The sequence below is a fragment of the Rothia nasimurium genome (assembly GCF_928381705.1).
GTDB classification, from domain to species: domain Bacteria; phylum Actinomycetota; class Actinomycetes; order Actinomycetales; family Micrococcaceae; genus Rothia; species Rothia nasimurium_G.
In genome coordinates, this window is record NZ_CAKMSR010000008.1 from 57,513 (window position 1) to 114,669 (window position 57,157).

A 57,157-nucleotide genomic window follows, 5' to 3' on the forward strand; every position below is an offset into this window, starting at 1 on the left:
ATTTCTTCGGCGAACATGACGTCCATGGCGGACTTGTTGGCGTAGACCAGGTCAAAGGTGCTGGTGGGGCTGGCCTTGAGCACGGTGCGGGCGATGGCGATGATGGGGGTGATACCCGAGCCGGCGGCGAAAGCGACCATGTGTTCACCCCCTGCTGCGGCTGCGTCCTCAGCGATTTTGTCGGGGTCGTTGAGGCTGGTGATGGTGCTCTTGGAGACGAAGGCACCCTGGGGGTTCATGACGTCAATCTGGTAGCCGGGTTTGAGGGTGTCGTTGGCCCAGTTGGAGAAGAGGCCGCCGAAGTCACGTTTGATGGCCACGCGGATTTCGCCGGGGGTGGGCTCGGCGCAGATGGAGTAGGAGCGGCGGACTTCCTGCCCGTCAATCTGGGCGCGTAGGGCGACGTACTGGCCGGGCAGGTAGTCGTAGTCGGCGACGAGTTCGTCGGGCACAGCGAAGGTGACTTCAACGGAGTCTTTGGTGAGTTTACGGACGCCGGAGACGGTGAGGGTGTTGAAGGTGGCCCGGCGGCGGGTGCTGGTTTCGGTCATGGCGTCTTCCTTGGGTCTAGTGAATCTTGAAGTAGTCGAAGGGCTCTGCGCAGGATTCGCACTGGTAGAGGGCCTTGCAGGAGGTGGAGCCGAAGCGGGTGAGTTCGCGGGTGGCTAGGGAGTGGCAGCGGGGGCATTTGACGGCAAGTCCCAGGCGGACGGGCCCCGCGGCGGCGGTGCCGGTGGGAGGGGCGATTCCGTAGTCGGCCAGGCGTTTTTTGCCTGCTTCACTCATCCAGTCGGTGCTCCAGGCGGGGGAGAGGACGGTGTCCACGCGCGGGGCCGGGTAGCCCTGGTCGGTGAAGACCCGGCGGACGTTGGTGGTGATAGCGTCCATGGCCGGGCAGCCGGAGTAGGTGGGGGTAATAACTACAACCGGCTGGTCGCCCTCGTAGCGGGTGGCCCGAAGAATCCCAAGGTCAGCAATGGAGAGAACGGGAATTTCGGGGTCGGCGACTCGGGCGGCAAGTTCCCATAAGGCGGAGTCAGAACCGGCCGGGGCGGGCACAGAGCTCTCGGTTTCTAGGACCGGAGCGGTGTAGCCGGAGTCGGCATCGAAGCCAAAGCTGAAGTCGACTCCGGCGCTGGCCTGCTCGCTGGTGAGAGAGTCGCCCTGGTGCTGGTGGGGCGGACGGTTGCTGCGGCTATTCACGGGGCACCTCCTTGTGCTGGCCTGCTGGGAATTACCAGGTGGCGCCGGGGTGGGCGCGGGCCAGGACCTGCATTTCTGCCAGGATGTGGCCGCGGGCCTCGCTCATGACGCCGGAGCGGTCGCCCCCGCGGGCCTGGGGCACATCGGGGACCTGTAGCTGGGCTTCTTCGATGATGGCGGTTAGGCGCCTATCGAAGTTCTCACGCAGGGTGGAGGGAAGTACAGCTACACCGGGCAGGGCTGCTGCGTCGTCGAAGTCGTAGAAGAGTTCATCGATGTAGGGCCACATGTAGTAGAGGCCTTCTTGCATACGACGGTTGGATTCTTCGGTGCCGATGCCCAGGCGGAGGGTCCAGGCGGTGGCGTGGTCCTGGTGGTAGGCGACCTCTTTGAGGGCTTTGGCGGCAATTGCTGCCAGGGTGGGGTCTTCAGATTTCACCAGGGCTGAGTAGAGCTCGTACTGGTAGTAGCTGAAGATGAGCTGGCGGGCGATGGTCTGTCCGAAGTCCCCGTTTTCTTGTTCGGGTAGGCGGGCTGAGCGGAACTCTTCTTCGTCGCGGAAGTAGGCCAGGTCGTCCTCGGTCTTGCCCCAGGCGGTGCCTGCGTAGGTGAGGAAGAAGCGGGCATGGCCGATCAGGTCCAGGGCGATGTTGCCCAGGGCGATGTCTTCTTCGAGTTCGGGGGCGCGGGAAATCCAGTGCGCTAGGCGTTGGCCGAGCATGAGGGCGTCGTCGCCCAGGGCCAGGGCGTAGCGGGCGACTTCTTCGCTGGCCTTGACGCCAGAGGCGGCGATGTCTTCAGCGATGATGGATTCGCCTTCGCTGTGGCGGGTGGCTGATTCGAAGGAGGCGTAACTCATAGGTGCTTCACTCCTTCGCTCTTGGTGTAGTAGGTGGCGTGGCGGTAGCTCTTGCCCTGGGACGATTCAAAGAAGCCGCCCTTGGAGTCGGGGTCGGAGGCCAGGATAGCTTCGGCGGGTACAACCCAGACGCTGGTGCCCTCATTGCGGCGGGTGTAGAGGTCGCGGGCGTTGCGCAGGGCCATGGTGGCGTCGGGAGCGTGCAGGGAGCCTGCGTGCACGTGGGAGAGGCCGCGGGAGGAGCGGACGAAGACCTCCCAGAGGGGCCATTCGTTGGATTCGGGCAGGTGGGCGATGTTCTCGGTCATGGTTAGGGTCCTAGCAGTTCGGAGTGCTGTTCTGCGGTTTTGCGGGCGTATTCGGCGGCGGCTTCGCGCACCCAGGCCCCTTCTTCGTGGGCGGCGCGGCGGCGCTGCATGCGCTGGACGTTGCAGGGGCCGTTACCCGAGATGACGGAGTTGAACTCGTCCCAGTCCAGCGGCCCGTAGTCGTAGTGGCCGCGTTCTTCGTTCCATTTGAGGTCGGGGTCGGGCAGGGTGAGGCCGAGGGCTTCTGCCTGGGGGACTAGCATGTCGATGAAGCGCTGGCGCAGCTCGTCGTTGGAGAAGCGCTTGATGTTCCAGGCCATGGACTGCTGGGAGTTGGGGGAGTCGGCATCCGGCGGGCCGAACATTTGCAGGGCAGGGCCGTAGAAGCGGTTGACGGCGTCCTGGGCCATCTTCTTCTGGGCTTCGGTGCCGTGGGAGAGTTCGTAGAGGATTTCCCAGCCCTGGCGCTGGTGGAAGGATTCTTCCTTGCAGATGCGCACCATGGCTCGGCCGTAGGGGCCGTAGGAGGCGCGGCAGAGGGGCACCTGGTTGCAGATAGCGGCCCCGTCGACCAGCCAGCCGATAGCGCCCATATCTGCCCAGGTGCGGGCGGGGTAGTTAAAGATAGAGGAATACTTCGCGCGGCCTTCGAGCAACTGCTCGTTGAGGATGTGGCGGGGGGTGCCGAGGGTTTCGGCAGCGGAGTAGAGGTAGAGGCCGTGACCGGCTTCGTCCTGCACCTTAGCCATGAGAATGGCCTTGCGCTTGAGGGAGGGGGCGCGGGTAATCCAGTTGGCTTCGGGCTGCATGCCGATGATTTCGGAGTGGGCGTGCTGGGAGACCTGGCGGGTGAGGGTCTTGCGGTACTTTTCGGGCATCCAGTCGCGGGGTTCGACGCGGGAGTCGTCGGCGATGAGCTTGTCGAAGTAGGCCTGCTCGGCTTCTTCGTTGAGGACGTTCTTGCCCGCCTGGGCGGGGGCGTCGGCGACGGGGGAGAGGTCGGGGTTCTTCGTCGTTGAAGTCATGTCTGGCTCCTTGCGGGTGCGGGCTGCTCGGGGCGAGGCAGCCCCATCTGCACTAATTACTGACCGTTCGTTCAGAATATAGTCTTGAGCACATCACGGTCAAGCGTAATCTTGGGATTGGCCTCTATGCACCCGTCTATTTTTTCTGTATCGTGTGAGCTGATGCACAGAAATCTGTGCGCCCTCACGGAAGGAGGCTTCGATGACGAAGCAGTTAACCCACTACGTCGGCGGCGCCCATCGCCCCGGAACCTCAGGTCGTTTCGCCGATGTCTACAACCCCAGCACCGGCCAGGTGCAGGCCCAGGTGCCCCTGGCGTCCGCTGATGAGGTGCGCGATGTTATCGCCAACGCCGCAGAAGCCCAGGCCAAGTGGGCTGCTACCAACCCCCAGAAGCGCGCCCGTATTCTGCACCGCTTCGTGGACCTGGTCAACCAGAACGCCGACGAACTGGCCGAGATGCTTTCGCTCGAACACGGCAAGACCGTAGCCGACGCCCACGGTGATATCCAGCGCGGCCTTGACGTCGTCGAATTTGCCACCGCCGCCCCCCACCTGCTCAAGGGCGAGTACTCCGACTCCGTAGGCACCGGCATCGACGTCTACTCCATGCGTCAGCCCCTGGGCGTGGTCGCCGGTATTACCCCCTTTAACTTCCCGGCCATGATTCCCCTCTGGAAGTGCGGCCCCGCAATCGCAGCCGGTAATGCCTTCGTCCTCAAGCCCTCAGAGCGTGACCCCTCTGTGCCCCTGCGTCTGGCTGAGCTCTGGACCGAGGCCGGCCTGCCCGACGGCATCTTCAACGTGGTCAACGGCGATAAGGAGGCCGTTGATACCCTGCTCGATGACCCCCGCATTAAGGCCGTCGGCTTCGTGGGCTCCACCCCCATCGCCCAGAGCATCTACGAGCACGCAGCCCGCACCGGCAAGCGCGCCCAGTGCTTCGGCGGTGCCAAGAACCACCTGATCATCATGCCCGACGCCGACCTCGACCAGGCAGCCGATGCCCTGATCGGTGCAGCCTTCGGCTCTGCCGGTGAACGCTGCATGGCTATCTCAGTTGCTGTACCCGTCGGCCAGGCCACCGCCGACGCCCTGGTTGAAAAGCTGGTCGAGCGCACCAAGACCCTCAAGGTCGGCCACGCCCTTGACCCCGAGGCAGACTTCGGCCCCGTCGTTGCCGCCAGCGCCCTCGAACGCATCGAAGGCTACATCGCCGCCGGCGAGAAGGAAGGCGCCGAGCTACTGGTGGACGGACGCGGAGTTAAGGTTGAAGGCCACGAGGGCGGCTACTACATCGGCGCTACCCTCTTCGATAAGGTCACCACCGATATGTCCATCTACCGCGAAGAAATTTTCGGCCCCGTCCTTTCCGTGGTGCGCGTCGATGACTTTGAAGAGGCCCTGGCCCTGCCCACCAACCACGAGTTCGGCAACGGCGTTGCCATCTACACCCGCGACGGCGATACCGCCCGCGAATTCGCCCGCCGCGTCGATGTGGGTATGGTGGGTGTGAACGTGCCGATCCCCGTGCCGATTGCCTACTACACCTTCGGCGGCTGGAAGGCCTCCGGCTTCGGCGACCTCAACCAGCACGGGCCCGACGCTTTCCGCTTCTACACCAAGACCAAGACGGTAACATCCCGCTGGCCCTCCGGCATTAAAGAGGGCGCCAGCTTCGTCATGCCCACCGGCAACTAAAGGAGGCCCACCGTGACCGATACGCCCGGCACCCAGCCGACCGAGAGCGTCCTGACCGAAAAACGCGGCAACCTGGGGGTTATCACCCTCAACCGCCCGCGCGCGGTCAATGCCCTCAACGCCGAGATGATGGAGCTGATGAACGCAGCCCTGGACGACTTCGAACAGGACGCCGACATCGCCGCCGTACTCCTGCGCGGCGCCGGTGAACGGGGTCTTTGTGCGGGTGGTGACGTGGTGGCCCTCTACAAGGCCACCGGCGAAAACCCGGATCAGGGCGTGGACTTCTTCCGAGTGGAATACACCCTCGACCTGCGCATCGCCCGCTACCCCAAGCCCTTCATCTCCCTCATGGACGGCCTGGTGCTGGGTGGCGGCGTGGGCGTCTCAGCCCATAGCTCCCACCGCATCGTCACCGAACGCACCCGCACCGGTATGCCCGAAACCGTCATCGGCTTCTGCCCCGACGTGGGCGGCCTCAATATCCTGGCCCGCGCCCCGCAGAACCTTGGCACCCTTATGGCCGTCACCGGCCTGCACGTGACCGGGGCGGACGCGCTCGCCGTCGGTATGGCTGATTATTTCGTGCCGTCTGAGAAGCTTGATGGCCTGGTCGCTGCCCTTGAGGAGGTCGAGGGTGCGGACGCCGTCACCCGCGTCATTGAGGGCTTTGCAGCTGACGCACCTCCCTCCCAACTCGTGGAGAACGCCCACTGGGTTGAGGGTGCTTTTGCCGCTGATACCGTTGAGGAAATCCTTGAGAAGGTCCAGGCGGTGGCTGATTCGGGGGCAGGCGGCGCCGAGTTCGCCGGTACGGTTCTGGCGGCCCTGCAGAAGAACGGGCCGACCGGTATGAAGGTGGCCCTGGAAGCTGTGCGCCGGGCCGGTAGCCAGAGCCTGGCAGAAACCCTGAATCAGGACTTTGTGACCTCCTGTAATGCCCTGACCCATCACGATATGCGTGAGGGTATCCGGGCCCAAGTGGTCGATAAGGACCGCAACCCGCAGTGGTCCCCGGCCAGCCTGGCGGAGGTCTCGCGCGAGAGCGTCCTGGCCTTCTTCACCCCCACGAAGGCGGGGGAGCTGGGTCTAGCCTAAAGATGCAGTCACCCCACCACGAATGTGACTCATATTCCCGAAAGGGTGTTGTTTTAACGCCCGCTTGGGAATATGAGTCACATTCGTTGTAGAGAAAGATTTGCCTAGCCCTTGAGATCCGGGAAGTCCGTGTCTGCGAACTCGTGGCCGTAGCCCTCGGTGGTGGTGCGGGCGGCCAGAGCGGCTGCGGTCTTCTCGCCGTGGCGGCCGTGGAACTCGTTCTCACGGGCCCGCAGTTCCACGCGGCGAATCTTGCCCGAAATGGTCTTGGGTAGCTCGTAGAACTCGATGCGGCGCACCCGCTTGTAGGCGGCCAGGTGGTCGCGGGCGTACTTGAGAATATCCTTCGCGGTCTCAGCCGTCGGCTCGTGCCCAGCGGCCAGCACAATGTAGGCCTTGGGCACAGCCAGGCGGATCTCGTCGGGTGACGGCACCACCGCAGCCTCAGCCACAGCCGGGTGCTCAATGACCACGGACTCCAGCTCAAAGGGGGAGAGCTTGTAGTCGGAGGCCTTGAAGACGTCGTCGGCACGGCCTACATAGGTGAGCACCCCGTTCTCGTCCCGCTCGGCAATATCGCCGGTGTGGTAGAAGCCCCCGCGCATGGTGTCCTCGGTTTTTTCGGGGTCCCCCTTGTACTGGGTCATGAGGCCCAGTGGGCGGGCATCGCCCAGGCGGATGCAAATCTCACCCTCGGTTTCAGAAATCTCATCGGTAGCCGGGTCAATCAGCACAATGTCGTAGCCGGGCAGGGGCTTGCCCATAGCACCAATCTTGATGGGCTGGCCGGGTGTATTGGCAATCTGCACGGTGGACTCGGTCTGCCCAAAGCCGTCTCGAATATCCACACCCCAGGCGGTTTTCACCTTGGAAATTACTTCGGGGTTCAGCGGTTCACCTGCGGCAACGACCTTGGTGGGCGGGGTTGCCAGCTGGCTCAGGTCAGCCTGAATGAGCATGCGCCAGACGGTGGGCGGGGCGCAGAAGCTGGTGACCCCGAACTTTTCCATGTTCTGCATGAGGGCGGCAGCGTCGAAGCGGGAGTAGTTGTAGATAAAGACGGTTGCCTCAGCAATCCAGGGGGTAAAAATGTTGGACCAGGCGTGCTTGGCCCAGCCGGGTGAAGCCACATTCAGGTGCACGTCACCGGGGCCCATACCAATCCAGTACATGGTCGAAAGGTGGCCCACCGGGTAGGAGGTGTGGGTGTGCTCCACCATCTTGGCCCGTGAGGTGGTGCCCGAGGTGAAGTACCAGAGCAGGGGCTCGTCGCCCCGGGTGGGGACATCCGGGGTGAAATCGGTGGGAGCGGACGCCGCATCCAGGTAGTTCAGGTGGGGGTGCTTGGTCAGGGCCCCCTCGGTCTTACCGTCTGTTTCGATCACGGTGAAGTTGCCCTCAACTCGCTCGAATTTGGGCACGTTCTTGCTGTTGGTAATGACCCATTCGACCGTGCCACGGCTGATGCGTTCGTCGAGGTCAACCGGCTCAAGCATCTCGGTGGAGGGCATGAGAATAACGCCCAGCTTAATGCCGGCGAGCATAAGCTCCCAGAGCTCTACCTGGTTGCCCAGCATGAGAATCACACGGTCGCCGCGTTTCACGCCTACCGACCGTAGCCAGTTAGCCACCTGCGATGACCGCTGAGACATTTCTGCATAGCTCACGCTCACGCTGGAACCGTCCTGCTCCGCGATAATCAGGGCGGGGGCGTCCTTGCGGTCCTCGGTGGCAGCCACCTGGTCGAACCAGTCGAGGGCGAAATTGAAATGCTCAAACTGGGGCCAGGTGAACTGCTCGCGCGCTGCAGTGTAGTCTTCACGCAGGGCAACGAGCTGGTCGCGAATGGTGCGGAACTCTTCAGTAACGCTCATAGGGAACCTCTTTCGACAATAAACCACACAGAAATAGTGGCATGGGTCACGATAGGGTGCTGTGAGTCACTATAGGGGAGGGGTGGCACCCCTGCCAAGACCCTGTGGAAAAATCAACGACAGCAAGCCTGTCTGTGCGTAACGAACCAATTAATTCCCCCAAAAGCTACCCGGCAGCCCCCAAGGTGGAGTACATTCAGAGCTAAATATGGCTTGACTCACACAAAAAGTGCGGGTGAACCCCGCCCGTGAGTTGCACACGACGACGTTGCACAGGAGAGCTACCCTATGAACACCCACATCCGCGGAATGGTCAAAAACCCACCCGAAAAGCCCCTGCCCTTCCCCGACATCGACCCCTTCGGCGTCCTCAACCTGCTGCCCGACCACGAAAAAGAGTGGTTCTTGCGCATCCGCACCTACCTGCAAGAAGAAGTACGCCCCCACATCGTTGACTACTGGAACACCGAAGAGTTCCCCCTGCATCTGCTTGAAGGTATGGCTGAGGTGGGCCTGGCCCGCCTTGAAACCAGCGGCACCTCCTGGCTCTTCCGCGGCCTGGTCTACGCAGAAGTAACCCGGGTAGATGTCTCGCTCTCAGCCCTGGTCGGTATTCACAACGAGCTGGTGCTCGGCATGATTAACATTCTCGGCTCCAACGAGCAGAAAGCTGAGATGCTCTCGAAACTCGAAAGCTTTGAACTCACCGGCGCCTTTGCCCTGACCGAGCCCGACCACGGCTCCGATATCGCTGGCGGCCTCGAAACCAGTGCCACCTTTGACGGCGAAAACTGGGTCATCAACGGCGAAAAACGCTGGATTGGCATGGGTACCATCGCCGACTTTGCCCTGGTCTGGGCCCGCGATACCGCCGACCAGCAGATTAAGGCCTTCATCGTCCCCACCGACGCCCCCGGCTATGAGGCCGAGAAGATTCGCAACAAAATCGGCCTTCGCGTCATGCAGAACGCCCACATCACCCTCACCGACGTGAAGGTGCCCGCTAGCGCCCACCTGCCCGGGGCCGTCAACTTCGACGCCGCCAACGAGATGCTGCGCAACTCCCGCGCCTGGGTGGGCTGGCAGGGCTACGGTATTCAGCTGGGTATCTTCGATATCGCCCGCGACTACGCCATCACCCGCCAGCAGTTCGGCAAGCCCCTGGCTAAGTTCCAGCTCATCCAAAAGAACATCGCAGAAATTATGAGCAACACCCAGGCAGCCCTGGGGCTCATGATGAACTGTGCTCGCATGCAAGAAAACGGAACCCTCGACATGGTTCACGCCGCCATGGCCAAGGCCACCACCACCAAGTTGGCCCGGCAGAGCGCCTGGCTGGGCCGGGAAATCCAGGGCGGCAACGGCATGACCACCGACTACGAGATGGCCAAGTTCTTTGGGGACGCCGAAATCCTCTACACCTACGAGGGCACCTACGAAATCAACTCCCTCATCGTGGGCCGGGCCCTGACCGGCTACTCAGCCTTCGTCTAAAACCCTCACCTCCCACCTGAAAGAGAGAGCATCATGGATCTCACCAACACCACCGCCCTGGTTACGGGCGCAGCCTCGGGTATCGGAGCAGCAACCGCCCGCGCCCTGGTTGCCCGCGGCGTGCACGTCTACGGCCTCGACCTTCCCGCCGGTATCGAGAAGGCCGGGGAGGTTGATGGCGTTACCTTCCTGCCCGGCGACGTCACCGACTACGCCGCCGTTGAAGCTGCCTTCGAACGGGTGGGGCAGGACGAGCGCCCCCTGCGTACCGTAGTCAACTGTGCCGGTATCGCCCCGGGGGCCCGCGTCCTTTCTAAAAAGGGCCCGCACGACTCTGCCCTCTTCGCAAAAACTGTCAATATCAATCTCAATGGCACCTTCAACGTACTCACCGCCGGGGCTGCCCTAATGGCCAGCCAGGAGCCGGTGGAGGGTACTGCCGGGCGAGGCGTCATTATCAACACCGCCTCTATTGCTGCTTATGAGGGACAGATTGGCCAGATAGCCTACGCGGCCTCTAAGGGCGGGGTTGTTGCTCTCACTCTGCCTGCCGCTCGTGACCTGGCCAGTTCAGGAATCCGCGTGAATACCATTGCCCCGGGCATTGTCGATACCCCGCTCATGGCCGGTATCACCGAAGAGTTCCGTGAAGAGCTGGCTAAAAACGTGCCTTTCCCGCAGCGCCTTGCAGCTCCTGCCGAATACGCCGACCTAGCGGTCTTTATCGCCGAGCACGACTACATCAACGGCGAAACTATCCGCATGGACGGCGCCCTACGCATGGCCCCTCGTTAGATTGCGCCTTAGCTTCACCAGACCTACCAGCCCACCTTGTAAGGGAGAAGAAGATGACCACCACACCCACCATCGCTTTTATCGGCCTGGGGCACATGGGCGGCTACATGGCGGCCAACCTGGTTGCCGCAGGCTACACCGTGCACGGCTTTGACCTGGTGCCCGCCGCGCTCGATGCCGCCCGCGACCGCGGAATCCACGTGGCCGCCAGCGGTGAAGACGCTGTAGCCCAGGCCAGTATTGTCATCACCATGTTGCCTGCCGGCCAGCACGTTCTGGGAGCCTATGGCGGACGCGAGGGTGAGGGAGGCTTACTGGCTGCCGCTCAGCCCGGCACCCTCTTCGTGGACTGCTCCACCATCGAGGTGGAGCATGCCCGCCAGGCAGCCGACCTGGCTGTGCAGGCCGGTATGCGGGCCGTGGACGCTCCTGTGTCCGGCGGTATGGTGGGGGCCGAGCAGGGCACCCTCACCTTCATGGTGGGTGGCACTGAGGCGGACGTAGAGCAGGTACGCCCCCTGCTTGAGGTGATGGGCAAGAAGGTGGTGCACTGCGGTACCAATAGCACCGGTCAGGCCGCCAAAATCTGCAACAACATGCTGCTGGGCATCACCATGGTGGGTGCCTCCGAGGCCTTCGTGCTGGGCGAGCGTCTGGGGCTCGACGCCCAGGTGCTCTACGACGTCATTTCCACTTCGTCCGGCTACTGCTGGGCGGTCAACGTCAACTGCCCGGTGCCCGGCCCCGTGCCCGGGTCGCCCGCTAACCGCGACTATGAACCGGGCTTCGCTACCGCCCTCATGAGCAAGGACATGGGCCTGGCAGTTGCTGCCCTCGACACCGCAGGGGTTAACGGCGAACTCGGCAAGCACGCCGCAGATATCTATACTCACCTGGTAGAAGAAGGGCGTGGCACCAAGGACTTCTCAGACGTCATTAACGCCATTCGCGAGGCCAACGGCTCACCCGTCTCAGGTATCTAACCCGCCTACAGCAAGGAGGAACACCGTGACCACTTACGAGAACATTCTGGTTGAAACCCGCGGCCGGGTGGGGCTGATTACCCTCAACCGCCCCAAGGCCCTCAACGCCCTCAACGATGCCACCATGCGCGAGGTTGTTGCCGCCGCAACCGACTTCGACTGCTCACCCGAGGTGGGCGCCATCGTCCTGACCGGTAGCGAAAAAGCGTTTGCCGCTGGCGCCGATATCAAGGAGATGTCGTCCCAGACCTACGCCAGCATGTACGCGGCCGACTGGTTTGCCCACTGGGACAACCTCACCCGCCTGCGCACCCCCATCGTGGCTGCCGTGAACGGCTACGCCCTGGGCGGCGGGTGCGAACTGGCCATGATGGCCGACATGCTGGTCGCCGGGCCCTCCACCAAGTTTGGCCAGCCCGAAATCAACCTGGGGGTCATCCCCGGCATGGGTGGATCCCAGCGCCTTACCCGCGCTGTGGGTAAGGCCAAGGCCATGGACCTCTGCCTGACCGGGCGCTTTATGGGGGCGGACGAGGCCGAGCGAGCGGGGCTGGTCTCCCGCCTGGTGGAGCAGGACGCTGACGTCCTTCCCACTGCCCTTGAGATGGCAGAAACCATCGCTTCTAAGTCAAAGTTCGTGGCCCAGGTCTGTAAAGAGGCCGTTAACGCCGCTTTTGAGACCACCCTGGCCCAGGGTATCCAGTTTGAGCGCCGCACCTTCCATGCTCTTTTTGCAACCGAGGACCAGAAAGAGGGCATGGCTGCCTTCGTTGAGAAGCGGGAGGCTGATTTTAAGCACCGCTAAAGTGTTGCGCGTCTCACCAAAATGTGACACAGTTGGGTTGAGTGAATAACTGACCAAATGGTCACTAAATACTTTGGAGGCATAGTGAGCGCAACCCACCCCATGCTTGAACGCGATCACGCCAGTGACTGGATGGGCATTCGCGTGCTCACCGCCCAGCTGGGTCACGCCATCATCGAAATGGACATCAAGCATGAGATGGTCAACGGCTTCGGCATCATCCACGGTGGTATGACCTTCGCCTTTGCAGACACCGCCTTCGCCCTCGCCTGCAACCACAGTGACCCCGAGCTCTACGCCCAGAGCATCACTGTGGGGGCAGGCGTTGACGTTAACTACATCGCCTCAGCCTACGAAGGGCAAACCCTACGAGCAGAAGCGAACCTCACAGCACAGTACGGGCGCAACAGCATCGTTGATGTGACCGTCACCTGCGGAGACAAACTCATCGCCGAGTTCCGCGGTCGTGGCCGCTCCATCAAGCCCCCAACAGCCACGGAAGGACAGCAGGTATGAGTACCTACAAGGCCCCCTCTTGCAGCGTAGAAAACCCCTACACCCCGGCCCCCCGAGCCACTGACCCCGGCGCTCCCGACCCCGAGGAGCTGATGAGTCGCGACCAGATTGAAGCCCTCCAGTTCGAGCGCCTGCGCTGGACTCTGCACTACGCCTACGAAAACGTGCCCGCCTACAAGGAACTCTACGATGAGCACGGCGTGCACCCCGGTGACTTCAAGGAGCTCGACGACCTCAAGCTCTTCCCCTACACCGACAAAGAATTCCTGCGGAAGGCCTACCCCTTCAAGGCCTTTGCCGTACCCATGAGCGATGTGCGCCGCATCCACGCGTCCTCGGGTACCACCGGCCAGCCCACCGTCGTGGGCTACACCGAAAACGACATCGCCACCTGGAGCGCCCTGGTAGCCCGCTGCTTCCGCTTCTCAGGTATCAAGCCCGGCTACAAGGTGCATAACGCCTACGGCTACGGCCTCTTCACCGGCGGCTTGGGCGCCCACTACGGTGCTGAACGCCTGGGCGCGGCCGTCATTCCCATGTCTGGCGGCCAGACCGAAAAACAGGTGCAGCTCATCCGTGACTTTGAGCCCGACGCGATTCTCTCCACTCCCACCTACCTGCTCACCATCGCCGACGCCTTCCGCAAGCTGGGTATCGACCCCAGGGAAACCTCCCTCAAGACCGCTGTGCTGGGTGCTGAGCCCTGGACCGAAGAAATGCGCCGCGAAATCGAGGTCACCTTCGGCACTCTCAAGGCCTGCGATATCTACGGCCTGTCTGAGGTTATGGGCCCCGGTGTGGCCGGTGAGTCCTTTGAATCGCAGGACGGCTCCCACATCTGGGAGGACCACTTCCGCCCCGAAATTATCGACCCCTTCGACGACACCGTGCTCGATTTGGGCCGCCCCGGCGAACTGGTCTTTACCTCCCTGACCAAGGAAGCCCTGCCCATCATCCGCTACCGCACCCACGATCTGACCCGCCTGCTACCCGGTACCGCCCGCCCCGGCCACCGCCGCCTGGGCCGCATCACCGGCCGCAGCGATGACATGATTATCCTGCGCGGCGTCAACCTCTTCCCCTCCCAGGTAGAAGAGCTGGCCCTACAACAGCCGGAGCTGTCGCCCCACTTCGCCCTGGAGCTGACCCGCCCTGGCCGCATGGACGAAATGACCGTGCGCATCGAACGCCGCGAGGAGTTCACCCTAGAAGCCGCCGAAGAAGCCGGTAAGCGCCTGCTGCACGACATCAAGACCAAGATCGGCTCCACCTGCCGTATCGAGGTGCTGGACCCGGACGTCCTGCCCCGCTCCGTCGGCAAGATTCGCCGTATCTACGACTACCGCAACAAGCCCAAGGGCAACGAATAAACCTACTCGCCTGCGGGCAGGTTTGTTAGCATGTAGGGAGCTCCCGTGCGGGGGCTCCCTACCCGTGTGTGAGAGGAAGATGCTGTGAGCACTCGCCAGTCCCAGCCCGCCAAGCGCGGTCGCCCCGGCTATGACCGCCAAGAGGTACTGCGCCTGGCCGTAGAGGTCTTCAACGAGCACGGCTACGACGCCACCAGCATGGACATGCTCGCCAAGCGCCTGGGGCTGACCAAGAGCGCTATCTACCACCACGTGGCCAGCAAGGAAGAGATTTTACGCATCGCCCTCGACCGTGCCCTCGACGCCCTTGACGAGGTGTTTGAGGCTGGCGAGAGTTTAGAGGCGGACGCCCGCGAGCGGCTTGAATTCGTGGTGCGCCAGACCGTGTTTGTGCTGGCTGAGCACCTGCCCTATGTGACCCTGCTGCTGCGTTTGCGCGGTAATTCCCCGGCCCAGCAGGCTGCTCTCGATAAGCGCCGGGCCTTGACCGGCCGCCTGGCGGCCCTGGTGGATGCTGCCCAGCAGGCTGGGCAGGTGCGGCAGAGCGCGGACGCCCGCACCCTGGCCCGCCTGATTTTCGGCATGATTAACTCCCTGGCGGTCTGGTATGACCCGGCCCGTGGTGGCGACGTGGAGGCCCTGGCCGATACGGTCGTCGATATGGCCTTTCGGGGGATTGCGGCAGGCCCCCGCCCCTAGAGGTGGTGCAGGGTATCGTAGACCTATGACTGAAACCCACTCCGCACCCACCTTTCCTGGCCTAAGCCCGGCGGGGGCGCGCGTCCGCTCCACCAATCGCGGGGCAGAAATGCCCAGCCCTACAGGTAAGGGTGCCACCGGCATCAATAAGCAGCCGGTAGATTCGCTGGAGGTTTTTGCCCCGGCGCCCGGCTATGGGAACGGCTCCGGTGTGAGCGGGGATTTCGTGGGGGACGCCAAGCACCACGGCGGTGCTGACAAGGCGGTCTATGCCTTTGCCCGGGAAGAATTGGATTACTGGGCCGAGCGCTTAGGCGCACCTCTAGCCGACGGGCAGTTCGGCGAGAATCTAACCACTGAGGGTATTACCTGGAGCCGGGTTCTCATCAACCAGCGCCTGGCGGTGGGTACGGCCGTGCTTGAGGTGTCGGTGCCTCGCCAGCCCTGCCGCACCTTTGCCGACTGGCTGGGCCAAAAAGGCTGGGTAAAGACCTTTACTGAGCGTCAGGACGCCGGTGCCTACCTGCGCGTTCTCCAGCCCGGTACCATCACAGCCGGGGATACTATTACTTTTCTACCTGCCCCCGACCACGGGGTGACTATGGGGCAGGCCTTTGCGGCTGCTATGGGTGATCGTGCCGCCATGCAGGCCGTGGTAGAAGCAGGCTGCTACCCGCCTTTCTACCACGACCGGCTCCTGGCTAAACTGGGGCGTTAGCTGGCGTCAGCCTCAGCCATAGGCCAGGTCTTGGCCACCAGGGTCAGCACATCGTAGGTGGCCACGATTTCGTCCTTCTGGTTGTGCAGCACCGCGTCCCAGGTGACCTCGCCGTACTCGTCGGTCACGCGCGGGGTAATCTTCTTGGCGGTCAGCGTCACGCGAATCGAATCATCGTAGGTGACCGGGGTGATAAAACGCAGGTTCTCCAGGCCGTAGTTAGCCAGAACCGGGCCCGGTGCCGGGTCAACGAAGAGCCCCGCCGCCCAAGAGACCAGCAGGTAGCCGTGGGCCACACGACGGGGGAAGAAGGGGTTAGCCGCCGCAGCCTCCTCGTCGGTGTGGGCGTAGAACTGATCCCCGGTCTCGTTGGCGAAATCGGTGATGTCTTGTAGCTTGACCTCGCGCAGGTCAGAAGCGAACTGGTCGCCGATGGCCAGCTCGGCCAGGGACTTGCGGAAGGGGTGCACACCCTCGCCCGACTCTACCTGGGCGCGGGTGACGGTTGCGGCGTCCGCCCCGGGGTGCCACACCCCGGTCAGGGCAGTGAGCTTATTGGGGGAGCCCTGAATAGCGGTGCGCTGCATGTAGTGCTTCACGGCGCGAACACCACCGAGCTCCTCACCGCCACCGGCGCGACCCGGGCCGCCGTGTACCAGGTGGGGTACGGGGGAGCCGTGGCCGGTTGAGGTCTTGGCGTCCTCGCGATCCAGCACCAGGACGCGGCCGTGATGGGCGGCAATGCCCAGGGCCAGCTGGGCGGCGGTGGCGTCATCGTGGGTGCAGACCGTAGCCACCAGGGAGCCCTCGCCCAGGGCGGCCAGTTCAACAGCCTCGGCCAGGTCGGTGTACTCCAGTACGGAGGTCACAGGGCCGAAAGCCTCAACGGAATGAACCTCGGGGGTGCGGGCGTCCTCAAAGGTCAGCACCGTGACCGGGTAGAAAGAGGGGCCCTCGGGGGCCTCGCCGCGGAAGGCAATCGTGCCACCAGCCTCAACCAGGCGGGTCACAGCCTTTTCAACCTCGGTCTTCTGCTCGGGGGAGGCCAGTGAACCCATGGTCACTCCCTCCTCGCGTGGGTTGCCGACCACCACGCGTCCGGAAATCTTGCCCGCCAGGGCCTCAACAACCTCAGCGGAGCGCCCGGCAGGCACCAGGACGCGGCGGATAGCGGTACACTTCTGGCCCGCCTTAGCGGTAATCTCCACCATGACCGACTTGATAAAGGCCTCGAACTCGGGGGTGTCGGCGGTGGCGTCCGGGCCCAGAATAGCGGCGTTCAGGGAGTCGGTTTCGGCGGTGAAGTGCAGGCCCTTGGTCTGCACGCTGGGGTGCTGGCGCAGGGTGCGGGCGGTGGCGGCTGAACCGGTAAAGGCCACGTGGTCGCGGTAGTCCAGGTAGTCCAGCAGGTCGCGGGCTGAACCAGAAATCAGCTGTAGGGAGCCCTCGGGTAGCAGGCCGGAATCCAGCATGAGGCGCACGGTTGCCTCGGTGACGTAGCCGGTGGGGGTCGCGGGCTTGACGATGGTGGGCATACCGGCGATAAAGGCCGGGGCGAACTTCTCAAGCATGCCCCAGATGGGGAAGTTGAAGGCGTTAATCTCAACGGCCACCCCGGGCAGGGTGGTGTAGATGTGCTCACCGATGAAGGAGCCGTCGCGGGAGAGCTGCTCAACGTTGCCGTCGATAATGACGCGGGAGTTGGGCAGCTCGCGGCGGCCCTTGGAGGAGAAGGTGAAGAGGGTGCCGATGCCGCCGTCCACGTCGATGTAGTGGTCGCGCTGGGTAGCGCCGGTGGCGAAAGAAAGCTCGTAGAGTTCGGTCTTGTGCTCGGTCAGGTACTGGGCCAGCTGCTTGATGATCAGGGCGCGGTCGTGGAAGGTGAGCTTGCCCAGGTTGGCCTGGCCGGTGGTGCGGGCATAGTCAATAGCCCCTGCGGTGTCGATTCCCTCGGTGGATACCCGGTAGATGGGCTCGCCGGTGATGGCGTTGAGAACGTCCTGGGAAGAGGTGGGGTTTTCCGGGGCCCACCAGGAGCCCTTGATGAAGCTGGGGACCAGTGCGGGGGTGCTCGTCATTGAGAAATCCTTACTGTTAGGAAGCCCGGAAATAAATGACCGAGCGTTCAGTTATTGGTATAAACTATAGTTCACATCACAGGTGAAGAAAAGCCTTGCACCCCTTGAGGACAGGGCGGAAAGGACGCTCATGGGCGAGCAGGTAGGCACCGGCCAGGAGGCTGACGGGCAGGTCGAACTCTGGAAAATTACCCTGGGTGAGCTAGATGAAAAGATGGGCATGCAGGTGCTCGAAGAATCTGCTGAACGGGTGGTGGCCACCATGCCGGTGGAGGGTAACCGCCAGTCCCTGGGCCTGCTGCACGGGGGTGCCATGCTGGCCCTGGGGGAGGCCGTAGGCTCCTGGGCCGCGGTCATCCATGCCTCATCCATGGGCAAGGTGGCGGTGGGCGTGGATGTGAACGCCACCCACCACAAATCCTCAAAAACCGGCACCGTGCGGGCGACGGCGTCCGCCATTCACCTGGGCCGTTCCCTGACCACCCACGAAGTGATTATTACCCACGAAGATACGGGCGCGCGCCTGTGCACCCTGCGTATCACCAACTTCATCAAGTAGGTACCACCTCAGTCGGGTAGGTACCACTTAAATCAGAAAAACCCACCAACTAGATGGGTTTTTCTGACTCAGATGGTACCTACTGGGGCAGGCGGCCTAGCTGTAGTCGTAGAAGCCCTTGCCGCTCTTACGGCCCAGCTCCCCGCGGGCTACCATGTCGCGCATGAGCTGCGGCGGGGCAAACCGCTCACCCAGCTGCGACTCAAGATACTCGGCAATGCCGAGGCGGACGTCCAGCCCCACCACATCGGTCAGGGCCAGCGGGCCAATTGGGAACTTGTAGCCCAGTACCATGGCGTTGTCGATATCCTCAGGGCTGGCCACCCCCTCCTCGACCATGCGGATAGCCTCAAGAGCGATCGCCACACCCAGACGCGAGGATGCAAAACCGGGGGCGTCATTGACCACCACCGGGGTCTTACCCAGGCCCTCAACCCAGAGGCGGGCAGCCTCCTTCAGCTCGGCAGAAGAATGCTTAGACTGCACCACCTCCACCAGCTTGGAGGCCGGCACCGGGTTAAAGAAATGCAGGCCAATAAAATTACCGGGGCGCTGCAAAGACTCCGCCAACCCATCAATTGATAGGGAGGACGTATTCGACGCCAACCAGGCGCCCTCACCCAGCTGCTCTTCTACTGCCCGCAAAGCAGAAACCTTCAGATCCCAGTTCTCGGGCACGGCCTCAACCACCAGCTGGCGGTCCGCAAAATCACCGTAATCAACCGACACCGCAAACCGCTCGGTCAGCTCATCAAAATTACCGTCAAAAGCCCCGCGCTCCAGCGACTTAGCCAGGTCGCGCTCCACGCGCTCGCGGGCAGCTTCGGCCACCTGGGCGTCCCGCTCAACCACCACAACCTGGGCCCCGGCCAGCAGAAAAGCATGGGCAATACCCGCGCCCATGCGTCCGCCGCCCAGCACACCCACGCGGGCAGGAACCTTCAATTCGTGAACTTCAGTCATCACTTACCTCTACTTCTTCTTGCGGTCAAGAAAAGCCTGCATGCGGTCAAACTTGGCCTGGGACTCAAACAGAATCGCCTGGGCCAGCTCGTCAATATGGGGGTGGGCCTCGCGCGGGGCCGCAAAGACCCGCTTGGTTACGCGCACCGCCAGCGGGTCCTGGGCTCCAATGCGGTCTGCCAGGGCGTGGGCCGCGGGGAGCAGGGCGGACGGCTCATGCAGCTCGGTCACCAGGTGCAGCTCAAGTGCCTCGTCGGCAGACAGAATACGGCCGGCCATCAGGATCTCTAGGGCCACCGGCTCACCCACCAGCTCCTTGAGGCGCCAGAGGGCACCGGCTGCGGCGATAATACCCAGGTTGGTTTCGGGCTGGCCCATCTTGATATAGGGGGTACCTAGGCGGAAATCAGCCGCGTAGGCCAGCTCCGCACCGCCACCCAGGGCGTAGCCGTCAATGGCGGCAATCACCGGCATGGGGAGCTTATGAATGCGGTCAAAAATTTGCGAATTGACCCCGCGCAGGGCGTCCTCCCGGCGGCGCTCGCGCAGCTGGGCGATATCGGCACCCGAGGCGAAAATTCCGCGCCCGTTCACCTCGCAGCCGGTCAGAATCAGGATCTTGGGGGTGACCTCGAGGTAGGCGCAGACCTCGTGGAGCTCGGCGACCATGGTGGCATCAATAGCGTTGCGCACTTCGGGGCGGTTCATGCGGACGACCAGGCGGTCCTCGCCCTCTTCAACGGCCAGGGCGGTGAAATGCTCAAACATTAGACGGCCTCCACTAGCAGGGCAGCGCCCTGGCCCACGCCAATGCACATGGTGGCCAGGCCCTTAGTGGCTCCCTCGCGTTCCATACGGCCCAGCAGGGTAATCACAATGCGGGAGCCGGACGAACCCAGCGGGTGGCCCAGGGCAATCGCCCCGCCGTCGCGGTTGACGATCTCCTCACTGAGGCTCAGGCGGCGCATGGACGCCAGAGACTGGGAGGCAAAAGCCTCGTTGAGTTCCACAGCCCCCAGGTCTGCCACCGTCCACCCGGCCCTGGCTAGGGCTTTTTCGGTGGCCGGTACCGGGCCCAGACCCATAATTTCGGGGGCTAGACCGGCGGACGTGCCGGTGACAACGCGGGCGCGCGGGGTTAGCCCGTACTTCTTCACGGCTTCTTCGGAGGCCACAATAATGGCTGATGCCCCGTCGTTGAGGGAGGATGAATTACCTGCCGTCACCACAGAACCACCGGCGACGACTGGGCGCAGCTTGGCCAGTACCTCGGGGGTGGTGCCGGGGCGGGGGCCCTCGTCCGTATCAACCACGGTTTCCCGGCCCTTGCGGTCCCGTACCACCACGGGCACGATTTCGTCTTTAAAGTGCCCGGCCTCAATGGCCGCGATAGCCCGCTCGTGGGAGCGGACGGCAAAGGCGTCGCAGTCTTCGCGGGAAATAGAATCGACGCGGGCTACTTCTTCTGCGGTTTCAGGCATGGAGTAGGTGAACTTGTCACGCGCCGCAAAAACGGGGTTGACGAAGCGCCAGCCGATAGAGGTATCGAAGCTCTGGCCGGGCTTGGCAAAAGCGGTGGTGGGCTTTTCCATGACCCAGGGGGCGCGGGACATAGACTCCACGCCACCGGCAATCACGATATCGGCCTCACCCGCCTTAATCATCTGCGCAGCCAGGGTAATAGCGCTCATACCCGAGGCACACAGGCGGTTGACGGTGATGCCGGGGACGGTGTCGGGGTAGTCGTTGAGCAGCCAGGCCAGGCGGGCTACGTTGCGGTTCTCTTCACCGGCACCGTTGGCGTTGCCCAAGATGACCTCGTCGACAGCCGCCGGGTCAAGCCCGGCCTTCTCGACGACGTCCTTAATCACCAGGGCCGCGAGATCATCGGGGCGGACGGACGACAGCGCCCCGCCGTAACGCCCCACGGGGGTACGGGAGCCGCCTACGAGATAAGCCTGGGGTGTCTGCGACATTCAAACTCCTTTGTCAGAAAGCCAAGAAATAACTGACCAATCGTTCACTAAATCTTTTCACTTTAAGTGATGTAGGTCAAGGGCAAGAGAAAGACCCCCGCCACCGGTGGGTGGCGGGGGTTGAGAGCTTATGCCTCTTCGGGGTGAAGGTCGATCTCCTGGTTGCTCTTGGGTACCATGCTGACCGCAATCACCGACACCACAGCCAGGGCTGCGATGTAGACGCCAATCATCCATGACTGGCCGGTCTGCTTCAGAATCATCTCAGCAATCATGGGGGCAAAGGCGCCACCCAGAATCGCGCCGATAGCGTAGCCAATCGAGATGCCTGAGAATCGTACGGAGGCCGGGAACATCTCGGCGTACATGGCCGACTGAGGGCCGTAGGAGGGGCCCAGGCCAATGGTGAGGATGAAAATAGCCAGGGTGAAGAGGGCTGCGTTGCCACTGTCGATCAGGAACCACATGGGTACGGCCCAGAGAATCATAAAGCCGTAACCCAGCTGGAAGGTGCGCACGCGGCCAATCTTGTCGCTCATCCAGCCGCCGATCATGGTGAAGGTAAGCCAGCCCAGGCCACCAATAAGTGAGGCGGTCATGGCATCGCCGCGGGTCATGCCCAGGGCCTTCACGCCGTAAGAAATGAAGAAGGCGATAACCAGGTAGCCCGCTGCGTTGTTGGCGATAAAGATCAGGGCTGCCAACATAACCTCTTTAGTGTTGCCCTTAAAGAGCTGCTTGAGCGGTGCCGATTCGCGCTTCTTGAGGTTCTGCATCTCCTTGAAGACGGGGGATTCTTCAACGGAGTGGCGGATGTAGAAGCCCACCAGAATCAGGATGATGGACGACCAGAAGGGGATACGCCAGCCAAAGCTGAGGAACTGCTCTTCGGTCAAAATGGAGTTGAGGAAGAGATTGACCAGGGTTGCCAGAATCATGCCCAGGGGCACGCCGATCTGGGGGAAGGCTCCGAAGAAGCCGCGCTTGTTGCGGGGTGCGTGCTCCACCGACATGAGGGCGGCGCCGCCCCATTCGCCGCCGGCTGAGAAACCCTGGAGAATACGCAGAACCACGATAATGATGGGCGCTGCGATGCCGATTTGGGCGTAGGTGGGCACAAAACCGATACCGACGGTGGCGATACCCATCAGAATGAGGGTGAGCACCAGGGTGATGCGGCGGCCGAACTTGTCGCCGATGTGACCGGCGACGATAGCGCCAAGCGGGCGGAAGATAAAGCTAATACCCAGGGACGCCCACGAAACAATCTGGGCGATGGTCTTGTCTTCACCTTCGGGGGTGAAGTACTGGGTGGCAAGAATCAGGCCTGCGGCCTGGGCGTAGATGAAGAAGTCGTACCATTCGATGGTGGTGCCGATGAGGGTGCCTGCTAGCACCTTCTTTTCTTCGCGGCTGACCCGGTGGCGGGTGCTAGCTGCCATGTGTGAAGACATCGGTGTCTCCTTGTATGCGGGGGTGGATGATATGCGCCCTCCTGAGGTGGGGGTCACATTTGTTTGAAATCATATACGAAAATGTGGGGTGTGCAATAGGTCTGCGCGAGAAATTTTTTAACGCTCGGTCAGTAATTTCTACCCGACCCCGCCCGCAGGGAGGTTAAGGACGCCTGCCCCGCCCGGGTGCGTCCGGACGGGGCAGGGAAGGGGCGGGGTTTATTCGCAGATAACCTGCGGCAGGCCCATATGCTTGAGGCCCTCGACGCCAAACTCCACGCCGTAACCTGACTTCTTGATGCCGCCGAAGGGGATGCGGGGGTCAATCGCGCCGTGCTTGTTGATCCAGACGGTGCCAGCCTCAATCTTGGCGGCAACCTCGCGGGCCCGCTCAATATTCGATGACCAGACCGAGGCGCCCAGGCCCACGTTCAGCTTGTTGGCCTCTTCGAGGGCTTCCTCCAGGGTGGAGTAGCGGATAATCGGCAGAGCCGGGCCAAACTGCTCCTCAACCACCAGGGGGTTGTCCTTGTCAAGATCGGCCACCAGGGTGGTGGGGTAGAAGAAGCCCTTGGCATCTTCGTCGGGGTTGCCGCCCAGCAGGACGCGAGCACCGCCGTCCTTAGCCTTCTGCACCAGGTTGGCCACAATGTCGTACTGGGCCTTGTTTTGCAGGGGGCCCAGGACGTTCTGCTCCTCAAGGCCCACACCCATGGGCATGTTCTGGGCGACGGCAACCAGCTCATCACAGACCTGATCGTAGAGGGAATCAGGGACGTAGAGGCGCTTGAGGGCCGCGCAGGTCTGGCTGGTATTGATAAAGGCGCCCCAGAAGAGGCCCTCGGCAATGGCCTTGGGGTCGGCGTCATCCAGTACGATACCGGCGTCATTGCCGCCCAGTTCCAGGGTGAGGCGCTTGAGGGTATCGGCCGTTGATGCGGCAATCTTCTTGCCGGTAGCAGTGGAGCCGGTAAAGGTAATCTTGTCGATGCCCGGGTGGGTGGTCATGGCAGCGCCTACCTCGGGAGTTGCCGGGATAATCTGCACAACGCCCTCGGGGAGCACGGTATTGATTACCTCAACCAGGGCCAGCACGCTCAGGGTGGTGTACTCGGACGGCTTGAGCACAATGGTGTTACCCATGCGCAGGGCCGGGGCAATCTGCCAAATGGTAATCATGAGGGGCCAGTTCCAGGGGCCGATGCCGCCCACTACGCCAATGGGGCGGTAGTTGAGCACGGCGCGGGTCTCGCCGTCATCCACCAGGGTCTCTTCCTCCATGCCGAAGGACGCGGTGGCGCGAGTCCAGGCTACGCAACCGCCCAGCTCAAACCGGGCATTGGGGCCGTTGAGGGGCTTGCCCTGCTCGCGCGACAGCAGTTCGGCCAGGGGCTCGGAGGCCTGCTCGATGGCGTCCGCCATCTTCATGAGGTAGTTGCTGCGCTCGGCGTGAGAGAGGGCTGCCCAGGCCGGCTGGGCTTCACGCGCCTTGGCGACAAGCTGGTCAAGGACGTCGGTGCCCTGCTCGGGTGCCAGGCCGATAAGTTCTTCGGTGGCCGGGTCAAAAACCTCGCGGGTGCCGCCCGTGGTCACGCGGCTCACCAGTTCTGAGTAGGATGTGGGTAGTGACAGCATTGTCATCTCCTTGCTGTTAAAAACGGTTACATCTATGATGTGAGTCACGGTTTTATGCGCGTTAGGCGAGCTGTGCACAGTATTTGGCGCAGTGTGCGCCCGGTCACTTATATGACCGCAGGACAGCAGGAGGGCGCCCACGTGAGCCAAGAAGAAAACCGCGCAGCCTACCGCTTCAGGCAGCACCAAGAACTCGGCTTCACCGACTGGTGTGCCGGTGCGCGCGAAAGCTTCGGCGACCTGCGCATCACCTGCGACGAGCCCGAAAACTTCAGCGCCAGCGTCCGCACCGCCTCCCTGGGGGATGTAGAACTCTTCGACATGACCACCCCCGCCCACAGCGTCGCCCGCACCCCCGATGCGCACGACGCCGAACACAACGGCTACTGCAAACTCAGCCTGCAACTCGACGGCGAAGCCGTGCTCACCCAGGACGGGCGCACCTGCCACCTGCGCCCCGGCGACCTGGCCCTCTACGTGACCAAACGCCCCTACCAGCTCGAATACCCCGGCCAGCAGCGCAGCCTCATTGTGCTCTTCCCGCAAAACTTCGTGCACCTGGGGGCCGACTACGTAGGGGTTATTACGGCCACCCCCGTCTCTGACCAGCAAGGGCTCGGAAAGTTCGCTGTGCCCCTCTTTGAGCAGCTCGCAGCCAACCTTGACGAACTCAGTGGCCCCCATGCCCTGGCCCTCGTACGCTCAGCCCTCGAAATGCTGATTACCGTCATGGCAGCAGAATCAAACGAAGCCGGGCGCTCGCCGGGCAATATGCTCTTTCACCAGGCCGTCGCCTATATTGAAGAGCACCTGGGCGACCCTGACCTGGGCCCCGGCAAAATCGCTGACGCCCTCTACATCTCCCTGCGGCAGCTGCACGGCAGGTTTGCGGCCAATCAGCAGACCGTCTCTACCTACATCCGCACCCGCCGCCTGGAATGTATTCGAGAGGATTTGGCTAACCCCCTTTACCGCGGGGATTCGGTGCAGACTATCAGTGCTCGCTATGCCCTGTTTGACCCCTCGCACGTGAGTAAGGCCTTTAAAGCTGAATACGGTGAATCGCCCTCGGCCTACCGGGCGAGAATGCTGGCTAGCTAGCCTGTCGAAAAGTGCAACTGCCGTATGAAAAGTGACGGGCACTTGCACTTTTCCGATGGCGTCTCCCTATCGCTCGAAATGCTTTCCTGGTAAAGTAATGCCTGTAAGGAAAATCAACCTGAAAGGCATGCAACCATGGCACCTAAAATAGGCTTCCTCTCCTTCGGCCACTACGGCGACTACCCCGGTTCCAAAACCCGCACGGGCGCCGACATGCTCCACCAGGCCATCGACCTGGCTGTCGGCGCTGAAGACATCGGGCTGGATGGGGCCTTCTACCGCGTCCACCACTTCGCCCAGCAACAGATGTCCCCCTTCCCCCTACTGGCCGCCGCAGGGGCCCGCACCTCCACCATCGAGCTGGGCACCGGCGTCATTGACATGCGCTACGAAAACCCGCTCTACATGGCAGAACAGGCCGCCATGGTCGACCTGATTGCCGGTAACGAGCGCCTACAGCTGGGTATCTCCCGCGGGTCACCCGAGACCGTCTACAAGGGCTTTGCCCACTTCGGCTACCTACCTGCCGAGGGGGAGGACGAGTCTGACATGGCTCGCCGTCACACCGCCCTCTTCCGCGAGGCTATTGCCGGGAAGGGAATCGCCCAGAGCGTTTCTGACCCCACCCAGCTTGATCCGATTACGCCCCAGTCACCCGGCCTGCCCCGTCGTATCTGGTGGGGTGCTGGCACTCGCGATACTGCCCGCTGGACCGGCGAACAGGGCATGAACCTGATGTCCTCCACCCTGCTGTTGGAAGATACCGGTGTGCCCTTTGACCAGCTCCAGGCCGAGCAACTACGTATCTTCAAGCAGGCTTGGGCGGACGCCGGGCACGAGGGCACCCCGCGCACGTCGGTATCGCGTTCGATTATTCCGATTATTGACGAGCAGAGTAACTACTACTTCGGCCTGCGCGCCCAGGCTGAGGGCCAGGACCAGGTCGGTATTCTGGACGGCGCCGTCTCCCGCTTCGGCAAGAGCTACATCGGTGAGCCCGACAAAATCGCCGAAGAGCTAGCTCAGGACGAGGCCGTGGCCGAGGCGGACACCCTGCTGGTGACCATTCCCAACATGCTGGGAGTGGACTTCAACCTGCGTCAGCTGGAGGCCATCGTCCGCGACATCAAGCCCGCGCTCTAACCCCCCCGTTCCCGCCCCTAGCAAGGGGACCTCATTTCTTCAAAAGGACCGCATAATATGCGGTCCTTTTGAAGTTTTGCGGTCCCTTTGAGAGTGAGGAGTTACTTGGCGGCTTTAATCTCAGACTCAGTGACCCACTTATGGTTCTTCATGGTCATGCCACCGGCAGTAAAGTCCACCATATAAACGGTCTCATCAGTCGATGACTCAATTGTTCCTTCGGCTCCCTTCATGCCTGCCATGTGTTCAGCCTCGATGGTCACGGGAGTGCCGTCAGCAAGGCGCTCACTCCCAACGTCCGCAAGTTCTTCCTGCACAACCCACTTGTGGTCGGTCACGGGGGCAGACCCGTCAGTGGGAGTGTAATTCACCGAGTAAGTGTAGGTCTGGTAAGCACCAACGACGGTGGCGGTCGCCCCGTCCATGCCGCTCATGTGGTCAGCAGCAAGAACTACCTCGGTGCCAACAGGGTAGGTGGGGTCGGTAGCTTCGGCGATGCCGGCAGGGGCAGGCCCGCCATCTGCCGGGTGATTGGCGTGATCAGCGTGGGCAGTTGCGGCCGATGACACCAGGGTCTCGGCTTCACTTTTAGCCGTGGAGTCGTTGGAACCACAGGCCGTCAAAGCCAGCAGCGATGCAGCGGTGAGGGCGAGGACGCGGGTAGTTAGGGTTTTCATAGTTACCTCCTAGGGTGTGGGTTGAATGTTATGAGAAGCGGAAGAGTCGGGTGGAGTTGAGCACCACGAAGACCGACGAGAAAGCCATGGCCGCCGCCGCAATCATGGGGTTGAGCAGGCCCGCCGCCGCCACCGGAATCGCCACCGTGTTATAGGCAAAAGCCCAGAACAGGTTGCTCTTAATCAGGCGCAGGGTAGCCCGCGAGAGCCGAATCGCCGTCGGGAGTGAGCCCAGGTCACTGCGGACAATGGTCATGTCGGCAGCCTCCATGGCCACGTCGGTGCCCGACCCCATGGCCACGCCCACATCGGCCTTGGCCAGGGCGGCTGCGTCATTCACACCGTCGCCCACCATGGCGACCCCCACCCCGCCCTCTTGCAGGCGGGTGATGGTGGCCAGCTTATCGGAGGGGCTAACTCCCGCATAAACATTCGCGGAGTCAATGCCCACCCGGGCAGCTACCGCACGGGCGACGGGTTCGGCGTCCCCGGTCAGTAGAACCGGGGTGAGCCCCAGGTCCTTGAGTTCTGCCAGGGCTTCGGACGCCCCCGGCTTGGGGGTATCTTGCAGGGCCAGCAGGGCCGCGGGCTGCCCGTTGAGAGCAAGGACGACGGTGGTGCGCCCGGCCTCCTGCCCGGCCAGTAGGGTGCGGGTGTGGGCTTCGCTCAGCTCGACACCTTCGGCAGCCAAGAAGCTGGCCTGACCCACTAGAGCCGTGATTTCTCGGCTTTCACCCGGGGAAACCTCTTCCAGCAGGGTAGCTTGAACACCCCCGCCGGGGGCTGACTCAAAGGCGGTGACTTCAGACAGAGAGGAACCCGCCCCAGCAGCCTGGGCTGCCTGGGTGATAGCCCGGGCAATGGGGTGCTCAGAGCGGCTCTCAGCCGCCCCAGCCACCGCGAGCAGACGTCCGGCGTCCTGGGCTTCAAAGCCCGCAAGGGGAGTTACCTCAGCCAGGGTGAAGGTACCGGTGGTGACGGTGCCGGTCTTATCGAGCACCACGGTGCGCAGGTGCTTGGTGGATTCGAGCACCTGGGCCGACCGAATCAAAATACCCAGCTGGGAACCGCGCGAGGTGCCTGCCAGCAGGGCCGTAGGGGTGGCCAGACCCAGGGCGCAGGGGCAGGCGATAACCAGCACCGACACGGCTGCGGTAAAGGCGGCGTTGAGGTCGCCGGTCAGCAACAACCAGCCTGCCAGGGTGGCCAGGGCCAGCCCAATGACAATCGGAACGAAAACCGCAGAAACCCTATCTGCTAGGCGGGCGATAGGAGCCTTCGTCGATTGGGCCTCGGCCACGGTACGGCTCATCTGGGCCAGCACGGTATCGGCCCCTACCCGGGTGGCCCGCACCGTCAGGGATCCGGACGTATTGACGGTCGCCCCGACAACAGCGTCCCCAACTTCCACCTCAACCGGCACAGACTCACCGGTCAGCAGGGAGGTGTCCACCGCCGAGCGTCCTTCGACAACCTCGCCGTCCACCGCGATTTTCTCGCCGGGGCGCACCAGAAAGATGTCGCCGGGCAGCAGATCTTTGACGGGAATCTGCACTTCCCGCCCGCCCTGCAGCACCGTGGCCGATTTAGCCCCCAGATTCAGCAGAGCCCGCAGGGCCTGGGACGAGCGCCGGGCGGTGCGGTGTTCAATGGTGCGGCCAGCCAGCAAAAAGAGGGTAATCATGGCGGCGGCATCGAAGTAGAGCATATGGTCCATGCCGTGCCCACCGGCGGACGCCCCGTGGCCGGCATGGGCGGTCATAGCCGGGTCCATGGCCAGCTGCCAGAGCGAAAAAGCGTAGGAGGCAACCACACCCAGAGAAATGAGGGTGTCCATGGTGAACGAGCCGTGCCGCAGGTTAGTCCAGGCCGGGCGGTGAAAAGGCAGGGCCGCCCAGGTCGCCACCGGCAGAGTCAGGGCGGCAACCACCCAGCCCCAATGGGGGAACTGGAAAGCAGCAAACATAGACATCAGAAACACCGGCAGGGTAAAGACCGCCGCCACCCACAGGCGCGGAGTGAGCGACCCCTGCTCAGCTTCCTCAGCCTGCTCGACGGCGTCCTGCTTCAAACTCGCCGTGTACCCGGCCTTCTCAATCGTCTCAATCAGCTGCTGGTCAGTGACCGAAGCAGGTGCAACCACACGGGCGGTTTCCAGCGGAAGATTGACCGAGGGGTCCACCCCAATTTTCTTGAGCTTGCGCTCCACCCGCCCCACACAGGACGCGCAGGTCATACCCCCCACATTCAGATTCACGATGCGGGTGTCACCGGTGAAAACCTCAGCGGTAGATTGGGTTGGCATGATGCCTTCTTTCACTTGATGTGTCTGTTGTGTTTGGTGCTTGTAGGGTTCTTGGGGCCGGGCGCATATCGCGAGCTTTGGAGGGCGGCTTTGCCCAGCGACCCTCTTGCTCCTCGCCTGGGGGCTCGTCGCAATTCACGCCAGCCCCGGAGCCAGCTGGGCGCCAGCCGCCCTCCGTCGCCCGGGGGTGCGGGCGCGCGTCGGCAGCCAACTGGCTGGGGCTGGCATGAATCGCGCGCGAGCTTGCGAGCCCGCGAGAAGGTTAGTTGGCAGAGACGCGCGTCCGCCCCACCGTGGGCAAAGCCGCCCTCGGCAGCCCGCTGGGAGATTAGGCGACGGGGGTGAAGCCGGCTTCTTCGATGGCAGCTGAGACGGCTGCGGCGTCCAGGTCGCCGGTGTGGTTGATGGTGACGGTGGATTCGCCGTCCTTGACCACATCGACCTCTACGCCGGTGACGTTCTCAATCTCTTCGATTTCTTCGCGCACGCTCATGGCGCAGTGGTTGCAGGTGAGGCCGGTTGCCTTGACGATGGTTGCTGACATGGGATTTCTCCTTGTGAGGTAAGGGGCGCGGACGCCCGTACTTGCGGTGGCGGGAAGCGGTGGGCTTCCGCCGGGTTTAGCTCTTAATCAGGCGGGTAATAGCTGCCATGGCCTCACTGATTTTGTCGTCGAGCGGGGCGGTGTCGCCTGTGGTTTCTGCCTGGGTGGCAGCTTCGACGACGCAGTGCCGCACGTGGTCTTCTAGGAGCTGGATGGAGACGCTGTGCAGGGCCTTGTTGATGGCAGAGACTTGGGTGAGGATGTCGATGCAGTAGACGTCCTCGTCGACCATGCGCTGGATGCCGCGTACCTGCCCCTCGATGCGGCGCAGGCGCTTGAGGTAGGCGTCCTTGTCGGCGGTGTAGCCGTGCTGGTGCCCCTCGTGCGGGCTGGCCTGGTGGGTTGCACAGTGTTCTTCGCTCATGCCTTAAGCTTATACCCCCTGGGGGTATGTTTACAAGAGGGTGGTTTCTTGAAAGTAACCGAAATTGCCATAGGTGCGGAAAAAGAACGCGCTAATGAAAATTTCGATTACCTTCAGCACCGCCGGTCGATACTAAGCGCCCTGTTAGACTGGTTCTATGGCTTCTTTCATCGAGGATTACGCCCTGCTCTCAGATATGAATACCGGTGCGCTGGTGTCGCGAAGCGGCTCCATCGATTGGTTCTGCGCCCCGCGCTTTGACTCTCGCGCGGTCTTCGCCGCCCTTTTGGGGGAGCGGGAACACGGACGCTGGCTGCTGGCTCCCCTTGAGTCGGTCAATCCCGCCCCGGTCGAAGAAGTCCGCACTGAACGCTCTTACCGCGAGAACACCTTTATTCTGCAGACTGTCTGGTTTGTGGGGGAGGCGTCGGTGCGCGTCACCGAGTTTATGCCGCTTTCGGGTGGCACCACCATTGTGCGCAACGTGGAGGGCCTGACCGGTGAGGTCACCATGTACCACGAGCTGGCCCTGCGTTTTGACTACGGTAAGACGATTCCCTGGGTTACCCGCTATGAGGGGGTGGACGCCGCTGGTGCCCCCGACCCGTCCGCCGACATGCTGGTGGGTATGGCTGGCCCCCACGCCCTGGTCTTCCGGGGTGATTCCCTGCCTGAGGGTGACCCCGAATCTAAGGCCGAAACCTTCACCGTTTCTGCTGGTCAGAGCTATACCTTCACCCTGTCTTACTTTGCGTCTAACCACAATCCGCCTGCCCCGGTGGACTACCCCACGGCCCTGACCTACACCCAGGAGCAGTGGCAGGAGTGGTCCGATCTCTACAGCCCCGCAGACTCCCTGCCAGAGGCCGAAGATGAGGACGCCACCCCCGCCTACCTGCCCGAGGGTGGGCAGGTGCCCACCGGCGTCCGAGCATCTGAGCAGGCAGAGCAGGTGCCCGCTACTATTTCGGCGGTGCGCGAGGTTGAAGAGCTGGAAGAAGCTAAGACCTCATCAATCCTGCTGGAAACCGGGTCTAACACCGCCGCTCCCGAGGTCGATGAAGCCACCTATCGTGAGCTGGCCCAAACAGCTGCGAGCCAGGTTGTTGCCCCCACTGCCGAGGACCACCGCGAAGAAGCCAACGCCCGCTACCGGGAAGTCCGTCTGCGGTCCCTGCTGGTCCTGCGCGCCCTGATTTCCCGTGAAACTGGCGCCCTGGTCGCCTCCGTGACAACCTCCCTGCCCGAAGTCATCGGGGGCAAACGCAACTACGACTTCCGTTTCACCTGGCTGCGCGATGTCGCCATGGCCATGGACGTAACCCTCACCCACGGCCACGAGCGTGAGACCGCCCAGCTGCGTAACTGGATCCTGCGCGCCCTAGCCAACAACCCCCGCCGTATCCACGCGGTCTACGGCCTGGCCGGCGAAAAGGACGACATCGAGCGCCGCCTCGCCCTGCCCGGCTACGAGGGGTCCCAGCCGGTGAGAAGCGGCAACGGCTCGGGCGACCAGTTCCAGGGGGACGCCCTGGGCCAGGTGCTCGTTACCTTCGCCAACCTGCGCGAAGCGGGCGTTGCGGAAGACCACCTTTCCTGGCCCATCCAGAAGGCTCTGCTGAATGCCGCCACCGAACGTATCGGCGACACCGACCGCTCCATGTGGGAGACCTTCGGCGAGCCCGCCGTCTACACTCACTCCCAGGCTATGCTCTGGGCAGCCTTCGACGCCGGTGTCTCAGCCGTGCGTGACTTCGGGCTCGACGGGGACGCCGCCACCTGGGAACACTGCCGAGACGCCGTCGCCGATGAAATCCTGAGCCGCGGCTTCAACGCTGACCTGGGCTGCTTCGTCTCCACCTACGGCGGCACAGCCGTGGACGCCTCCCTGCTGCAGCTGCCCCAAATCGGGCTCGTAGACTGGGACGACCCCCGCATGCTGGCAACCGTTGAACGTATCGAAGCGACCATCCGCCACTCCTCGGGCATGATTTACCGCTACGACAACTCCGACTCCCAAGACGGCTTTGAGGGGCAGGACAACCCCCACTTCATCTCCTCCCTCTGGCTGGCAGAGCAGTACATCCGCTCCGGACGGGAGGCGGACGGACGCACCCTCATCGACACCGTCCTGGACTGCGCCAGCGATCTTGGGCTGATGAGCTCCGAGTACGACTTTGAACAGCAGCGCCTCACCGGCAACTTCCCCCAGGCCCTGGCCCATATCTCTCTGATCCGGGCGGTGGAGGCGCTGGGGCTGTAGAAAAAGGTGTTGAGCAGGTGGGTATACCTCTGCCTGCGACCCTCTCGCCGGTTCGCTAGCGCTCACGGGCGATTCACGCCAGCCCCGAGCCAGCAGGCTTTCGGTATACCCACCTGCTCTAAATTCTCTAGAGCAGCTTGTGCGCCGCCTCCACCAGGATTAGCACGCCAAAGACAAGGAGCACTGACCCCGCGATGCCGTCAATGACGAGGGTGGCGCGCGGGTGCAGTAGCCACTTCATGGCCAGTGAGGCCAGCGAAATGATGAGGGTAAACCAGAGCACGTTAATGCCTCCGTGGATGAGGGCTAGCAGGCTTCCCATGATGAAGGGTTGCACGCTGGCGACCATAAAGGGCGGCACGCTGGCGATGTAGAAGACCGCGATTTTGGGGTTGAGAATGTTGGCGATGAAGCCCGCGAGAAAATCCTTACCCACCCTGTGTTCGCCAGCGGGGGCGTCCGCTCCGCTAGCTCCGGGTAAGGACGCCGCGGGTGCAGGCAGCGAGGCCAGGGCGGCTTGGTCGGTTTTGAGGGCGGTCACCTGTCCCCAGCGCCTGAGGTTGAGCAGGAATTTGATACCCAGGTAGATCAGGTAGAGGCCACCTGCCACGGTGATGAGGTCAAAGACCAGGGGAGCTGCGGCCATGAGCACGGCTAGGCCGGTGGCGGCGGTGATACCCCAAATGAGCAGGCCTGCGGTGATGCCGAAGACGCAGGCGTAGGCGCTTCGTCGTCCACCCGCGACCAGGGAGCGCAACACCAGGGCGGTGTCTGTGGCCGGGATAATCGTGATGAGGAAAGCGATGCCGGCGAAACCGATGAGGGCCTGGGTGAGAGTCATGGACTCCACTGTAAACTAGGGGTAAACCCGGTTCAATTCCATGAGTTCAAACAGTATTCATGGGATTTATCAATGAATTGGAGTGAGTGTGTACGACTCCCGCCGCCTCGAAATCTTCTACGAGCTAGCCCAGCAGGGCTCCCTGGCAGCTGCCGCCGATGTGCTGGGCTACGATCCCTCAACCGTCTCAAACCACCTGGCCAAACTCCAGGCTGAGGTGGGTCATCGGCTCTATGAAAAGTCCGGCCGCGGCGTGGTGCTCACCCCGCGCGGCCTGGAACTTGCCGACTATGCCGGGCAGATTCTCTCGCTCATGGAGCGCGCCCACAACGCCATGGCCAGCGAAACCAGCCTGGCCCCACGAACCCTCAAGGTGGCGTCCTTCAACTCGGCAGCCCGCTACATGGTGCCGCGGGTTTTCGAACTGCTTGAAGAGCGCGCCCCGCACCTGAGCCTGGAGCTCACCCAGTTGGAGCCTCAGCGCTCTATCGCCGAGCTTGCCCGGCACCAGTTTGACCTGGTCATCGCCGAAGAATACGAAGGACGCCCGGTGCAGCTCCCCGTCACCCTGGTGCGGCGGGAGCTCTGGGAAGACCCCATCGTGCTGGTGGCCCCGGCGGCTATGGTGCCGCCGCAACCGCTCGATTCTCTTGCCTGGGCTGAGAGCGCCCCCTGGTGCATGGAGCCAGTGGGAACGGAGCTCAGGGCCTGGTCGGACGCCTATCTGGCCGACGCCCACATTGCACCCCGCCCGCGGTTTATCTCAACCGACCTGAGCTGGCAGTTGCACTCGGCCTACGGTGGTTATGCTGTAGCCCTACTGCCCCATCTGGTGCTTGACGGCCTCTACCGGTCAGAGGTCCCGGCTCCCAGTGGGACTGAGCGCTGGCGGCAGGGGGTCCGCACCGGAAACCTGTGGGTGAGCGAGCCGCTGGGGCGCCGCCGGGTTTTTGCGGTACTTAGGGCAAGTTCGGAGCAGGACGCCGCCGCCCGCCTCCTCGTTGATATTCTGCGGGAGCTGAACCCGGCGTCATCAATGTGAAAATCGGCCGTCATTGCTAACCATGATGGCTCTTTTCACCATGATAGTCACCATGATTTTCACTATGAAGCCTCGATCTGCCTGCCCCAGCGGGCGGCCTTGGCTGCGCAAATCATGAGCTGAACCTGGTGGAAAATCATGAGCGGCAGAATGAGGGCACCCACGGCTCCGCCCCCGAAAATGACCGCTGCCATGGGTAGGCCGGTGGCCAGGGACTTCTTCGAGCCGCAGAACTGCACCGCCACCCGGTCGCCGTAGCTAAAGCCCAGCTTCTTGGCCACAACCCCGCTGAGCCAGAGCAGAAACTCCACCAGGGCAATCGACAGAAGAACCAGGAGCAGAATCTGCCAGGGGCTGATGCGGGTCCAGATGCCCTGCACGATGCCGTCCGAAAAGGCCGCGTAGACCACCATGGCGATGGAGAACCTGTCAACGTGCTTGGTCAGCTTGTTCTTGGCTATATCGCCCACCCAGCGGCGCAGGAGCTGGCCCAGAATGAAGGGCAGGAGGAGCTGAAGGGCAATATCACCGAAGACCGAGCCGGAGATAGTGAGCTGATCGCTCTGCATCAGCAGCATGACCAGCAGGGGGGTGGCAACCACACCCACGATATTTGAGGCACTCGCGCTAACAATTGCCCCGGCCACATTGCCCTTAGCGATTGAGGTGAAAGCCACCGAGGACTGCACGGTGGAGGGCACCAGGGTCATAAAGAGCAGACCCAGATAGAGCTCCTTGCCGATAATGCTCTGAAGGGGGTAGAGGGCTAGGCCGATGAGCGGGAAGATGAGGTAGGTAAAGCCCAGGATAGTGCTGTGGAGCCGCCAGTTTTTCAGGCCCTGCAGGGCTTCTTGCGGTGAGAGCCGGGCGCCGTAGAGGAAGAAGAGCAGGCCGATAGCGATTTTGGTGGCTACGCTGAACCCCTCGGCGAAGTCCCCGCGCGCCGGGAAGATAATCGCCAGGGCAACGGCGAGCAGAATCAGGGTGATGAGCGGGTCTGGGCGCCAGGAGCGCAATTTCTGGGGTAGGGCCATTTAGCCCATTCTACTCTTTGCCTTTTCAGCCTCGTACCACTTAGCGCCGCCGCGCGCGGCCAGAACCAGGGCAACAATACCTGCGATAGCGTAGAGAAAACCCATGGGGCTCACCTTCTTCGTTGAGGGCTAATAAACCCCACCCTAACCCATGCCTGTGATGTGGGCAATAGGTCGGGGTGGGGTTTTCGTGTCGAGGGTTAGCCCTGGTCAGTGGGCGGGTTGCCAGGTGCGGACGCCGGGCGCTCACCTTCCCGAGGCGTAGCGCCCGGGTCACTACCGGCGTCCTGACCCTGCTGGCCAGGTGAATGCTGGCCAGGCGCCTGCTGGGGCTCCTGCGGTGAGGGGGCTCCGAAGCTGTTCCAGGGAGTGCGCTGGCGGTACTGCGGGGGTACCCAGCCGGTGTAGAGCATATCGCCCACTGTGCGGTCGCGGTACTGGGCGGGGCGGCGGTAGGTGGTGTTGACTGAACCCCAGTGCTGGTTATCGGCCCGCTCGGGGTAGGTGGCCAGGTGGTCGGTGGCCTGTAGGGGGTCGGCCCAGGCTTCGGCAGGCTCTGCCGCCGGAATCATGGACAGCGGGTAGGGCGGGTTGTTCTTGGGTCGCCAGATGAGGCGGCCGGGTTCGGTGCGGTCGCGCAGGGCATGGGCACGCCAGGTGACCGGCGGGTGGGTGGATCCGATGTTCGCGAACCAGGTGAAGAAGCCGCGCTCGTAGACGGCCCGGTTGGCTAGTTCGTGGAAGTTCACGTCGTTCATCAGGTACTTGCCAGCGGCGAGTACTGTGGTGGTGGTTTCGGCGCCGTCGGGGGCGTAGCGGTAGCCGAAGTTGTCGGCGGTGTATTCCTGGGTGCGGGAGAGCAGATTGCCGAGGATCGGAATCTGCATGAAGAAGCTGGTGAAAATCAGGCGGAAGTAGCTGACGTGGCCGGCGGCGATATGCCCTACCTCGTGCCCGATGATGAAGCGCAGGGCTTCGGGGTTGCGGGCTGCGCCACCGATTTCGAAGAGGTCGGAGTAGATGGCGATGAAGCGGCGGTGCCCGTGGCCCGAGGCGAAGGCGTTGATTTGGCCGTTGCCGAGTACGACGTAGGCGTCGGGTACGCGGCGCAGGCCGGCGGCGTGGGCGGCTTCAACAACCATCTGGTAGGCCTCGGGGAACTGGGTGGGGGTAATGCGCACCCCGCTGAGGCGCAGCTGGCCGTACATGGCACCGCGGACGAAGAAGATGCCCAGGGGCAGGTAGATGGCGATGGCGATGAGTTGGCCGACCAGGTTACTGATTTGGTAGTTGACGAAGTCGTCCCCCAGCACGCTGCTGAAGAGTGAGTAGATGAGGTAGATACCGCCGCCCACGTAGAGCATGATGGTGAGCGCGTAGGCCATGACAACCAGGGGTAGTTCCGCAGGGTGGCGCAGCGCATTGAGGAACTTGAAGGGCAGCAGGGATTGGAAGCCGAAGAGCTTGGGCGCGGGCAGGGGTGAGAGGGGCCGCTGGCGCATATCTTCGGGCAGCCAGCCGCCGCTGAGGTCGTTGGGCAGGGGCTGGGTGAGGCCCTGCTCCTTGCTGTGAGCGGACGCCTGTGGGCCGGGCTGTTGCGGGTAGGGCGGGGTGGTGCCGGGGTTGTTCTCACTCATGCGATTTCCTGCTGGTTAGGCGGTGTGTTCTGGTTCCACAGTAGCAAGAAAAGCCTGATGTTTCAGATGGACTTGACTCGATATTTTATCTTGTGATATTAGATTTTCACCTATTTTTTAAAAAACGTTCTTAGTTTGAGTTGTCGTATGGGCAAGTAGGAAAATGACTGTAGTAAGCAAGAAAAGGATTTGAAAAAAATATTTTTTTTGCATGGCTTGGTGGTTTACTAGGGAGTGTAAGATGCTAAAAATATTTAAAATTAGCATGGGCACTATAAGGAAAGGAGCAAAATATGCGACTATAGTCCCTATTCCCTGCACGTGGATGAGGAGAGGGAGACCTTCTTTCTTCGTTTGTTTTATCATGGGGAAAAATCCTTTGCTGATAATGATTTGGGCCAGCAGAGTTTATGGTGAAGCTCTGCTGGCGCCGGAAAATGGTGAACGTGAGTCTGGAAAACACTAATTCATTGAGCGGCCTTGTCTATAAATCTAGCTCTAAAGAACAGAACAGCTCGTATCCTGGGTAGTTATTCCATTGATGTAACCGTGCAGGCGAGCACACAGGTTTTGCGCAAGTACTCCATTCCAAACAATACTAAATGAGTAGTTTGCCATCATATTGGCTCGTCTGGTAGCTACTATGTGGGAGATATGTGTACCTGAATTATTGAAAGAATATGTAGTACCGGGTAGGGAGGTGGACGCATAGTGGTTAAGTATTTCTGCGCTTACGACTTTGCCCCGATGCTCACACCATCTTCCTTCAACGGTAACAGTTCGAACTCTTTGGTTGAAGGCATTGTAGCCTCCGCTGGTTGCAGCACCGCTTCTGCAGTAGGGTAATGTGGCCGAGGGGGTGAAAGGGGCTCCTGCTGGTAATGGTTTTTCCCCTGCTGTGTAAGTCTCCCAGTGTGCTAGTGGTGAAAATTCAACAAATGTTTCTTTCTCGTGTGTAACAGTAGTATATTTATCCACGGCCATTCTCTCAGTGGCGGTGAGTTGGCTGTAAGATAAACTGGGATTAGGACTATTCGATAAATCCTCAATCAATTTTAGTGTTTCTGCAGTATTCGGGATGCTCTGATTGTCAATTGACTGTATTTCGCTAATCATGATTTCATTCGGAAACTCCGAACTTGCTTCCGCTGCTGTGGCGTCACTTATAGTGAAGGTTGTTAATAATACTGCGGTAGTGGCAATAAGTTTAGAAACAAATTTAGTTTTCACCTGAGGTACTCCTTGAGTGCTTGGTCAGCCGTCTTTGGCTGAGACTTGGGGATCAAGAGTGAGTTCTTGTGCTTCTGACTTTAATACCTTGGTTAAATCCAGTCAAGAAGTTATCTAAAAAAAGCCGATACGTTTTTCAAGAGTTTCCTCGGGGTGCCCCTAGCCTGGCGAATCTTGCTACCTGGATAGAAACGAAAAGCGGGGTTTCTTTCGAACTGCGGATAGAATCACCGCATGTCGAAAGAAACCCCGCCCTATCAGCGGTGAGGCCCTAAAATTTAGGCAACCAGAGCCTCGGTGGCCTCAGCGATAGCCTTTTCCTCGTTGGTGGGAACGACCAGTACGGGGATGGCTGAGTCTTCGGTGGAGATGAGGCGGGGCTCATCGCCGCGTACCTTGTTGGCTTCGGCGTCCAGCTTGATGCCCAGGGCGCCAGGTCTATATAAACCCTTGTTCAGCTGCGACTTCCAGGTATTGGAGGAAGCCCACATCAGTAATGTCACCGGGTCTCATGTAGGGGCCTTCTTCGGGATCTTGTGGGCGTTTGGTTGGGAAGCCTATCCAGCCTCTAAGGTAGCGATCTAAGCTATTGCCCATACCACGGGAGCCGTACATTTTATAATCAGTGATACGCCCATTTTCTGCCATGAGGATGAGCGAGACTCTGTGTCCCAAACTGTGTTGAGCTGAGATAATGCGGTATTCAAGAGGAATATTTGAGTTGCATTGATCGAAGAGTAACTGCATTTTCCATTCTGCAATTTCAGCTCTTTCTTCTGCGGTTTCGGTATATCCTCCGTCGAATATTTTATCTGTTTCGTAAGTATCTAGGGGCCAGGATATTGTGTTGAGCGTGATGGGGTGAGTGATGGTGTATAGGGAATCTACTGTGTCTGCTCGTATTTCTTCGTCATGGTGGTAGCCGTCTGGTTCCATATAGGCAAGGGGGAGTTGGTAGGCACCGTATTTTTCTTCAAGGAGAATGTAGATCTCTTCTTTGGTGGGTTGTTGGGGGTTAGCTTTGAGCCAACGGCTGAGCAGGTTTGTTTTTTCTTCTGCTGTTAGCAAGGTGTTCCTCCTCGTGCAGCGGTTCCGTAGAACATGTGGGAGCCCGGTGACCTGTGAGCAGGATGGTAGTGGCAGTATTTTCCAGTGCCATTTCTATCACGCTCTGGGCCGATAGCGTCTTGATATCGTACACTGTACGCAACTCTGCCAGCGCCTGCCTTCGTAGTTGACCATACGTTTTTTCCGGCTCTTGCCCATGAGATTGATTCATTAAATGTCATTCCGTCGCCAATCCAAAGGCCGCCATTATGGAGGGTAGCTTTGTAATGTGCGGGAGGGTTTTTCTTTCTGCGTATGGCCTCTTGAATTTTGGGTATAGCTTTCTCTGCTGCTATATAGGTGACCCCAACAACCACAATAACTGCGCTAGCTACAAATAGAGCTTTTAATGCAGCTCCGAGTGAAGGTACGAGAACTAGGGCTAGTGGTATCGCGTCGTAGGTGGCGTAGTCTGACCGGGACTCATATGATTCACCAGTTATTGGGTCGTATAGCGTGAACCAAATAAGTTCTTCATTGAGTTGATGAATTTCGAGAAGATACTCTGAATTATCAATATTTTCATTATCGCTCTGAATTGATACCTCATGAACTCCTGACGAAACATCAATATCGATTTCCTGAGTTAATTCGCTGCTGTCAGATAATTCGAAGCTTGTTTCTAGCGATATTTTATTTTCGCTAATGTTTATTGATTCGAGTTGTTGCGAGCTTTTTCTTAGTTCCTCATCTATCTCCACTTCAATTTCCACTTCTTTTGTGGGTGTAATATAGAACGGAGAGTGCTGGTTGCTTGTGGCAAGTGATGGCTGAAGACCGCTTAGGGTAATAGTAAGAATCAAAGTCATTACTGTTATTATACGTTTTTTATTCATTGTTTTTCCTCTCGATATCTTGAATCGTTAAGCAGGGATGTGATATCTTTCTTATGTAGATAGCTCTCTGCTAGAAAAATACCTGCATTTGCGACAGCAATCGATGTTCCAGTTGCTAGACCTGTTTCATTCTGTGCATTTACATATTTAACTTGTGTTCCCGGGAAAAATATATCAATCTGACCGTTTGAGTTGTATATCGCAGGTTTCCCTTTTTCATCGAGTGCACCAACTGACCAGACCCCTTCTAGCGCAGCGGGATACCCTATTGGACCTCCAATATTATTCCCTGCGCTAGCAAGTATTGTCGCCCCAGAATCTAGCAAACATTTGGTCACCCTTTCCAGGTCTTTACTTGAATTACTCATTGACATGGGTAGGAGAATTATATCTGGGTCGGTTAAGCAGGCTGCCTCAAGTGCTCTAATTAATTCCTTTTCACTAATTTTTTCATTTCCGACTGTTCCTATATGTTTAATCGATACATTGGGAGGTAAATCTCCGCAGGTTGATGAATCTAGCTTGAATAGTATAGAGAGCGTCTTTTCTGAGTGAAGTTCGGGAGTATTGGTTGAGTCAAGCGTTTGAATATCTGATGTTGGATATGTTGAGCTTAGGCATTTATATAAAACACTTTCGCGGGCGTAAGAGTCTACTAGAATAATATCCAGCCTGCTATCCGTGCTATCATTTTGCGTCTCTGCGAAGGGGGTAGACAATGTTATTAGCACCCCAGATAATATGAGTATAAATAATAGAGTGAGATTTTTTATTAATCTATCCATTTAATGCCTCATACTTCTTCCTTGAGTGCTTGGTCAGCCGTCTTTGGCTGAGGCTTGGGGTTCAAGAGTGAGTTCTTGTGCTTCTGACTTTAATACCTTGGTGAGGGTTTAGCCAAGAAGTTATCTGAAAAAAGTTGATAGATTTTTCAAGGTTTCCTTCGGAGTGCTCCTAGCCCGGTGGGTCTTGCTGTCTAGCTAGAAACGAAAAGCGGGGTTTCTTTCGAAACACAGTAAAGAACCGTAGCTCGAAAGAAACCCCGCTCTATCAGCGGTGAGGCCCTAAACCTTAGGCAACCAGGGCCTCGGTAGCCTCAGCAATAGCCTTTTCCTCGTTGGTGGGAACGACCAGTACGGGGATGGCTGAGTCTTCGGTGGAGATGAGGCGGGGCTCGTCGCCGCGTACCTTGTTGGCTTCGGCGTCCAGCTTGATGCCCAGGGCGCCCAGGCGCTCAACAGCCAGCTCACGGAACTGGTGGGAGTTCTCACCGATACCTGCGGTGAAGACCAGGGCCTTAGCGCCACCAACAGCCACATGGTAGGCGCCAATGTACTTAGCCAGGCGGTAGGAGGTCATGTCCAGGGCCAGCTTGGCGCGTTCGTCCCCAGCTTCCATAGCCTCAACCACAGCGCGCATGTCGTTGTTGCCAGCGATAGCGAGCAGGCCGGATTCCTTGTTCAGCAGGGAGTCCATCTTGGCGGGGGTCATTTCGGGGTCGCGCATCATGATGGAGGTCAGCACGGAGGGGTCGATGTCGCCGGAGCGGGTACCCATGACTAGGCCAGCCAGGGGGGTGTAGCCCATGGAGGTGTCCAGGCACTGACCGCCCTCAACGGCGGTGACGGACGCGCCGTTACCCAGGTGGGCAATCACGCCGTTGAACTCGGAGCGGTCCAGGCCCAGGAAGTCAGCGGCAATGCCGGTGACGTAGTCGTGGCTGGTGCCGTGGAAGCCGTAGCGGCGCACGCCGTACTTCTCCACCAGTTCTTCGGGCACAGCGTAGCGGTAGACGTGCTCGGGCATGGTGCCGTGGAAGGCGGTGTCGAATACGGCAACCATGGGGACGCCGGGGTAGGTTTCCTGGGCAGCCTTCAGACCCAGCACGTGGGCAGGGTTGTGCAGGGGAGCCAGAGGGGAGAGCTCATCAATCTTGGCGATGACCTCGTCGGTGACCAGCACGGGCTCTGAGAAGACGTCGCCGCCCTGAACGATACGGTGGCCGATAGCGTCGATGGTCTTACCGTGCAGGGGCTCAACCAGGGCCTTAGCCATGATGTCGAGAGCTTCGGTGTGGGTGGGAATCTCAGCTGAGCCGATGTTCTCTACCAGGCCCTTAGCGATGACCTGGTTTTCTTCACCGGTAGCGGCGGTGTCACGCACCTGGTACTTCACAGATGAGGAACCGCAGTTAATAACGAGTACGAGCATGAAAGTGTTTTCCTTTAGTTGCTTACTTGAGTTCGATGTAATGAGGAGGCGCGCGGATGCCTGTGCCTAGGACGCAGGTGGACTCCCCGAAAGGCGACTGGCTGGGTCTGGCATGAATCGAGCGAGCCCTCCAGGGCGAGCTCGAGAAGGTTAGTCGCCGCAGGGGAGTCTGCTGCGGCCGTTATGCCAACCCAACCCCGTACGTCCTACTTACAGGGTCTGTGCCTGGATCGCGGTGATAGCTACGGTGTTGATGATGTCATCGACGGTAGCGCCGCGGGAGAGGTCGTTGACGGGCTTGCGGAGGCCCTGCAGGACGGGGCCGACGGCTACTGCGCCGGAGGTCTGCTGCACAGCCTTGTAGGTGTTGTTGCCGGTGTTCAGGTCGGGGAAGATGAACACGGTTGCCTGGCCTGCGACCTCTGAGCCGGGGAGCTTGGAGGAGGCGATGGACATGTTGGATGCCGCGTCGAACTGGATGGGGCCCTCAAAAGCGAAGTCGGGGTTGGACTCGCGCAGCTTCTCGGTGGCTTCGACGACGAGTTCGACGTCGGTGCCGGAGCCGGAGGTACCGGTGGAGTAGGAGAGCATGGCGACCTTGGGGTCAACACCGAACTGGCGGGCAGTCTCGGCGGAGGCCTTGGCGATGTCGGCCAGGTGCTCTGCATTGGGGTTGGGGTTCACGGCGCAGTCGCCGAAGACGAGCACGCGGTCTTCCATGAGCATGAGGAAGACAGATGAGACGACCTTAACACCTTCGCGGGTCTTGATGAATTCCAGGGAGGGGCGGATGGTGTTGGCGGTGGTGTTCACAGCGCCGGAGACCATGCCGTCGACGATGCCCTTGTGCACCAGCATGGTACCGAAGTAGGAGGGGTCCATCATGCGGTTCTGGGCGCCTTCGAGGGTCATGCCCTTGTGGGCGCGCAGTTCGGCGTAGGTTTTGGCGAAGTCCTCGGTGTAGGTGTTGTTGTCGAGGTCGATGATGGTGACGCCGCGCTTGCCGTCACCTGCGATGGGCAGGTCGATGGATTCTCGCTGGCAGATTTCTGTGATTTTTTCGGGGTTGCCGATGAGGGTGAGGTCGCAGAAGTCGCGGCGGACGATGATGGAGGCTGCGCGCAGGATACGGGGGTCGTAGCCTTCGGGTAGGACGATGGAGCGGCGGTCGCTGCGGGCCTTTTCGATGAGGTTGTGCAGGAAGCGCAGGGGGGTCATGGTGGCGGGGCGTTCGAGTTCGAGGCGCTCGAAGAGTTCCTTTTCGTCGACGTTGCGGAACCATTCGCCCAGGGCGGTTGCGATCTTGCGGGGCTGGCCGAGGGCCAGCTGGCCGCGCACCATGGAGACAGCGCGGCCGGCCTTGAAGGTGTCGAGCTGGGTGGAGAAGACGGGGAAGGGGGCCTTTTCGACCAGCTGGCCGATGGCGGTGTCGCCCTTGAGTTCTGCGGCCAGGCCGCCGGTCAGCAGCATGCCGGAGGGGGCGGGGAAGCTGGGGGAGAGGGCGGAGGCGAGGGTTGCGACCATGATGTCGGAGCGGTCGCCGGGGACGATGACGAAGTCACCGTCGGTGAACTGGGAGAGGAAGTTGGAGACGGTCATGGCCGCGATCTTGATGTCGTGGATGTCGCGGTCCAGAAAGTCCTGGCTCATACCCTCGTGGTTGAGGCCGAGGTTGTAGACGACTTCGGCGACGGTGGGCAGGGAGATTTCGGGCAGTTCGGGCAGGACGTAGACGGGGCGGTTGGAGGGGCCGCGCTTGACGTTCTTGAGGATTTCTTCGCGCAGTTCGGGGCGGGCGCGGTTGACCATGACAGCCAGGACGTCTACCTTGGCGCCGTGGAGTTCGGTGCGGGCGACGTCAACGGCGTTGACGACGTCGGAGACGGTGGATTCCTGGGCGCCGACGACGGCAATGACGGGGGTGCCGAGGTCCTTGGCGAACTGGGCGTTGAGGTCAAATTCTACGGTTGCAGCGTTGTGGGAGAGCAGGTCGGTGCCGTCGACGATGATGGCGTCGCAGTGCTTGGCCATATCGGAGTAGACGGAGACGGCGATGGAGGACATTTCTTCGTGGTCGCCGGAGGCCAGCAGTTCGCGGCAGCGTTCGAGGGAGACACCGCCGCGGGCCTGGGCGTCGCTGAGGTTGTACTTGGTGCGGAGCAGACGGATGAGGGGGTCTTGTGACTCGATTTCGCCGCTGAAGACGGGGCGGAAGAAGCCCACGCGGTCGGTTTCTTTGAGCAGGGAGTCGAGCAGGCCGATGGCGATGAGGGACTTGCCGGAGCCCTGGTTCATCGCGGAAATGTACATGCCGTTGGTCATCTGGGTCTACATCCTTGTGGCTGTGTTTTCGTGGGTTACGGCGGCTGTGGAGCTACCGTATGTTTACTTCTGAGTTTATTCCTTTGTGTGGACTTTAGGGGCGGAGCGGCGTGCGTTTGTGTGGTATCTCATGAGGGGCGGACGCTTGTTGACAGTCTGTGCCCGCACGGGGTGCAGGCGGGTGGTTAGGCTGGGTACAGAACTATCGTCTGAGAGAAGAGTCTTATGTCTGTGAAACTTACCCGCCGAGCCCTTGTGAGCACCCTCCCTCTGCTGGGCTTGGTGGCCTGTGGCGGTTCTACCGAGACCACCGCCGGCGCTTCTGCCGACGCGAGCGGTGAAGCTGCGGCGGGCGTCCGCACCGATGCTGGCTACCAGCTCAATGCAGTGACGGACGGGGCCCCCACGGTCACCCTCTACACCGATCTGCAGTGCCCCTACTGCGCCAAGGCCGACCCCAAGTACCGTGAAGCCGCTGCCGAACTGGAGGGCACCATGAACGTGACGGTACGCCATTTCCCGCTGCCCATGCACGTCAATGCCGTCCCTGCGGCCCAGGCAGTGCAGGCTGCTGAGGCTCAGGGGGCTTACGTGGCTATGGCTGATCACCTCTACACCCACCAGGCCGACTGGAAGGAAATCACCGACACCGCCCAGTTCGTCACCCTCATGGGTGACTACGCCGAAGAGCTGGGCCTGGACCGCGCCCGTTTCGAGTCTGACCTGGCAAGCGAAGAGGCCTTGGCCCTGATTGAGCAGGAGTACCAGGACGGCGTCGCCGCAGGTGTGAAGGGCACCCCGAGCTTCGTGGTGGAGGGCACCAAACTTGAGAACGTCGACTCCGCAACCAGCACCGCCGACATGGTGGCGGCCTTCAAGCAGGCGGCCGGGCTCTAAGAAGTCGTGTAGGTAGCCGAAACCTTCATGTGCGTGTTCTTTGAACGCGCAGATGAAGGTTTCGATTACATTCGCCGGGGCGGACGCCTGGTCACCGCCCGCTGCGCCCTCTAGAGTTGAAGGTATGAAGATAGCTCTCGCCCAGATGCTCAGTACCAAGGACGTTGCCCGCAATATCGAGACGATCCGTGAATACACGGCGCTCGCAGCAGAGCGCGGGGCCCGCCTGGTTGTCTTCCCCGAGGCAGCCATGCTGAGTTTTGGCGGGCGTCTGTATGATGACGCTGCCCAACACGAGCTAACCTTCCGCACCGCCCTCGCTAACATTGCCCGCGAGAACTACGTGACCGTGGTGGCGGGCGGCTTCGCCCCGGTGCAGCTCTCTGATGAGTGGAACCTGCGGGTTTATAACAACCTCTACTGCTTCGACCAGAACGGGGTAGAGATCGTCTACACCAAGATGCACCTCTACGACGCTTTTGGTTTTAAGGAATCTGAGGGCGTCAAGGCAGGTGAGCAGCTGGTGACCGTCACCGTGGATGGCACCAAAATCGGTCTGGCTACCTGCTACGATGTGCGCTTCCCCAAGCTCTTTACCGACTACTCCCGGGCAGGGGCTAAGGCAACGATTGTTGCGGCCTCCTGGGCTGGGGGTGAGGGTAAGGTGAGTCAGTGGCAGATTCTCACCAGTGCCCGTGCCCTAGATTCCAATATGTTTGTGCTGGCGGTTGACCAGGCGTCCCCCGCCAGCGCTGACCCGCGGGCAGATATCACCCAGCCGACCGGTGTGGGCTATTCCCGGGTGGTTTCTCCCTTCGGCGTGACCCTGGCTGAGGCGGGTGAAGCCCCCGAAATTCTGGTGGTTGACATTGACCTCTCTGAGGTAGATCGTGCCCGCTCCGCCCTGCCCGTACTACGCAACGCCAAGCTGGACTACTAGAGAAAGAGCACCTGACATGGGTTTCTTTGACATCTTCACCGATAAAGCCCCCGCCGAACCGGCCGAGGCCCAGCTCATGGCCACCGCCTACGGGCACGTGCAGGGCGTGGGTTTCCGCTGGTGGGTAGCCGGTATCGCTAAGCCCCTGGGGCTGGTGGGCTACGCCAAAAACATGGACGACGGGTCGGTTGAGATCGTTGCCCAGGGCAGCGCGGACGCCTGTGAGCAGCTCCTTGCCGAACTGACCGGCGGCGATACCGCCGGTAGGGTTGATCATGTTGACTCTGATATCACCCAGCCGGTTGGCTCCTATAAGGGGTTCGGCATCTACTAGGAGGGCGCACCATGGGCCACTCGCACGGCCACTCCCACAGCCATGCCCACGGGCATTCCCACGGCAGCGGGGCTAACGAGCGCCGCCTCATCACCGTGGTGGTTATTGCCTGGTCACTGGTTGCCTTCCAGCTGGTTGGGGCCTGGCTGACCGGTTCCCTGGCCCTGCTCTTTGATACGGTCCACGTCTTCACCGATGCCCTGGGGGTCAGCGTTGCCCTGGCCGCCGCGCGCCTGGCCCGCCTGCCGGCGTCCTCGCGCCACACCTGGGGGTTCCGCCGGGTTGAGGTGCTCTCAGCCATGTTCCAGGCAGCCGTACTCCTGGGCGTAGGGCTCTTTGTACTCTACGAGGCTGTGCAGCGCCTGCTGGAACCGGCCCCCATTCCCGGCCGTGAAGTGCTAATCTTCGGCGTCATCGGGCTGGTAGGCAATATCGTGATGATCGCCGTTCTTCTCGGTGGTGACCGCACCAACTTCAACATGCGCGCAGCCTTCCTCGAAGTGCTCAACGACGCCCTGGGCTCGGTGGCCGTTGTTATCTCGGCCCTGGTGATATGGCGTACCGGCTTCTACCAGGCCGACGCCCTGGTCGCTATGCTCATCGGCCTGCTCATTATTCCGCGCACCGTCAAGCTCTTTCGCGAAACCACCTCGGTCCTGCTGGAATCAACCCCGCGCGGGCTTGATCTCGACGAGGTCCGCCGCCACCTGGAAAGCCAGCCCCACGTGGTTGCCGTACACGACCTACACGCCAGCCAGATTTCCTCCGACCTGCCGGTGCTCACCGCCCACATTGTGCTCGACGACGAGTGCTTCACCTCGGGCCACTCCGTAGAGATTCTCAAGCACCTGCAAAGCTGTGTGGCTGAGCATTTTGAGGTGTCCATCAAGCACTCCACCTTCCAGATGGAGCCGCGCTCCCTGGCTGCCGACGAAGACCTGCGGCACCTGCACTAGACCGGAAAGGGGCTAGGCTAGAGAACATGTCACGCACCATTCAACTTTCTTTTTCTGGCCTGAGCGCATCCGTTGCCCCTGACGGCTTCTCAGCGACCGGCCGGATTCTTGAAATCGGCGGGGCAGAGCAGTCCCACGTGGATCTAGCCCACCCCGACTTCATCTTCTACGAGTACCTACGCCGGATCGGCAACCTAGTTGATCTTCAGGCTGAGCCCGGGGCACCCATCACCGCCGCCCACCTGGGGGCCGGTGCCCTGACCCTGGTGCGCTATATTCAGGCCACCCGGCCCGGCTCAGCCCAGCTGGCTGTTGACATCGAGCGGGAGCTGCCCGGTTTTGTGATGGAGCAGCTACCCCTGCCAGAGGGTACTAACTGCACAATTTTGATTGAGGACGCCGCCGCGGCAGCTCCCCGACTGAGGGATGAGTTGGGTGCCCCGGGCGGTCTTGACCTAGTCGTTCTCGATATCTTCTCGGGCTGGGAGGCTCCACCCCACCTGACTACTGCCGAGTTTTACACCGACCTGCGCCAGGCCCTGGCACCGGCAGCCGGTGACAGTGCGGGCGGCCTGCTGGCCGTTAATGTGGGGGACGACGCCGGGCTCAGCTTCTTCGTGGCCCAGGCCCGAACCCTATTAGAGGTCTTTGAACACGTCTGGTGCCTGGCCGACACCACCATGCTGGGCGGCCGCCATGCGGGCAACCTTATTCTGGTGGGCTCCCATGTGGCCCTCGCCCAGGACGCCGCGACCTACCTGGTGGGCGCCGGGCCGTACCCGGCGTCCGCCCTGGGTACCGATGAACTGGTGGAGCTCCTGGGGAAGCTGGGCTAGGGCGCGTCTACCTGAGCGATCGTGCTGGTGATGGGAGCGGGCTCGCCCGCTGCCCGCTGAGGGCGTGAGGTGATGGTGATGCCCATGGACGCCACCGTCAGCAGCAGAATTGCCGTCCAGCGTAGGGGCCCGGTGCCTTGGGCGAGCAACAGCCAGCCGCCGACAGCCGCGATGCCGGGTTCCAGGCTGAGCAGAATCGAGAAGACATTGTTGGGCAGGCGGCGCAGGGCCGCCAGCTCGAAGGTGTAGGGCACAACGGACGCCAGCAGACCCGTGCCCACCGCCAGGGCAAGGACGCCGGGGTCGGCAAAGGCCTGAGCGGCACCGGCCCCGCCAAAGGGCAGTGTGATAAATGTGGCGATGACCAGGGCGGCGCCCAGGCCGCCAGCCCCGTCGATGAGCCTGCCCACGCGGGAGCTCGCCAGAATATAGCAGGCCCAGAAAAAGCCTGCGACTAGGGCAAAGGCCAGGCCCAGGGTGGAGATATGTTCGGCCCCGAAGACCTTTTCAACTCCGATGAGGGCCATGCCGATGGTGGCTAGCCCGATCCAGAGACCGTCAATGAGGCGGCGGGAGAGCACCGCTGCGAGCACGAGCGGGCCGATGAATTCTACAGACACCGCCAGCCCTAGCGGCAGCAGCTCGATGGCGTGGTAGAAGGCCCCGTTCATGAAGGCAAAAGACGCTCCGAGTAGGGCCACGGCAATCCACTGGGGCAGGTTCCAGGCCCAGAAACGGGGCCGGGTAAGAGCGCAGATGACCAGGGCAGCTACCCCTAGTCGCAGGGTGGTCACGCCCCAGGCGCCCAGCTGGGGGAAGAGCTGCACCGCAAAAGCCGCGCCTATCTGTAGGGAGATACAGGAGCCGATCACGAGAAGTACGCCGGTGGTTTTATCGGAGCCGGTGAAACGGGAACGGACTGCCTGCACGGGTGCCTTCTTTCGCGAGGGGTACTGCAAACAGTGTAGGTGGCTGCCTGCTGTAGGGGTGGCGCTGACCGCCAAATGTTACGGTGCCGCTCGCACATGTGGCGGCCTGTGTCACAGTTACCGCCTAGAGGTGCTGCGTAACCTGTCATGCCCAGGGCATACACGATAGCAAGTACACTGTGTTTAGGGTTGTTTGCCGGTAAACTAAAAGCTATGTTCAACTTCAACGCATCTAGCGCTTTTGACGCTAACGGTCAGCCCAAGCCCGCGGTTACCCGCACCGTAGATACCGTGCTGAAGGTTCAGCGCCCTCTGATTGTTTCCATGCTCAAGAAGATGCGTGAGAAGCACCCCCACGAGACCCCCGACCAGATTGCCAAGCGCCTCGAAAAGGCCTACTTGCGCGATGTGACGGTCGGCGGCGGTGCCGTGGGCGCCACCGCTTTTGTGCCCGGTCTGGGTACTGCGGCGTCCGTCGGCCTCTCTGCCCTGGCGGTGGGCGGCTACCTGGAACGCACCGCTATCTACGCCCAGGCTATGGCTGAACTGCACGGCGTGCACGTTGAGGACCCCGAGAAGTCCCGTCTCATGGTCATGGCTATCATGCTGGGTGAAGACGGCTCTGTGCTCATGAACTCGATTCTGGCCCACACCGGTAAGACCGGTGGTGTTTCCCGTAAGTGGGGCATGATGATGGGCTCCAAGGACTCCGGCAAGGTGTTCAGTATCGAGCGCACCATCCGCAATATGTTTATTAAGCGCTTCTTGACCCGCCAGTCCGGTGCGCTGCTCGGTCGTGCCCTGCCGTTCGGTATCGGTGCTGTGGTGGGTGGCGGTGCCAACCTGGCTCTGGGTAAGAACGTGGTCAAGTCGGTGGAGCAGACCTTCGGTGCCCTGCCCGCTGTCTTCCCCGATGCCCTTAACCTCGACCGGGCCCCCAAGTTTGAGGGTGGCAAGGGCGAGGACGCCGGCACCTCCGAGGGCGCGCAGGGTGAGACCGCGCAGCTTGAGAAGTAAAGAGAGCTGCCATGGGTTTTAATGACAACCTAAATAACAACTACTCCCAGCGAGGTTCATCGGGCGGCAACGGCCGCTCCGGTGGTGGCGGTGGTGGCGGTGGTGCGAACCCGCTCATGATGATGCTCATGAGCAGTGTTGCACGTAAGTTCGGTATTCCCGGCGTGCTTGTTCTTGGCGCTATCTTTCTCTTTGCCTCGGGCGGCCTTGGTGGACTGACTGGCGGTAGTTCTAATTCCATGTACGGTACCGAAGCCCAGCAGGACCAGGTTACCGGCGCCGGGAACTTCGACCACTGCCAGACCTATGAGGACGCCAACCGCTACGATGATTGCCGTATTCTGGCGACCGGCGTGAGCCTGGATATGGTGTGGGAAGAGAAGCTCCCTGCGGAGGCGGGTATCTCCTACACCGCACCCGACCTGGTGCTGGGGGAGGGCCAGCTCTCTACCGGCTGCGGTACCGCCAATATCTCGCAGACCGGCCCCTTCTACTGCCCGGCTGACCAGACCGTGTATATGTCGGTTCCCTTCTTTGACCAGCTCAAGGCTATGGGCGGGTCGAACGGTGATTTTGCGGTCATGTACGTGACCGCTCACGAGTTCGCCCACCACATTCAGCAGACCATGGGCACCCTGAAGTACTCCAACTACCAGGATCCGGGTGCTGACTCGGGTGCTGTCCAGGTTGAGGTTCAGGCCGACTGCTATGCCGGCGTCTGGGCTTCCCAGGCTGATAAGGGTGAAAACGCCCTGCTGGACCCCCTGACCGAGAGCCAGATTCAGCAGGCCATTGATACTGCTCGCGCTATTGGCGATGACGCGATTCAGCGTTCTTCGGGTCAAGAGGTCAACCCCGACCTGTGGACCCACGGCTCATCAGAGCAGCGCGTCAGCTGGTTCACTAAGGGTTACACCGAGGGCACTATGGCAGCCTGCGCCCAGCCCTTCAACTCCTAAACGGAGCGCCTAACCGAGGCGCGCGAACTGCCCCTAGGCGTCCGCACCCGTCTCTTTACAGTAGGGACCAGATTCCTACCGAAGTACCTAACGTCCACACGGTATTCGGTAGGAATCTGGTCCTTATCTTTTAACCCTTGAAACGGGAGCGGGCGCGGACGAAGGCGCGGGCAGCTATGCGGGCACCCTTGGCGGTTGCCCCGTCGGCTGCCGCCAGCTCTGCCTCGGTGCTGGGCCGCACCTGAGTTTCGGTCACCACCGGGGCCGGTTCTTCAATGGCGGACGCGGTCACCGGCTCGGGTGCCTCAAGCTGGGAGGGCTCGATGGGCTCAGGCTCATCCAGAGTAGAAGGCTCCACGGGCTCGGGCGACTCAATGGCACTTACTTCTTCAGCGGAGAGCTCCAGCAGGTCAGCGTCATCATCGGCGGGTACCGAGCCCCCGTTACCCGGCCCCGACCCGTCGACCGGGCCGCCGGCGTCCTGCCCGCTGTTCAAGACCGTGAGGGTGCTGGCAGGTAGCTGGTCGGGAGCTGCCCCCAGGTTCTGGTCTACCTGGGCGATAATCTGCTGGGCAAAATCCCGGCGCATCTTCTGACTAGCGAAAACAGCGCCTCCTGCCTTGACTAGCTGTTCGCCTGCCTTGACCAGCAGCAGGGTCTGGGGGTTGCGCAGGCCGATGGCGGCTACGGCTCCCAGAATGTTCATCTGCTGGGTGGTGCCACCACCGCGGGGGGCCTCCTGCATCTGGGTGAGAATATCGTTGACCTCGGCCCCCAAGATAGCGGTTGCGGCCTCGTCGCTGCTTTCAACCTGTAGGCCGTGTAGCAGGGCCATGCCGTGCAGGTAGGTCTTGACCGCTTGGGCGCTGCCCACGTGGGCGGTGGTGTTAATGCCCTTGTTGGCGGCTCGGCTGTATGTGGCCATGCCCTGCTGCACCGCGCCCAGGTGGGCGGCTGCCTGGGTGAGCCCGGCGACGCGGCGGTTGCGGGTGACGCTGCCGAGGACGTTGGGGGTCAGCTCCTGTGCCCCTGCTTGGGCTGACCCGACTAGGGTGAAGTCGCGTACGAAGATTCCGCCTAGGCGCTCTGCTAGGTCGGCGGGGGTGGCTTCGGGGTAGCGGGTGCGGAGCTTGCGCAGGCGGCGCACGGCTAGCGGGGTTTGCTCGGGCGAGCTGTCTGCGGGGCGGGAGTTCTCGGTCATACCTTCTATCTTAAAAGTGAAAACCTCTCGGGGGAGTAGAAAACCCCGCCAGGTATGACGGGGTTTTCTTATGTGACCTGCGCGAGTCAGTCTTTAGCGGGTGGCGTGCTCTAGCAGAGAGGGAGCCAGGCCGATGTAGGTTGCCGGGGTGAGCTCGGATAGCCGGGCTTCGGCGTCCTTGCTGAGACCGAGCTCGGCGACGAAATCCTTGAGGCGGGCTGCATCAACGCGGTGGCCGCGGGTCAGTTCCTTGAGACGCTCGTAGGGGTCCTCCATGCCGGGGACGCCCGCGATTGCTTCGGCGCGCATGACCATCTGGATGGCCTCGGCCAGAACTTCCCAGTTCTCATCGAGATCTTGGGCGATGACGTCGGTGGCGATGTCCAGGCGCTCCAGGCCCTTGACCACGTTAGAGATCGCCAGCACGGAGTGGCCGAAGGCTACACCGATGTTGCGCTGGGAGGAGGAGTCAGTCAGGTCGCGCTGCCAGCGGGACTGCACCAGGGTTGAGCCCAGGGTGTTCAGCAGGGCGTTGGAGATTTCGAGGTTGGCCTCGGCGTTCTCGAAGCGGATGGGGTTGACCTTGTGGGGCATGGTGGAGGAACCGGTTGCGCCCGCAACGGGAATCTGGCGGAAGAAGCGGATAGAGATGTAGCTCCACACGTCGGTGCAGAGGTTGTGCAGCACCTGGTTGAAGTGGGCTATGGAGGAGTAGAGCTCAGCCTGCCAGTCGTGGTTTTCGATCTGGGTGGTCAGGGGGTTCCAGTCCAGGCCCAGGCCGGTGACGAACTCTTCTGAAATCTTCTGCCAGTCGGCGGTGGGAACAGAGACGACGTGGGCGGAATAGGTGCCGGTGGCGCCGTTGATCTTGCCCAGGAATTCAGCGTTTTCAACGTGCTTGATCTGGCGGTTCAGGCGGTAGGCGAAAACAGCCAGTTCCTTGCCCAGGGTTGAGGGGGTGGCGGGCTGGCCGTGGGTGCGAGAAAGCATGGGCACGTCGCGGGCTTCTTCGGCCAGCTTCATGATCTGCTCAACCAGGCCGCGGGCGGCGGGCAGCCAGACGTTGGTGACGGCGTCCTTGATACCCAGGGCGTAGGAGAGGTTGTTGATGTCTTCACTGGTGCAGCCGAAGTGGACCAGAGGCTTCAGATGGCCCAGACCCAGGGGTTCGAGGCGGCGGGCGATGAAGTATTCGACAGCTTTGACGTCGTGGACGGTGACGGCTTCGATTTCTGCCAGTTCAGCGGCAGATTCTTCGGTGAAGTCGGTGACGATGGCGCGCAGGCCGGCCCGCTGCTCGTCGGTGAGGGGTTCGAGGCCGGGCAGGACCTGGTGATCACAGAGGTAGATGAACCATTCAACCTCAACGTGGATGCGGTCGCGGTTGAGGGCGGCTTCTGAGAGGTAGTCGACTAGGGGTTCGGTGGCGGCCTTGTAGCGTCCGTCGAGGGCGCCGAGGGCAAGGCCTGCGCCGGTGAGGGAGTGACGGCCAGAGGGCAGGGTGGTGCAGTTTTCGCGATGAGACATGACTCTAGTTTCTCACGGCTAGGTGGGGTGGCGCACGTTTTTGTGGGGGTGTGAGATGGGCTTTTACGGGTAAGCGGTGGCTGTCGTCAAGGGGTGTGAACTCGCTGCGTCATCTTGCGTCACGGCTGCACCAATTTTGGGGTGGTGTGCGCGGACGGCCGAGGCGGGGCTTATCCACAGGCGGGCGGACGCTGGCGCCCCGCCGGGTGCTGCTTTTAGGGTGTGGGCTAAGGAATCGCCCGTAAAAGAAGTGAGGAGGAAAAGCGATGCCTTCGGTGTATGAGCTTGTTGCGGCTGCGGGCAGGGTCGGCCTGGGGAGCCAGGGAGCCGCGAGCGCGTCCGCGGGTGCCCTGGGTTTGGCTCAGCGGGTGCGGGAGTGGTCTGCTGCGCTGGCGCAGCAGGTGCTGGGGCAGGCGGACGCCGTCGGGCAGGCCTCTGGGCAGGCTTTAGCTGCGGGGCAGGTGCAGTGGGATTCTGTGGCTGGCCGTGCCTTTCAGGGGGCTTTGGAGGCAGAAGGGGGTGCGGCTAGGGCTCTGCAGGGGGAGTTGGAGGCCGGTGCCCAGGAGGTGCGGTTGGCCGGTGAGGCTGTTGCTGCTGAGCTTGAGCTGGTGGCTTCTGCTATCGGTGCTGCCGGGGCTGCTTTTGATGCCGCCTTAGCGGGTATGGCGGTGCTGGACGATATCGACTTTGACGACTTTATTGTGCACGCCGAGCGGGCTAATCTACCTGCCCTGCACGGGGCTCTCACCTCGGCTATGGGCAACCCTCTGCTTGCCCGTGTGAGTGCTACTTTGGCAGGAGAGGGGTGGTAGGCGTGGTCGCAGCATACGTTTCTGGTGCCCCGGGGGCAGGCCCTTCGGGTGGCCGTATCTCGGTGGAGTTCTCTGAGCTAGAGCCCCTAGCTCACCAGCTTGCTGCCGTGGCTGGGCGGTACGAAGAAGTGAGCCGGGAACTGGGTGGTCTCACTGCGCGTGTGGCTCTTTTGGCATCCCTCGACCTGACGGGGGCAGGTAGCCGCGCCCTGGCGTCCTTGGGTACCAACACCCTAACGCTCACCACCATGGTGGCGGGTATGCGGGGCCTAGCCAGAGGCGTGCAGAGCGCCGCTGAGAACTACCGGCAGGCGGAGGACTTCGCCAATCGGGTTATTAACCAGACGAATCAGGCTCAGACCCTGGGCATGGCGGTGCTGCGTGGCACCCAGTCGGCCTTCGGCTACCGGGTTGACCTGCTTAAGCTGGTTGTTAAGCGGGGAGCGGTGCTGGCGGTGGTCTACGCGAAGGACGCCTTCTTGCTGGCTCGCACTACTCCCGATGGGCGTAAGATCATGCAGGATACGACTAAGGGACTTAATAAGCTGGCGCAGGTAACGGGTACGACCGGGCGCTTGCGGGCTACCCGCGACATGACGGATGTGCTCAGCCCCAGCCTGCGCGTCGATAACCTAGACCCCGGTAAGAGTATCCCCCGGCTTGAACCCAATGGAGCCGGTCGGGAACTACCCCTGAGCGCCCGCGGAATCGCCGAGCACTTCCAGCGCATGGAAGGCATAGAGAGCCGGGGCGATGAGCTCTTTGAAGCCGCCCACTACCAGGGCGCCTGGGACCACGTCATGGTTCAAACCCTCTACAACCCAGAAACCGGTGAAACCCAGTACCTGGTCACCATTCCCGGGACGGACGGTGACGGCGAGCGCGAGGATTTCTTGCAACCCTGGCGCGGGGGCACAAACACCTGGGCCGGCACCGCCGGAAGTGCCACCTCGGGGTATGGCTCCGACCTGACCCCTAACCAGTACACAGCCCTGATGACCCAGGTAGAGCGAGCCCTGGAACAGGCAGGGGCGGCTGAGGGCAGCGGCGTGATTCTGGCCGGGTTCAGCCAGGGCGGGCTAGCTGCCGGTGCGCTCGCGGCCAATACGTCCTTCGGTTCCCGCTACCGGGTCAAGGGGCTCATCACCCAGGGCAGTCCGGTGGACGAGATCAAGGTACCTGCCTCGGTGACCCACGTTGATACCCGGTATAAGGGTGACCCCGTCCCCTACCTTCAGGGTGACCGCCCCGACTACGCGCCCGATGCGTCTACCGTGATGCAGCACAGACCTGCAGACGCCTCGGTTCACGGGGCTGCGGACTACGTGAAGATCGCGGGTGCTAACCCCGGTACGGAGCGGGTGATACCCGAGCTGCAGGGCTTGATGGGCGGCTACAGCGTGGTAAAAACGACGATTACCGCCGGCACGACCCAGAAGCCCGACATCACCCGCACCGAACAGGAACAGATGGCTATAGCGGGAGTCGGTAACGCTGTGCACGCTGGGGCTCAGAAAATAGGGTTGGGCAACCGCTTGATCAATAGCGCCAGCATTAACCCTTCTGACCTCTACCAGGACGCCGACTCAGCCCTGCGCACCTTAGATACCGAGGTGATACAGAAGGGGGATCGCTGGCTCGATACCCAGCTGCGCAAGGTAGAAATTGGCGGTGTGCAGCTCTATAACCCCACCATCACCCTGCCAGCGGTGGGGGAGCAGCCGCCTGCGCCTGTGCTCGATAGCAGTATCCGGGTGTATGAACCCACCGCCCAGCAGCAGGTACGCAACCTGACCAACCTAGCTGGGGTGGGTGACCTCATCAGCGACGAAGCAATCGATGAGGGGGTGAGAGTCTTTTTGCCCGCCAGCTCGACCCCGCCCGAGTGAGGTACCGGGGTGGAGCCAGGCTAGGAGGC

The 57,157-nt window shown here is 61.5% G+C and carries 52 protein-coding genes and 1 pseudogene (1 of these 53 running past the window's edge); 24 read left to right on the forward strand and 29 right to left on the reverse strand.

The window, feature by feature from the left end:
- The 5 genes from paaE to paaA all read right to left on the reverse strand — a co-directional run.
- Nucleotides 1-551, reverse strand: the 5' portion of a protein-coding gene (paaE, locus tag L6762_RS07890) for a 1,2-phenylacetyl-CoA epoxidase subunit PaaE (RefSeq protein WP_237186711.1). 601 nt of this gene lie to the left of the window's left edge; only the first 551 of its 1,152 coding nucleotides appear in the window; its start codon is at nt 549-551; the stop codon falls past the left edge of the window.
- A 16-nt stretch (nt 552-567) separates the two neighbouring features.
- Nucleotides 568-1,059 (reverse strand): 1,2-phenylacetyl-CoA epoxidase subunit PaaD, encoded by a 492-nt coding sequence (gene paaD / locus L6762_RS07895; protein ID WP_237186791.1) that lies wholly within the window; start codon nt 1,057-1,059, stop codon nt 568-570.
- Between the two features lie 175 nt (nt 1,060-1,234).
- Entirely contained in the window at nt 1,235-2,062 is an 828-nt protein-coding gene (paaC, locus tag L6762_RS07900; RefSeq protein ID WP_237186713.1) for a 1,2-phenylacetyl-CoA epoxidase subunit PaaC, read from the reverse strand.
- Nucleotides 2,059-2,370, reverse strand: coding sequence for a 1,2-phenylacetyl-CoA epoxidase subunit PaaB (gene paaB / locus L6762_RS07905; RefSeq protein WP_135013116.1), 312 nt, complete (start codon nt 2,368-2,370; stop codon nt 2,059-2,061). The genes paaC and paaB overlap by 4 nt, the downstream gene beginning before the upstream one ends.
- Nucleotides 2,371-2,372: 2 nt before the next feature.
- A complete protein-coding gene (gene paaA, locus L6762_RS07910; protein WP_237186714.1) occupies nt 2,373-3,395 on the reverse strand; it encodes a 1,2-phenylacetyl-CoA epoxidase subunit PaaA in 1,023 nt (340 codons plus the stop codon).
- Nucleotides 3,396-3,597: 202 nt separating this feature from the next.
- Here paaA and L6762_RS07915 point away from each other — a divergent pair, with 202 nt between their 5' ends.
- Nucleotides 3,598-5,097, forward strand: a complete 1,500-nt coding sequence (locus tag L6762_RS07915) for a CoA-acylating methylmalonate-semialdehyde dehydrogenase (RefSeq protein WP_237186715.1) — start codon at nt 3,598-3,600, stop codon at nt 5,095-5,097.
- Nucleotides 5,098-5,109: 12 nt separating this feature from the next.
- On the forward strand, nt 5,110-6,195 hold the full coding sequence (locus L6762_RS07920; protein WP_237186716.1) for an enoyl-CoA hydratase/isomerase family protein: 1,086 nt from the start codon (nt 5,110-5,112) through the stop codon (nt 6,193-6,195).
- Nucleotides 6,196-6,299: 104 nt separating this feature from the next.
- Here L6762_RS07920 and L6762_RS07925 read toward each other — a convergent pair whose 3' ends face one another.
- Nucleotides 6,300-8,069 carry an AMP-binding protein gene (locus L6762_RS07925; RefSeq protein ID WP_237186717.1) on the reverse strand — a complete coding sequence of 590 codons (1,770 nt, stop codon included), beginning with the start codon at nt 8,067-8,069 and terminating at the stop codon, nt 6,300-6,302.
- A 288-nt stretch (nt 8,070-8,357) separates the two neighbouring features.
- On the opposite strand from L6762_RS07925, the gene L6762_RS07930 reads away from it, so the two are divergent.
- The 8 genes from L6762_RS07930 to L6762_RS07965 all read left to right on the forward strand — a co-directional run bounded on the left by L6762_RS07930 (nt 8,358) and on the right by L6762_RS07965 (nt 15,449).
- Complete coding sequence (locus L6762_RS07930) at nt 8,358-9,563, forward strand: acyl-CoA dehydrogenase family protein (RefSeq protein ID WP_237186720.1); 1,206 nt, start codon at nt 8,358-8,360, stop codon at nt 9,561-9,563.
- Nucleotides 9,564-9,596: 33 nt separating this feature from the next.
- A complete protein-coding gene (locus L6762_RS07935) occupies nt 9,597-10,358 on the forward strand; it encodes an SDR family oxidoreductase (protein WP_237186721.1) in 762 nt (253 codons plus the stop codon).
- Between the two features lie 53 nt (nt 10,359-10,411).
- Nucleotides 10,412-11,341, forward strand: coding sequence for a 3-hydroxyisobutyrate dehydrogenase (gene mmsB / locus L6762_RS07940; protein ID WP_237186723.1), 930 nt, complete (start codon nt 10,412-10,414; stop codon nt 11,339-11,341).
- 25 nt (nt 11,342-11,366) lie between these two features.
- Complete coding sequence (locus tag L6762_RS07945; RefSeq protein ID WP_237186725.1) at nt 11,367-12,146, forward strand: enoyl-CoA hydratase; 780 nt, start codon at nt 11,367-11,369, stop codon at nt 12,144-12,146.
- Between the two features lie 84 nt (nt 12,147-12,230).
- Nucleotides 12,231-12,662, forward strand: a complete 432-nt coding sequence (locus tag L6762_RS07950) for a PaaI family thioesterase (RefSeq protein WP_237186728.1) — start codon at nt 12,231-12,233, stop codon at nt 12,660-12,662.
- On the forward strand, nt 12,659-14,032 hold the full coding sequence (locus L6762_RS07955) for a phenylacetate--CoA ligase family protein (RefSeq protein ID WP_237186729.1): 1,374 nt from the start codon (nt 12,659-12,661) through the stop codon (nt 14,030-14,032). Before L6762_RS07950 ends, L6762_RS07955 begins: the two co-directional genes overlap by 4 nt.
- Nucleotides 14,033-14,116: 84 nt before the next feature.
- On the forward strand, nt 14,117-14,731 hold the full coding sequence (locus L6762_RS07960) for a TetR/AcrR family transcriptional regulator (RefSeq protein ID WP_237186730.1): 615 nt from the start codon (nt 14,117-14,119) through the stop codon (nt 14,729-14,731).
- A gap of 25 nt (nt 14,732-14,756) precedes the next feature.
- On the forward strand, nt 14,757-15,449 hold the full coding sequence (locus L6762_RS07965) for an MOSC domain-containing protein (RefSeq protein WP_237186732.1): 693 nt from the start codon (nt 14,757-14,759) through the stop codon (nt 15,447-15,449).
- On the opposite strand, the gene paaZ is transcribed toward L6762_RS07965, so the two are convergent.
- Nucleotides 15,446-17,527 carry a phenylacetic acid degradation bifunctional protein PaaZ gene (gene paaZ / locus L6762_RS07970; RefSeq protein ID WP_237186733.1) on the reverse strand — a complete coding sequence of 694 codons (2,082 nt, stop codon included), beginning with the start codon at nt 17,525-17,527 and terminating at the stop codon, nt 15,446-15,448. The two genes, L6762_RS07965 and paaZ, sit on opposite strands and share 4 nt — an antisense overlap.
- A 130-nt stretch (nt 17,528-17,657) precedes the next feature.
- Here paaZ and L6762_RS07975 point away from each other — a divergent pair, with 130 nt between their 5' ends.
- Nucleotides 17,658-18,086 carry a PaaI family thioesterase gene (locus L6762_RS07975; RefSeq protein ID WP_237186734.1) on the forward strand — a complete coding sequence of 143 codons (429 nt, stop codon included), beginning with the start codon at nt 17,658-17,660 and terminating at the stop codon, nt 18,084-18,086.
- Between the two features lie 96 nt (nt 18,087-18,182).
- Here L6762_RS07975 and L6762_RS07980 read toward each other — a convergent pair whose 3' ends face one another.
- The 5 genes from L6762_RS07980 to L6762_RS08000 form a co-directional block, all read right to left on the reverse strand.
- Complete coding sequence (locus L6762_RS07980) at nt 18,183-19,049, reverse strand: 3-hydroxyacyl-CoA dehydrogenase family protein (RefSeq protein ID WP_237186735.1); 867 nt, start codon at nt 19,047-19,049, stop codon at nt 18,183-18,185.
- A 9-nt stretch (nt 19,050-19,058) separates the two neighbouring features.
- Nucleotides 19,059-19,817, reverse strand: coding sequence for an enoyl-CoA hydratase/isomerase family protein (locus L6762_RS07985; RefSeq protein WP_237186736.1), 759 nt, complete (start codon nt 19,815-19,817; stop codon nt 19,059-19,061).
- Nucleotides 19,817-21,025 carry a thiolase family protein gene (locus L6762_RS07990; protein WP_237186737.1) on the reverse strand — a complete coding sequence of 403 codons (1,209 nt, stop codon included), beginning with the start codon at nt 21,023-21,025 and terminating at the stop codon, nt 19,817-19,819. The genes L6762_RS07985 and L6762_RS07990 overlap by 1 nt, the downstream gene beginning before the upstream one ends.
- Before the next feature lie 128 nt (nt 21,026-21,153).
- Nucleotides 21,154-22,479: an MFS transporter gene (locus tag L6762_RS07995; RefSeq protein ID WP_237186738.1), complete on the reverse strand. Its 1,326-nt coding sequence runs from the start codon at nt 22,477-22,479 to the stop codon at nt 21,154-21,156.
- A gap of 219 nt (nt 22,480-22,698) precedes the next feature.
- Nucleotides 22,699-24,114 (reverse strand): aldehyde dehydrogenase family protein, encoded by a 1,416-nt coding sequence (locus L6762_RS08000; RefSeq protein ID WP_237186739.1) that lies wholly within the window; start codon nt 24,112-24,114, stop codon nt 22,699-22,701.
- A 141-nt stretch (nt 24,115-24,255) separates the two neighbouring features.
- On the opposite strand from L6762_RS08000, the gene L6762_RS08005 reads away from it, so the two are divergent.
- Both L6762_RS08005 and L6762_RS08010 read left to right on the forward strand, forming a co-directional pair.
- Nucleotides 24,256-25,215, forward strand: coding sequence for a helix-turn-helix domain-containing protein (locus tag L6762_RS08005; RefSeq protein WP_237186740.1), 960 nt, complete (start codon nt 24,256-24,258; stop codon nt 25,213-25,215).
- A gap of 135 nt (nt 25,216-25,350) precedes the next feature.
- Entirely contained in the window at nt 25,351-26,358 is a 1,008-nt protein-coding gene (locus L6762_RS08010; protein WP_237186741.1) for an LLM class flavin-dependent oxidoreductase, read from the forward strand.
- 101 nt (nt 26,359-26,459) lie between these two features.
- On the opposite strand, the gene L6762_RS08015 is transcribed toward L6762_RS08010, so the two are convergent.
- The 4 genes from L6762_RS08015 to L6762_RS08030 all read right to left on the reverse strand — a co-directional run bounded on the left by L6762_RS08015 (nt 26,460) and on the right by L6762_RS08030 (nt 30,308).
- A complete protein-coding gene (locus L6762_RS08015) occupies nt 26,460-27,035 on the reverse strand; it encodes a YdhK family protein (RefSeq protein ID WP_237186742.1) in 576 nt (191 codons plus the stop codon).
- Nucleotides 27,036-27,063: 28 nt separating this feature from the next.
- On the reverse strand, nt 27,064-29,340 hold the full coding sequence (locus L6762_RS08020; RefSeq protein WP_237186743.1) for a heavy metal translocating P-type ATPase: 2,277 nt from the start codon (nt 29,338-29,340) through the stop codon (nt 27,064-27,066).
- Nucleotides 29,341-29,668: 328 nt separating this feature from the next.
- Nucleotides 29,669-29,884, reverse strand: coding sequence for a heavy-metal-associated domain-containing protein (locus tag L6762_RS08025; protein ID WP_237186744.1), 216 nt, complete (start codon nt 29,882-29,884; stop codon nt 29,669-29,671).
- A 76-nt stretch (nt 29,885-29,960) separates the two neighbouring features.
- Nucleotides 29,961-30,308: a metal-sensitive transcriptional regulator gene (locus tag L6762_RS08030; RefSeq protein WP_237186745.1), complete on the reverse strand. Its 348-nt coding sequence runs from the start codon at nt 30,306-30,308 to the stop codon at nt 29,961-29,963.
- A 157-nt stretch (nt 30,309-30,465) separates the two neighbouring features.
- On the opposite strand from L6762_RS08030, the gene L6762_RS08035 reads away from it, so the two are divergent.
- Nucleotides 30,466-32,571: a glycoside hydrolase family 15 protein gene (locus L6762_RS08035; protein ID WP_237186746.1), complete on the forward strand. Its 2,106-nt coding sequence runs from the start codon at nt 30,466-30,468 to the stop codon at nt 32,569-32,571.
- A 127-nt stretch (nt 32,572-32,698) separates the two neighbouring features.
- Here L6762_RS08035 and L6762_RS08040 read toward each other — a convergent pair whose 3' ends face one another.
- The gene (locus L6762_RS08040; RefSeq protein ID WP_237186747.1) at nt 32,699-33,412 is read right to left on the reverse strand and encodes a LysE family translocator; all 714 of its coding nucleotides are present in this window, start codon (nt 33,410-33,412) and stop codon (nt 32,699-32,701) included.
- A gap of 82 nt (nt 33,413-33,494) precedes the next feature.
- Here L6762_RS08040 and L6762_RS08045 point away from each other — a divergent pair, with 82 nt between their 5' ends.
- Entirely contained in the window at nt 33,495-34,454 is a 960-nt protein-coding gene (locus L6762_RS08045; protein WP_237186748.1) for a LysR family transcriptional regulator, read from the forward strand.
- Between the two features lie 62 nt (nt 34,455-34,516).
- On the opposite strand, the gene L6762_RS08050 is transcribed toward L6762_RS08045, so the two are convergent.
- The 9 genes and pseudogenes from L6762_RS08050 to pta all read right to left on the reverse strand — a co-directional run bounded on the left by L6762_RS08050 (nt 34,517) and on the right by pta (nt 44,831).
- Complete coding sequence (locus L6762_RS08050) at nt 34,517-35,488, reverse strand: bile acid:sodium symporter family protein (protein ID WP_237186749.1); 972 nt, start codon at nt 35,486-35,488, stop codon at nt 34,517-34,519.
- Nucleotides 35,489-35,688: 200 nt separating this feature from the next.
- Entirely contained in the window at nt 35,689-37,125 is a 1,437-nt protein-coding gene (locus L6762_RS08055) for a M48 family metallopeptidase (protein ID WP_237186750.1), read from the reverse strand.
- Between the two features lie 498 nt (nt 37,126-37,623).
- Nucleotides 37,624-38,355, reverse strand: coding sequence for a hypothetical protein (locus L6762_RS08060; protein WP_237186751.1), 732 nt, complete (start codon nt 38,353-38,355; stop codon nt 37,624-37,626).
- 278 nt (nt 38,356-38,633) lie between these two features.
- A pseudogene (locus L6762_RS08065) lies at nt 38,634-38,801 on the reverse strand (acetate kinase); the annotation flags it as partial.
- The gene (locus L6762_RS08070; protein WP_237186753.1) at nt 38,794-39,423 is read right to left on the reverse strand and encodes a hypothetical protein; all 630 of its coding nucleotides are present in this window, start codon (nt 39,421-39,423) and stop codon (nt 38,794-38,796) included. The gene L6762_RS08070 and the pseudogene L6762_RS08065, both read right to left, overlap by 8 nt.
- The gene (locus L6762_RS08075) at nt 39,417-40,298 is read right to left on the reverse strand and encodes a hypothetical protein (protein WP_237186754.1); all 882 of its coding nucleotides are present in this window, start codon (nt 40,296-40,298) and stop codon (nt 39,417-39,419) included. The genes L6762_RS08070 and L6762_RS08075 overlap by 7 nt, the downstream gene beginning before the upstream one ends.
- The gene (locus L6762_RS08080; protein ID WP_237186755.1) at nt 40,295-41,083 is read right to left on the reverse strand and encodes a S8/S53 family peptidase; all 789 of its coding nucleotides are present in this window, start codon (nt 41,081-41,083) and stop codon (nt 40,295-40,297) included. Before L6762_RS08080 ends, L6762_RS08075 begins: the two co-directional genes overlap by 4 nt.
- A 286-nt stretch (nt 41,084-41,369) precedes the next feature.
- On the reverse strand, nt 41,370-42,509 hold the full coding sequence (locus L6762_RS08085; RefSeq protein WP_237186756.1) for an acetate/propionate family kinase: 1,140 nt from the start codon (nt 42,507-42,509) through the stop codon (nt 41,370-41,372).
- A gap of 210 nt (nt 42,510-42,719) precedes the next feature.
- Nucleotides 42,720-44,831, reverse strand: a complete 2,112-nt coding sequence (gene pta / locus L6762_RS08090; protein ID WP_237186757.1) for a phosphate acetyltransferase — start codon at nt 44,829-44,831, stop codon at nt 42,720-42,722.
- Between the two features lie 225 nt (nt 44,832-45,056).
- Between pta and L6762_RS08095 the strand changes: the two genes are divergently transcribed.
- The 5 genes from L6762_RS08095 (at nt 45,057) to L6762_RS08115 (ending at nt 48,794) form a co-directional block, all read left to right on the forward strand.
- Nucleotides 45,057-45,728 carry a DsbA family protein gene (locus L6762_RS08095; RefSeq protein ID WP_237186758.1) on the forward strand — a complete coding sequence of 224 codons (672 nt, stop codon included), beginning with the start codon at nt 45,057-45,059 and terminating at the stop codon, nt 45,726-45,728.
- Between the two features lie 124 nt (nt 45,729-45,852).
- Complete coding sequence (locus tag L6762_RS08100) at nt 45,853-46,668, forward strand: carbon-nitrogen hydrolase family protein (protein WP_237186759.1); 816 nt, start codon at nt 45,853-45,855, stop codon at nt 46,666-46,668.
- 16 nt (nt 46,669-46,684) lie between these two features.
- Complete coding sequence (locus tag L6762_RS08105; RefSeq protein ID WP_237186760.1) at nt 46,685-47,002, forward strand: acylphosphatase; 318 nt, start codon at nt 46,685-46,687, stop codon at nt 47,000-47,002.
- 11 nt (nt 47,003-47,013) lie between these two features.
- Nucleotides 47,014-47,958, forward strand: a complete 945-nt coding sequence (locus L6762_RS08110) for a cation diffusion facilitator family transporter (protein ID WP_237186761.1) — start codon at nt 47,014-47,016, stop codon at nt 47,956-47,958.
- Between the two features lie 26 nt (nt 47,959-47,984).
- A complete protein-coding gene (locus L6762_RS08115) occupies nt 47,985-48,794 on the forward strand; it encodes a spermidine synthase (protein ID WP_237186762.1) in 810 nt (269 codons plus the stop codon).
- Here L6762_RS08115 and L6762_RS08120 read toward each other — a convergent pair.
- The gene (locus L6762_RS08120; RefSeq protein ID WP_237186763.1) at nt 48,791-49,723 is read right to left on the reverse strand and encodes an EamA family transporter; all 933 of its coding nucleotides are present in this window, start codon (nt 49,721-49,723) and stop codon (nt 48,791-48,793) included. The genes L6762_RS08115 and L6762_RS08120 overlap by 4 nt on opposite strands.
- A gap of 213 nt (nt 49,724-49,936) precedes the next feature.
- On the opposite strand from L6762_RS08120, the gene L6762_RS08125 reads away from it, so the two are divergent.
- Nucleotides 49,937-50,740, forward strand: coding sequence for a di- and tripeptidase (locus tag L6762_RS08125; protein ID WP_237186764.1), 804 nt, complete (start codon nt 49,937-49,939; stop codon nt 50,738-50,740).
- 11 nt (nt 50,741-50,751) lie between these two features.
- A complete protein-coding gene (ypfJ, locus tag L6762_RS08130) occupies nt 50,752-51,699 on the forward strand; it encodes a KPN_02809 family neutral zinc metallopeptidase (protein ID WP_237186765.1) in 948 nt (315 codons plus the stop codon).
- A gap of 130 nt (nt 51,700-51,829) precedes the next feature.
- On the opposite strand, the gene L6762_RS08135 is transcribed toward ypfJ, so the two are convergent.
- Both L6762_RS08135 and purB read right to left on the reverse strand, forming a co-directional pair.
- Nucleotides 51,830-52,900, reverse strand: a complete 1,071-nt coding sequence (locus L6762_RS08135) for a hypothetical protein (RefSeq protein WP_237186766.1) — start codon at nt 52,898-52,900, stop codon at nt 51,830-51,832.
- 93 nt (nt 52,901-52,993) lie between these two features.
- The gene (purB, locus tag L6762_RS08140) at nt 52,994-54,427 is read right to left on the reverse strand and encodes an adenylosuccinate lyase (RefSeq protein ID WP_237186767.1); all 1,434 of its coding nucleotides are present in this window, start codon (nt 54,425-54,427) and stop codon (nt 52,994-52,996) included.
- A 266-nt stretch (nt 54,428-54,693) separates the two neighbouring features.
- Here purB and L6762_RS08145 point away from each other — a divergent pair, with 266 nt between their 5' ends.
- Nucleotides 54,694-55,239 (forward strand): hypothetical protein, encoded by a 546-nt coding sequence (locus L6762_RS08145; RefSeq protein ID WP_237186768.1) that lies wholly within the window; start codon nt 54,694-54,696, stop codon nt 55,237-55,239.
- Nucleotides 55,240-55,241: 2 nt separating this feature from the next.
- A complete protein-coding gene (locus L6762_RS08150) occupies nt 55,242-57,128 on the forward strand; it encodes a hypothetical protein (protein ID WP_237186769.1) in 1,887 nt (628 codons plus the stop codon).
- The last annotated feature ends 29 nt before the right edge of the window (nt 57,129-57,157 follow it).

Bases quoted from the DNA above. Each gene is read 5' to 3' on its own strand.
- paaC (WP_237186713.1), bottom strand. From the start codon at position 2,062: ATGAGTTACGCCTCCTTCGAATCAGCCACCCGCCACAGCGAAGGCGAA.
- paaB (WP_135013116.1), bottom strand. From the start codon at position 2,370: ATGACCGAGAACATCGCCCACCTGCCCGAATCCAACGAATGGCCCCTC.
- paaA (WP_237186714.1), bottom strand. From the start codon at position 3,395: ATGACTTCAACGACGAAGAACCCCGACCTCTCCCCCGTCGCCGACGCC.
- L6762_RS07915 (WP_237186715.1), top strand. From the start codon at position 3,598: ATGACGAAGCAGTTAACCCACTACGTCGGCGGCGCCCATCGCCCCGGA.
- L6762_RS07925 (WP_237186717.1), bottom strand. From the start codon at position 8,069: ATGAGCGTTACTGAAGAGTTCCGCACCATTCGCGACCAGCTCGTTGCC.
- L6762_RS07930 (WP_237186720.1), top strand. From the start codon at position 8,358: ATGAACACCCACATCCGCGGAATGGTCAAAAACCCACCCGAAAAGCCC.
- L6762_RS07935 (WP_237186721.1), top strand. From the start codon at position 9,597: ATGGATCTCACCAACACCACCGCCCTGGTTACGGGCGCAGCCTCGGGT.
- mmsB (WP_237186723.1), top strand. From the start codon at position 10,412: ATGACCACCACACCCACCATCGCTTTTATCGGCCTGGGGCACATGGGC.
- L6762_RS07955 (WP_237186729.1), top strand. From the start codon at position 12,659: ATGAGTACCTACAAGGCCCCCTCTTGCAGCGTAGAAAACCCCTACACC.
- L6762_RS07965 (WP_237186732.1), top strand. From the start codon at position 14,757: ATGACTGAAACCCACTCCGCACCCACCTTTCCTGGCCTAAGCCCGGCG.
- paaZ (WP_237186733.1), bottom strand. From the start codon at position 17,527: ATGACGAGCACCCCCGCACTGGTCCCCAGCTTCATCAAGGGCTCCTGG.
- L6762_RS07975 (WP_237186734.1), top strand. From the start codon at position 17,658: ATGGGCGAGCAGGTAGGCACCGGCCAGGAGGCTGACGGGCAGGTCGAA.
- L6762_RS07980 (WP_237186735.1), bottom strand. From the start codon at position 19,049: ATGACTGAAGTTCACGAATTGAAGGTTCCTGCCCGCGTGGGTGTGCTG.
- L6762_RS07985 (WP_237186736.1), bottom strand. From the start codon at position 19,817: ATGTTTGAGCATTTCACCGCCCTGGCCGTTGAAGAGGGCGAGGACCGC.
- L6762_RS07990 (WP_237186737.1), bottom strand. From the start codon at position 21,025: ATGTCGCAGACACCCCAGGCTTATCTCGTAGGCGGCTCCCGTACCCCC.
- L6762_RS07995 (WP_237186738.1), bottom strand. From the start codon at position 22,479: ATGTCTTCACACATGGCAGCTAGCACCCGCCACCGGGTCAGCCGCGAA.
- L6762_RS08000 (WP_237186739.1), bottom strand. From the start codon at position 24,114: ATGCTGTCACTACCCACATCCTACTCAGAACTGGTGAGCCGCGTGACC.
- L6762_RS08010 (WP_237186741.1), top strand. From the start codon at position 25,351: ATGGCACCTAAAATAGGCTTCCTCTCCTTCGGCCACTACGGCGACTAC.
- L6762_RS08015 (WP_237186742.1), bottom strand. From the start codon at position 27,035: ATGAAAACCCTAACTACCCGCGTCCTCGCCCTCACCGCTGCATCGCTG.
- L6762_RS08020 (WP_237186743.1), bottom strand. From the start codon at position 29,340: ATGCCAACCCAATCTACCGCTGAGGTTTTCACCGGTGACACCCGCATC.
- L6762_RS08025 (WP_237186744.1), bottom strand. From the start codon at position 29,884: ATGTCAGCAACCATCGTCAAGGCAACCGGCCTCACCTGCAACCACTGC.
- L6762_RS08030 (WP_237186745.1), bottom strand. From the start codon at position 30,308: ATGAGCGAAGAACACTGTGCAACCCACCAGGCCAGCCCGCACGAGGGG.
- L6762_RS08035 (WP_237186746.1), top strand. From the start codon at position 30,466: ATGGCTTCTTTCATCGAGGATTACGCCCTGCTCTCAGATATGAATACC.
- L6762_RS08040 (WP_237186747.1), bottom strand. From the start codon at position 33,412: ATGACTCTCACCCAGGCCCTCATCGGTTTCGCCGGCATCGCTTTCCTC.
- L6762_RS08050 (WP_237186749.1), bottom strand. From the start codon at position 35,488: ATGGCCCTACCCCAGAAATTGCGCTCCTGGCGCCCAGACCCGCTCATC.
- L6762_RS08055 (WP_237186750.1), bottom strand. From the start codon at position 37,125: ATGAGTGAGAACAACCCCGGCACCACCCCGCCCTACCCGCAACAGCCC.
- L6762_RS08075 (WP_237186754.1), bottom strand. From the start codon at position 40,298: ATGAATAAAAAACGTATAATAACAGTAATGACTTTGATTCTTACTATT.
- L6762_RS08080 (WP_237186755.1), bottom strand. From the start codon at position 41,083: ATGGATAGATTAATAAAAAATCTCACTCTATTATTTATACTCATATTA.
- L6762_RS08085 (WP_237186756.1), bottom strand. From the start codon at position 42,509: ATGCTCGTACTCGTTATTAACTGCGGTTCCTCATCTGTGAAGTACCAG.
- pta (WP_237186757.1), bottom strand. From the start codon at position 44,831: ATGACCAACGGCATGTACATTTCCGCGATGAACCAGGGCTCCGGCAAG.
- L6762_RS08095 (WP_237186758.1), top strand. From the start codon at position 45,057: ATGTCTGTGAAACTTACCCGCCGAGCCCTTGTGAGCACCCTCCCTCTG.
- L6762_RS08100 (WP_237186759.1), top strand. From the start codon at position 45,853: ATGAAGATAGCTCTCGCCCAGATGCTCAGTACCAAGGACGTTGCCCGC.
- L6762_RS08105 (WP_237186760.1), top strand. From the start codon at position 46,685: ATGGGTTTCTTTGACATCTTCACCGATAAAGCCCCCGCCGAACCGGCC.
- L6762_RS08110 (WP_237186761.1), top strand. From the start codon at position 47,014: ATGGGCCACTCGCACGGCCACTCCCACAGCCATGCCCACGGGCATTCC.
- L6762_RS08115 (WP_237186762.1), top strand. From the start codon at position 47,985: ATGTCACGCACCATTCAACTTTCTTTTTCTGGCCTGAGCGCATCCGTT.
- L6762_RS08125 (WP_237186764.1), top strand. From the start codon at position 49,937: ATGTTCAACTTCAACGCATCTAGCGCTTTTGACGCTAACGGTCAGCCC.
- ypfJ (WP_237186765.1), top strand. From the start codon at position 50,752: ATGGGTTTTAATGACAACCTAAATAACAACTACTCCCAGCGAGGTTCA.
- L6762_RS08135 (WP_237186766.1), bottom strand. From the start codon at position 52,900: ATGACCGAGAACTCCCGCCCCGCAGACAGCTCGCCCGAGCAAACCCCG.
- purB (WP_237186767.1), bottom strand. From the start codon at position 54,427: ATGTCTCATCGCGAAAACTGCACCACCCTGCCCTCTGGCCGTCACTCC.
- L6762_RS08145 (WP_237186768.1), top strand. From the start codon at position 54,694: ATGCCTTCGGTGTATGAGCTTGTTGCGGCTGCGGGCAGGGTCGGCCTG.